The sequence below is a fragment of the Paenibacillus sp. 11B genome (genome assembly GCF_030487755.1).
Lineage (GTDB): Bacteria > Bacillota > Bacilli > Paenibacillales > Paenibacillaceae > Paenibacillus > Paenibacillus vandeheii.
The window spans coordinates 1-57,671 of the sequence record NZ_JAUKNS010000009.1; the positions used below are offsets into that span (position 1 = coordinate 1).

The 57,671-nt window shown below is 49.2% G+C and carries 49 protein-coding genes, 1 pseudogene and 1 riboswitch (1 of these 51 running past the window's edge); of the genes and pseudogenes, 11 read left to right on the forward strand and 39 right to left on the reverse strand.

The window, feature by feature from the left end; genetic code table 11:
- The 6 genes and pseudogenes from Q0V21_RS28980 to Q0V21_RS29005 all read right to left on the reverse strand — a co-directional run.
- Positions 1 to 1,527 (reverse strand): annotated as a pseudogene (locus tag Q0V21_RS28980) (late control protein); the annotation flags it as partial.
- A 30-nt stretch (positions 1,528 to 1,557) separates the two neighbouring features.
- Positions 1,558 to 1,935, reverse strand: a complete 378-nt coding sequence (locus tag Q0V21_RS28985) for a DUF4280 domain-containing protein (protein WP_079348821.1) — start codon at positions 1,933 to 1,935, stop codon at positions 1,558 to 1,560.
- A 12-nt stretch (positions 1,936 to 1,947) separates the two neighbouring features.
- A complete protein-coding gene (locus Q0V21_RS28990; RefSeq protein ID WP_079348820.1) occupies positions 1,948 to 2,607 on the reverse strand; it encodes a hypothetical protein in 660 nt (219 codons plus the stop codon).
- The gene (locus tag Q0V21_RS28995) at positions 2,604 to 3,101 is read right to left on the reverse strand and encodes an imm11 family protein (protein WP_079348819.1); all 498 of its coding nucleotides are present in this window, start codon (positions 3,099 to 3,101) and stop codon (positions 2,604 to 2,606) included. The genes Q0V21_RS28990 and Q0V21_RS28995 overlap by 4 nt, the downstream gene beginning before the upstream one ends.
- Complete coding sequence (locus tag Q0V21_RS29000; RefSeq protein ID WP_079348818.1) at positions 3,098 to 4,225, reverse strand: pentapeptide repeat-containing protein; 1,128 nt, start codon at positions 4,223 to 4,225, stop codon at positions 3,098 to 3,100. Before Q0V21_RS29000 ends, Q0V21_RS28995 begins: the two co-directional genes overlap by 4 nt.
- A 22-nt stretch (positions 4,226 to 4,247) precedes the next feature.
- Positions 4,248 to 5,828, reverse strand: coding sequence for a hypothetical protein (locus Q0V21_RS29005; protein WP_079348817.1), 1,581 nt, complete (start codon positions 5,826 to 5,828; stop codon positions 4,248 to 4,250).
- Between the two features lie 282 nt (positions 5,829 to 6,110).
- Here Q0V21_RS29005 and Q0V21_RS29010 point away from each other — a divergent pair, with 282 nt between their 5' ends.
- Positions 6,111 to 6,449 carry a DUF4870 domain-containing protein gene (locus Q0V21_RS29010; protein ID WP_079348816.1) on the forward strand — a complete coding sequence of 113 codons (339 nt, stop codon included), beginning with the start codon at positions 6,111 to 6,113 and terminating at the stop codon, positions 6,447 to 6,449.
- Between the two features lie 296 nt (positions 6,450 to 6,745).
- On the opposite strand, the gene Q0V21_RS29015 is transcribed toward Q0V21_RS29010, so the two are convergent.
- Both Q0V21_RS29015 and Q0V21_RS29020 read right to left on the reverse strand, forming a co-directional pair.
- The gene (locus Q0V21_RS29015) at positions 6,746 to 8,107 is read right to left on the reverse strand and encodes a nucleobase:cation symporter-2 family protein (RefSeq protein WP_301881832.1); all 1,362 of its coding nucleotides are present in this window, start codon (positions 8,105 to 8,107) and stop codon (positions 6,746 to 6,748) included.
- 1 nt (position 8,108) lies between these two features.
- Positions 8,109 to 8,696 carry a xanthine phosphoribosyltransferase gene (locus tag Q0V21_RS29020; RefSeq protein ID WP_024632141.1) on the reverse strand — a complete coding sequence of 196 codons (588 nt, stop codon included), beginning with the start codon at positions 8,694 to 8,696 and terminating at the stop codon, positions 8,109 to 8,111.
- Between the two features lie 312 nt (positions 8,697 to 9,008).
- A riboswitch (purine riboswitch) is annotated at positions 9,009 to 9,108 on the reverse strand.
- Between the two features lie 268 nt (positions 9,109 to 9,376).
- On the opposite strand from Q0V21_RS29020, the gene mscL reads away from it, so the two are divergent.
- The gene (gene mscL, locus Q0V21_RS29025) at positions 9,377 to 9,871 is read left to right on the forward strand and encodes a large conductance mechanosensitive channel protein MscL (RefSeq protein ID WP_301881836.1); all 495 of its coding nucleotides are present in this window, start codon (positions 9,377 to 9,379) and stop codon (positions 9,869 to 9,871) included.
- 290 nt (positions 9,872 to 10,161) lie between these two features.
- Here mscL and Q0V21_RS29030 read toward each other — a convergent pair whose 3' ends face one another.
- Entirely contained in the window at positions 10,162 to 10,464 is a 303-nt protein-coding gene (locus Q0V21_RS29030; protein WP_079348813.1) for a hypothetical protein, read from the reverse strand.
- 79 nt (positions 10,465 to 10,543) lie between these two features.
- Between Q0V21_RS29030 and Q0V21_RS29035 the strand changes: the two genes are divergently transcribed.
- Positions 10,544 to 11,242 (forward strand): NUDIX hydrolase, encoded by a 699-nt coding sequence (locus tag Q0V21_RS29035; RefSeq protein WP_079348812.1) that lies wholly within the window; start codon positions 10,544 to 10,546, stop codon positions 11,240 to 11,242.
- 230 nt (positions 11,243 to 11,472) lie between these two features.
- Here the strand turns inward: Q0V21_RS29035 and Q0V21_RS29040 are convergent, their stop codons facing one another.
- Positions 11,473 to 12,279 carry a TrmB family transcriptional regulator gene (locus tag Q0V21_RS29040; protein ID WP_079348811.1) on the reverse strand — a complete coding sequence of 269 codons (807 nt, stop codon included), beginning with the start codon at positions 12,277 to 12,279 and terminating at the stop codon, positions 11,473 to 11,475.
- 69 nt (positions 12,280 to 12,348) lie between these two features.
- Positions 12,349 to 13,140: a zinc ribbon domain-containing protein gene (locus Q0V21_RS29045; RefSeq protein ID WP_079348810.1), complete on the reverse strand. Its 792-nt coding sequence runs from the start codon at positions 13,138 to 13,140 to the stop codon at positions 12,349 to 12,351.
- 430 nt (positions 13,141 to 13,570) lie between these two features.
- On the opposite strand from Q0V21_RS29045, the gene Q0V21_RS29050 reads away from it, so the two are divergent.
- The 3 genes from Q0V21_RS29050 to Q0V21_RS29060 all read left to right on the forward strand — a co-directional run bounded on the left by Q0V21_RS29050 (position 13,571) and on the right by Q0V21_RS29060 (position 17,849).
- Positions 13,571 to 16,147 carry a UvrD-helicase domain-containing protein gene (locus Q0V21_RS29050; protein WP_079348809.1) on the forward strand — a complete coding sequence of 859 codons (2,577 nt, stop codon included), beginning with the start codon at positions 13,571 to 13,573 and terminating at the stop codon, positions 16,145 to 16,147.
- 85 nt (positions 16,148 to 16,232) lie between these two features.
- Complete coding sequence (locus tag Q0V21_RS29055) at positions 16,233 to 16,601, forward strand: hypothetical protein (protein WP_079348808.1); 369 nt, start codon at positions 16,233 to 16,235, stop codon at positions 16,599 to 16,601.
- A 207-nt stretch (positions 16,602 to 16,808) separates the two neighbouring features.
- Complete coding sequence (locus Q0V21_RS29060; RefSeq protein WP_218671909.1) at positions 16,809 to 17,849, forward strand: zinc-binding alcohol dehydrogenase family protein; 1,041 nt, start codon at positions 16,809 to 16,811, stop codon at positions 17,847 to 17,849.
- Positions 17,850 to 17,964: 115 nt separating this feature from the next.
- On the opposite strand, the gene Q0V21_RS29065 is transcribed toward Q0V21_RS29060, so the two are convergent.
- A complete protein-coding gene (locus tag Q0V21_RS29065; protein ID WP_079348807.1) occupies positions 17,965 to 19,035 on the reverse strand; it encodes a Gfo/Idh/MocA family protein in 1,071 nt (356 codons plus the stop codon).
- 37 nt (positions 19,036 to 19,072) lie between these two features.
- The gene (locus Q0V21_RS29070; protein WP_079348915.1) at positions 19,073 to 19,549 is read right to left on the reverse strand and encodes a GNAT family N-acetyltransferase; all 477 of its coding nucleotides are present in this window, start codon (positions 19,547 to 19,549) and stop codon (positions 19,073 to 19,075) included.
- 296 nt (positions 19,550 to 19,845) lie between these two features.
- Here Q0V21_RS29070 and Q0V21_RS29075 point away from each other — a divergent pair, with 296 nt between their 5' ends.
- A complete protein-coding gene (locus Q0V21_RS29075) occupies positions 19,846 to 20,919 on the forward strand; it encodes a copper amine oxidase N-terminal domain-containing protein (RefSeq protein WP_079348806.1) in 1,074 nt (357 codons plus the stop codon).
- Positions 20,920 to 21,125: 206 nt separating this feature from the next.
- On the opposite strand, the gene Q0V21_RS29080 is transcribed toward Q0V21_RS29075, so the two are convergent.
- The 5 genes from Q0V21_RS29080 to Q0V21_RS29100 all read right to left on the reverse strand — a co-directional run bounded on the left by Q0V21_RS29080 (position 21,126) and on the right by Q0V21_RS29100 (position 27,847).
- Positions 21,126 to 21,542 carry a RidA family protein gene (locus tag Q0V21_RS29080; protein WP_024632153.1) on the reverse strand — a complete coding sequence of 139 codons (417 nt, stop codon included), beginning with the start codon at positions 21,540 to 21,542 and terminating at the stop codon, positions 21,126 to 21,128.
- A gap of 215 nt (positions 21,543 to 21,757) precedes the next feature.
- Complete coding sequence (locus tag Q0V21_RS29085; protein WP_079348805.1) at positions 21,758 to 22,729, reverse strand: M15 family metallopeptidase; 972 nt, start codon at positions 22,727 to 22,729, stop codon at positions 21,758 to 21,760.
- Positions 22,730 to 23,050: 321 nt separating this feature from the next.
- Positions 23,051 to 23,866 carry a hypothetical protein gene (locus tag Q0V21_RS29090; protein WP_079348804.1) on the reverse strand — a complete coding sequence of 272 codons (816 nt, stop codon included), beginning with the start codon at positions 23,864 to 23,866 and terminating at the stop codon, positions 23,051 to 23,053.
- 52 nt (positions 23,867 to 23,918) lie between these two features.
- Positions 23,919 to 27,122, reverse strand: coding sequence for a DEAD/DEAH box helicase (locus tag Q0V21_RS29095; protein WP_301881842.1), 3,204 nt, complete (start codon positions 27,120 to 27,122; stop codon positions 23,919 to 23,921).
- Positions 27,123 to 27,406: 284 nt separating this feature from the next.
- Complete coding sequence (locus Q0V21_RS29100; protein WP_079348802.1) at positions 27,407 to 27,847, reverse strand: chemotaxis protein CheW; 441 nt, start codon at positions 27,845 to 27,847, stop codon at positions 27,407 to 27,409.
- A 230-nt stretch (positions 27,848 to 28,077) separates the two neighbouring features.
- On the opposite strand from Q0V21_RS29100, the gene Q0V21_RS29105 reads away from it, so the two are divergent.
- Positions 28,078 to 28,212, forward strand: coding sequence for a hypothetical protein (locus Q0V21_RS29105; protein WP_301881843.1), 135 nt, complete (start codon positions 28,078 to 28,080; stop codon positions 28,210 to 28,212).
- Here Q0V21_RS29105 and Q0V21_RS29110 read toward each other — a convergent pair.
- The 16 genes from Q0V21_RS29110 to Q0V21_RS29185 form a co-directional block, all read right to left on the reverse strand.
- Positions 28,209 to 29,171: an ABC transporter ATP-binding protein gene (locus Q0V21_RS29110; protein WP_079348801.1), complete on the reverse strand. Its 963-nt coding sequence runs from the start codon at positions 29,169 to 29,171 to the stop codon at positions 28,209 to 28,211. The genes Q0V21_RS29105 and Q0V21_RS29110 overlap by 4 nt on opposite strands.
- On the reverse strand, positions 29,168 to 30,145 hold the full coding sequence (locus Q0V21_RS29115; protein WP_079348800.1) for an ABC transporter ATP-binding protein: 978 nt from the start codon (positions 30,143 to 30,145) through the stop codon (positions 29,168 to 29,170). Before Q0V21_RS29115 ends, Q0V21_RS29110 begins: the two co-directional genes overlap by 4 nt.
- 114 nt (positions 30,146 to 30,259) lie before the next feature.
- The gene (locus Q0V21_RS29120; RefSeq protein ID WP_079348799.1) at positions 30,260 to 31,597 is read right to left on the reverse strand and encodes a M20 family metallopeptidase; all 1,338 of its coding nucleotides are present in this window, start codon (positions 31,595 to 31,597) and stop codon (positions 30,260 to 30,262) included.
- Positions 31,598 to 31,693: 96 nt separating this feature from the next.
- On the reverse strand, positions 31,694 to 33,277 hold the full coding sequence (locus Q0V21_RS29125; RefSeq protein WP_079348798.1) for an ABC transporter substrate-binding protein: 1,584 nt from the start codon (positions 33,275 to 33,277) through the stop codon (positions 31,694 to 31,696).
- A 261-nt stretch (positions 33,278 to 33,538) separates the two neighbouring features.
- A complete protein-coding gene (locus Q0V21_RS29130) occupies positions 33,539 to 34,414 on the reverse strand; it encodes an ABC transporter permease (RefSeq protein ID WP_079348914.1) in 876 nt (291 codons plus the stop codon).
- Positions 34,415 to 34,465: 51 nt separating this feature from the next.
- Positions 34,466 to 35,476 carry an ABC transporter permease gene (locus Q0V21_RS29135; RefSeq protein ID WP_179132763.1) on the reverse strand — a complete coding sequence of 337 codons (1,011 nt, stop codon included), beginning with the start codon at positions 35,474 to 35,476 and terminating at the stop codon, positions 34,466 to 34,468.
- A 312-nt stretch (positions 35,477 to 35,788) separates the two neighbouring features.
- Positions 35,789 to 37,321, reverse strand: coding sequence for a PucR family transcriptional regulator (locus tag Q0V21_RS29140; protein ID WP_079348797.1), 1,533 nt, complete (start codon positions 37,319 to 37,321; stop codon positions 35,789 to 35,791).
- Positions 37,322 to 37,724: 403 nt separating this feature from the next.
- Positions 37,725 to 38,357: an aspartate/glutamate racemase family protein gene (locus Q0V21_RS29145; RefSeq protein ID WP_079348796.1), complete on the reverse strand. Its 633-nt coding sequence runs from the start codon at positions 38,355 to 38,357 to the stop codon at positions 37,725 to 37,727.
- A 224-nt stretch (positions 38,358 to 38,581) separates the two neighbouring features.
- The gene (locus tag Q0V21_RS29150) at positions 38,582 to 39,535 is read right to left on the reverse strand and encodes an aminopeptidase (RefSeq protein WP_079348795.1); all 954 of its coding nucleotides are present in this window, start codon (positions 39,533 to 39,535) and stop codon (positions 38,582 to 38,584) included.
- A gap of 19 nt (positions 39,536 to 39,554) precedes the next feature.
- Complete coding sequence (locus tag Q0V21_RS29155; protein WP_079348794.1) at positions 39,555 to 40,226, reverse strand: AroM family protein; 672 nt, start codon at positions 40,224 to 40,226, stop codon at positions 39,555 to 39,557.
- Between the two features lie 98 nt (positions 40,227 to 40,324).
- Positions 40,325 to 41,278: a DUF1177 domain-containing protein gene (locus tag Q0V21_RS29160; RefSeq protein ID WP_079348792.1), complete on the reverse strand. Its 954-nt coding sequence runs from the start codon at positions 41,276 to 41,278 to the stop codon at positions 40,325 to 40,327.
- A 240-nt stretch (positions 41,279 to 41,518) separates the two neighbouring features.
- Positions 41,519 to 43,525, reverse strand: coding sequence for an alpha/beta fold hydrolase (locus Q0V21_RS29165; RefSeq protein WP_301881845.1), 2,007 nt, complete (start codon positions 43,523 to 43,525; stop codon positions 41,519 to 41,521).
- 79 nt (positions 43,526 to 43,604) lie between these two features.
- Positions 43,605 to 44,225 carry a TetR/AcrR family transcriptional regulator gene (locus tag Q0V21_RS29170; RefSeq protein WP_301881846.1) on the reverse strand — a complete coding sequence of 207 codons (621 nt, stop codon included), beginning with the start codon at positions 44,223 to 44,225 and terminating at the stop codon, positions 43,605 to 43,607.
- A gap of 398 nt (positions 44,226 to 44,623) precedes the next feature.
- Positions 44,624 to 45,922, reverse strand: coding sequence for an ABC transporter substrate-binding protein (locus Q0V21_RS29175; protein WP_301881848.1), 1,299 nt, complete (start codon positions 45,920 to 45,922; stop codon positions 44,624 to 44,626).
- 438 nt (positions 45,923 to 46,360) lie between these two features.
- Positions 46,361 to 47,197, reverse strand: a complete 837-nt coding sequence (locus Q0V21_RS29180; RefSeq protein ID WP_301881849.1) for a carbohydrate ABC transporter permease — start codon at positions 47,195 to 47,197, stop codon at positions 46,361 to 46,363.
- The gene (locus Q0V21_RS29185; RefSeq protein WP_024632174.1) at positions 47,198 to 48,079 is read right to left on the reverse strand and encodes a carbohydrate ABC transporter permease; all 882 of its coding nucleotides are present in this window, start codon (positions 48,077 to 48,079) and stop codon (positions 47,198 to 47,200) included.
- Positions 48,080 to 48,222: 143 nt separating this feature from the next.
- On the opposite strand from Q0V21_RS29185, the gene Q0V21_RS29190 reads away from it, so the two are divergent.
- Entirely contained in the window at positions 48,223 to 50,049 is a 1,827-nt protein-coding gene (locus Q0V21_RS29190) for a cache domain-containing sensor histidine kinase (RefSeq protein ID WP_301881851.1), read from the forward strand.
- 5 nt (positions 50,050 to 50,054) lie between these two features.
- Positions 50,055 to 51,686: a response regulator gene (locus Q0V21_RS29195; protein ID WP_301881853.1), complete on the forward strand. Its 1,632-nt coding sequence runs from the start codon at positions 50,055 to 50,057 to the stop codon at positions 51,684 to 51,686.
- A gap of 122 nt (positions 51,687 to 51,808) precedes the next feature.
- Here the strand turns inward: Q0V21_RS29195 and Q0V21_RS29200 are convergent, their stop codons facing one another.
- Positions 51,809 to 52,756 carry an arsenic resistance protein gene (locus Q0V21_RS29200; RefSeq protein WP_301882111.1) on the reverse strand — a complete coding sequence of 316 codons (948 nt, stop codon included), beginning with the start codon at positions 52,754 to 52,756 and terminating at the stop codon, positions 51,809 to 51,811.
- Between the two features lie 715 nt (positions 52,757 to 53,471).
- On the opposite strand from Q0V21_RS29200, the gene Q0V21_RS29205 reads away from it, so the two are divergent.
- Entirely contained in the window at positions 53,472 to 54,230 is a 759-nt protein-coding gene (locus Q0V21_RS29205) for a tryptophan-rich sensory protein (protein ID WP_079348788.1), read from the forward strand.
- A gap of 104 nt (positions 54,231 to 54,334) precedes the next feature.
- Here Q0V21_RS29205 and Q0V21_RS29210 read toward each other — a convergent pair whose 3' ends face one another.
- The 4 genes from Q0V21_RS29210 to Q0V21_RS29225 all read right to left on the reverse strand — a co-directional run.
- Entirely contained in the window at positions 54,335 to 54,709 is a 375-nt protein-coding gene (locus Q0V21_RS29210; protein ID WP_024632179.1) for a RidA family protein, read from the reverse strand.
- Positions 54,710 to 54,862: 153 nt separating this feature from the next.
- On the reverse strand, positions 54,863 to 55,543 hold the full coding sequence (locus tag Q0V21_RS29215) for an oxidoreductase (RefSeq protein WP_301881855.1): 681 nt from the start codon (positions 55,541 to 55,543) through the stop codon (positions 54,863 to 54,865).
- Between the two features lie 20 nt (positions 55,544 to 55,563).
- Complete coding sequence (locus Q0V21_RS29220; protein ID WP_179132762.1) at positions 55,564 to 56,775, reverse strand: MFS transporter; 1,212 nt, start codon at positions 56,773 to 56,775, stop codon at positions 55,564 to 55,566.
- Positions 56,776 to 56,929: 154 nt separating this feature from the next.
- A protein-coding gene (locus Q0V21_RS29225; RefSeq protein WP_079348785.1) for a sensor histidine kinase crosses the window boundary here: on the reverse strand, positions 56,930 to 57,671 show its 3' portion. 674 nt of this gene lie beyond the right edge of the window; only the last 742 of its 1,416 coding nucleotides appear in the window; its start codon lies beyond the right edge, outside the window; its stop codon occupies positions 56,930 to 56,932.

Here is a 57,671-nt window from a genome sequence, read left to right on the forward strand (position 1 = left end):
TAGCCGCGCTTCCTTCAGCGCGCTCTCTCCCATACTGGCCAGACTCTGATCGAACGCAGACTGAATCATGCCAAAGGAACGATGGATCTCGGCTTCCAGGACTACATTCTCACTCTTTCCGTTGACCTCTTCCACAAGCTCCACATGATCTGTCATCGTCTGAATGTACAGACCTTCTGTACCCTCCAGACTAACGCTGGCTCCGCTGATGTTCAGGTCACCCATGCATTGGATCTGCACGTGGGTTGTGCTATTCAATGTAACGCCGTTACCCGCAGCCATCGAGATATACAAGGCGCCCTCTTGGGCGTTCATGACAAGTTCGCTGTCGCCAAGGGTGAACGATTTCCCCTGTGGGTTACCGAAAGACTTTACACCGGGATCTTGCATCACTTTGCCGCTCTTCTCCACATGTCCCGCTTCCGTTGGCTCCTGACGAACCGACTGCATCACCATGGCTTCGTCTTCTTCTGCACTTGGGAAATACAGTTTCACCTTCGCGCCGGGTTCGGGCATCATGTACCATACTTGACTGCCTTCCGCGGCATACGGAAACCAGCGTGCCTCCCCGGCCTGCTGACCCTCATCCATATCCAGATGAACCTTCACCTGGTTACGTTTCACATCAATGATTTTCCCTTCGATAGCAGCACCAGTGATCATCGTTTGAAGCTGTCTGGGCAGTGGATGCGATGCTGGCAAAGCACATGTATATTTCCACTGTAGCAAGCTCCGTTCCAGCATCGCCTGGCGAGAGGTTATGTTGTAGGTATGGCCATCAGAGGATACTTCATCCCCCAATTGAAGCTCCTGCCCCAGATCGAAAGTATACGTTGTATACTCCTCCTCGGATACCGTATGTTTTCCCTGGGCTTCGGTATGTAAAAAACGCTCAATATTACGACTTTTCTCGAAAGGGATGGATTTCAGTTCAAATGCCCCTCTGCCTTCAGGATATCCAATCCAGAACCTGGGCTTGTGTGCAGTCACATCCGGCACCAGATCTGCTCCCAGATGTGAAGCGAGCCGTTTCAGAAAGCTCCAGTCGGTCTCCTGATACTGCATAATAAAAGCGCCTGTCTTTGTCTCATCAAAGGCAAAATCAATATAGTCTCCTTCAGGATAACCCTTCATAACACGATTAACAATGTCCAAATAACGCAGCTTATCATTCTGATAGGATTTCGTTCTCTGTAAGGCATCCAGTTCATAGGTATGTGAGATGACTACAGCCATCACATATACGATCCCTCTGGTGGCTTCGACTTTGATCTCATGGAGTTGTCCCTTGAACAGGGGTAACTCCCTTCCGGATTCATCCATCTGGATGAATCCGACTCGATCGTGACTTCCAGCTTTCTGGATAATGGTCTCTTCCCATTCTTCATCGACCCATCCACTGAAGGATAACCGGGCATGGGCCCCTGCTTGCTGGATCAATTCCAGCTTATCCAGGCGTATCTTGCCATACGGCCAATGGACATGGATATCCCCATAAGTTAGAGTTGATTTTTCCAATGTCTGCACAGTGTTCCCCCTTTCTTATCCGTCTGCATCTTACAACTGACCATCGACCTCAATCTTGATAATCCCGCCTTTTCGGCATATCAGTTCAGATCGACTGAGCAGAGCAGCCTCACCTTCCACCAGCACGTCCTCCTTGCCCTGGCTCCATTTGTTGAAGAACGTATCTGGTTCACACAATGCTCCGTCCATTTTGCAAAACCCGCATCGTCCAACGTTAGCCAGTGGAATCACGTCAGCAATGTTCAATACAGGCTGTTCCTTGATATAGATGCCGTGGGTAAGAGGCAGGTTCAGTACACCCGGATCTGACCCCTGACTACAGGAAATCTCGGCACCTCTGACCACATAGGTGAATTCACCACCGAAACCTCCTGACATCAAAGCTTTGAACAGCATGGGTAGCAGCATTCTAATTCCCTCCTATGTCAATAAATCGATTGGTTCATTTCCGTTTTCACTCATCTGAGCGCATGTGAATATCGCCCTTGTTAGAAGTCGCCATAGATGAAGCCGCTCAACCGGAAAACGGACATTTCCTGTGACCGCTCTTCCTTTTACCGATGTAACGATCACAATATCGTAAGCCAATCCCGAGGTTGAGGGCTGAATGGATTCTCCATAGAAGACAATCAGGCTATCTCCTTGTACCGTCTCCTCATGTAACCATTGCGCATCCTTTTTGAGCGTTCGCATCTGATCTGTGATGATACTGCCCATTCCCTCAATCTGGCTTACGTGCAATGGATGAGATGATCTAGATAGGCTTAAGCTGATACCCTTTTGCTCATCAATCCACATGACCTCATCTCGTCCATGTCTGTTTCTGCCCTCCTGTAGTTTGCCTCGGGGAACCTGGACCAGATGATCCGGTAAAGGAAGGGTTATTATCCCCTCCCAGATTTGGTGATTGTTCAACGTGATGATTTCTGCTTCGGTCTCGATCAGACCCTGGCGTACTCCGTATGTAACCTCTTCCTGCGTCATCAGCTCCCCACTTGCCGCTTCAGCTTCCTGAATACGCTTTGCCAAACGCAAATCCCGATCCATTTTCAGCAGCATCTCATCACCATATCGGTTCATTCCAGATCCACCTTTCGTAAAACAAAGCCACTTAACCCTCTGCGAAGCATGCTCTCTGCTACATCAAAACGTACGATTACACCACTCCCTCTTACACCCTCCAATGTAAATATGCGTTGATCTTTAACCGCCCCACCCTGCAATACAGGCTGCTGTATTGAACCATTCGGATAAAACAGGCTATGGTCAGACAAAGCCAGCACAGCAGGGATATGACTCGCCCAGTAGCTCAACTGCTCCCCGCTCCCCTGATCGATGAAGGTGACGGATTTGAACAACATTGCTTCATCGACCATTTCCATTAGCCGCTTCATGCGATCACTAACAAAATATGAAGGCCTACTTATCCAATCCGTTGGCTCTTCATTCGGTTTGCGTTCAATCATCATGACGGATGAAATGGACAACTCATCAAAACTGGTTTGTAGTGCAGGAGGCCTAAACGGATTCAATATCCGATGATCCTCGGTCAGTTCATAAAATCGTGGGATCATAACTCCTCCTCTTTCTCATGGGAGACAACCCAGCGTATCGATTCAATCTGCTCTTCACTCAAAACATGCCTATACTGTTCACGGTCATGAAGCCATATCTGTGCCTGACTCAGCCTAGCCCCCTGGAAATCAGCATGGAATAATTGCGCTCCCTTAAGATTGGCGCCTTCCAGATTGGCTCCAGCAAAACAGATTCCCTGAAGACCAAGACCCCCTTCCTGGAATTCCATACTCGCTCCGTCACTGACATCACACAGGTTGGCTCCAAGCAGACTGCATTCCCGGAACACAGTATCCATAAGTAGCGCCCCTCTGAGGTCAGCTCCACTCAGGTCGCTTTGTTCCCATCTGGTCCCAATCAATACAGCACCTCTTAAGTCGCTCTTGCTCAGATCGGCAAGACTGAAATCGGAATACCTGATATCAACGTGATCAAATAGTCCCTCTGTCAAGGATAGTGACGTATAGTCTGCATAGGCACATTCCAGCCCTTCTGCTAAAGTCAATTTCTTGCGAATGTTCTGAATATCCCTATACCGATAGTCCCTGACATACACAGGCTCACTCCAGTCCTTGTATTCACCTACCCTGATCTGAAACTGATCCCCACGGTGCAGGCGTTCCATCTCTTTCAAGTTCAACATATGAGGAACAGCCAAACGTGCAATCGCAGTGACATAGGCATTGAAACGACCCGCAGACTGCAACATCATCCGTTCCGCGTCAGAAGCATTAAGTACACCTCCATAGCGTCTCATTTCGATATGAAGAAGCTCTTTTAACGGAGTTAACGACTGGAATGCCCACGTCGCATCATATGTATGGAGACACTCTACCTCATCCCAATACCATTGATCGGAGTACGCCTCCAATAAGCAGGTGTAACTCCCATCCAATATAGATGTTCTCAACATGGAACAATGAAGAATTGAGATTGGTTCTTTCCCGAGTTCCTGTTGGGCCAACTCTGCTTTTAAACAGAGTTGCCGCATAGACTCTACGAAAGATTGAATTAACGAGTTTTGATGTTCCATAATGTACACCCGGAGGCTTGAGAGATGATCCTGAAGTACGGGTTCCAATATTTCCTGCTGCAAATGTACGATCGCTTCCGCTTTGTTCATATCTCTTCCTTTCTACCCCCTGCTAATTCATCTTGATCTCTGCTCCGTGCATCTTCAGCTCTTCTTCCAAAGTGATGGTATTGCCCTTTCCGGTTAACTCAACCTTCTCGCCTGCGATCCGAATGGTTTGTCCGGACATGACGACATCCTGACCCGCTGTAATGCTCACATTCTGATCGCTTACAATCTCGATGCCATTCTCGTCACTGACCGTGATATACATTCCACCCGCCGAGATCACGATTTTGTCTGGAGCCAGCATGATCTCTTTCCCATACTTGGTTCGGAATGTCTTGATGTCCGGATTGCCCATTCGATCTTCGGGCACCGGGGGCGGAGCTACCCTGTTGACCGAGCTAGTTCTACCTACGCTTCCACCCGCGCCTGAACTATTACGATTGCTCCCACTTGGACTTCCGCCAGACTGTCCCGAAGCGCTACCCTTTCCAGCTGCTGGTGATGCGGTTGAAACCTGCTTCGGTACAGCCGGCACGCTCTCAGGATCTTGCCTTTTTACAGAGCTTATGGCGATGCCATCTTCCTCTTTTTTGCTTGGAAAATAAATACGGATGCTGTCATTCACTTCAGGCATGCAATACCAGCCCGTATTATTCTCAGAAGCATAGATCGTCGAATAGGGGAAGAAATAGGCCGTGCTTTCATCCTGCTGCTCATCCATATCCAGCTTCGCACGAACTTTGTCCCCCTTGACTTGAAGAACCGAGGCTTGTATGGAAGCGCCAATAATGGAAGTATTGTAGCTCTTCTTATAACGAAGCCCCTCCGCAGGAAATAAGGAATAGGTATGATTTAGCAAACTATCGATGAATCGGGTCTTCGCCTCGCCTACAATCCACTTTTTGGATTTGAATTCCACCTCATTCCCCACTTCGAACCATTGCCTGCTGTCCGCTTCGTATACGATATAATCCGGATCTTTGGCACCCGGTACTTTATTTTCCTTGGCAGAACGAAAGTCGGCAATTCGTTTGGTTGCTGTGTAATGGGATGCTTGCAATTCTCCCTTATACTGGCCTTCGGGTAAGCCAAAATAAAACTTGGGTTTGCCTGAAGCTGTATCCGGTACAACTCCAGTGTAGAAATGGGAAGCCATCCTTTTGATAAATTGCCAATCTGTTTCCTCATACTGCATCACAAAGTCTCCGATTTTACGGCCGTCTGTAGCAAAATCAATGACATCTGAACCTTCATAGGGAGAAATAATCTTGCGCACCAAATTCTTGTAGGACAGATTAGGGTTTTGGAAGGAACGCTTGTGTAACTTTACATCCAGCAAGTAGGTATGGGATACAGCGTCAACCATTAGTGTATGTACATCGTTAATGACGTTCACTTTCACATGCAGCACCACACCGGAGAAGAACACCTTCTCATGTCCATCGTCATCGGCAATTTTCACTTTAATATCGGTTTGGGATGTTGTTGCCTGGACATAGCTGTCTTTTCGGGCTTCCGGTATCACTGCCGTCATTCTCATTCGTGCATGTCCGTTCATCGTTTTATTCACTTCAAGGGTTTGAAGGCGAACGATTTCGTAAGGTGTTACCCGAACCTGACCGTATGTTGTTGCGGATATATTCATGAATAAGCCTCCTTGTATCTCAAATTAATTAATGGTGCCCCTTTATAATTGTATTTATATAATTCGGAATTTTATGGAATATTTTGAATATGTAGAAAGTCTCAAATTGGATGTGTATATACGCACTTCTATTTTCAAATGAATCTATAGTCTCACGTGGTGTTTACCTATATTGAGTATTACATTTTCTTTGTCCATCTGGAACATTCCTTGATCAAACCGGTTCAGTTCTGTCCCACTCCCTCATAACCTAGTTAAAAAGGACAAAGGAGGCTGGACCGAATGTCCCCCATGAAATCATCAAGCGGTCTGGATGAAAATATTGCCGGCATGCTCTGTTATCTGTTCACTTTTGTAGGTGGAATCGTCTTTCTGGCTGTAGAAAAACGAAGCCGATTCGTTCTGTTTCATGCGCTCCAATCCGTCACGGTATTTGGCATCATCATGGTCGGTCATGTGCTCTGTGCATTTCTCCCACTGTTTGGTCCACTGCTGGCATCGCTGTTGTCCCTGCTTGGCGTAGTGGTCTGGCTTCTCATGGTAGTCACCAGTCTGCAAGGCAAATGGCTGAAGCTACCGTGGGTCGGAGATTTTGCTGAGAAACAGATGCGGCATCTGTAAGAAGTATCTATCGGCTTCATCTCAAAGTAATTCATCCCGTGAGTCTACATAATAATCCATCTTGTTTTCGGCAAAAAAAACACCGGATCTCCTGCTCTCTAACGAGCAAGGTCTCCGGTGTTTGGTTTATTTTGCCTTCAATAACGATTCACAGGATAGATGATTCATCCCCTGAATAGTTCAAGCCGTTTAACATACTTATTCACAACATTTATTATTCAATCCATGAGGAATTTAAAGTTAACATAACATACATGTTGAAGGCAATAACAACCCCGATTTCATAACATTATATGTTACGCAGACTTGCCATTATCTCCAAGGATCACATCCGCTTGACGTTCAGCCATTTTGGCAGCCGTTGCTTGAGTACCCAGACCATTGAACAGCAAATTCATGAAAATAGCTGTAAAGCTACCTGCAATGATTCCGTTACCGAGCATAATCTGTGCCCAGTCCGGTGCACCTGCGAACAATTGAGGCACAACCGTTACCCCCAGCCCCATACCTACAGAGCAGGCGATGATGAACAGATTCTCATGGCGGTTCAGATCGACCTGACTGCCCAGAATACGAATACCAGACGATACTACCATACCGAACAATGCAACCATGGCCCCGCCAAGAACAGAACCTGGAACAAGCTGTGCGAGTGCCGCAATCTTCGGTACAAAGCCGATGACCACAAGCAGTCCGCCTGCTACAACGATCACATCACGCGTTTTGACCCGGGTCATCTGCACAAGCCCTACATTTTGAGAATAGGTCGTGTATGGAAACGAGTTAAAAATACCACCCAGTACTATCGCCAAGCCTTCTGCACGATATCCACGGGCCAGATCTTTGGAAGACAGGTCTTTATCCAAAATTTTGCCGAGAGCCATAAATACACCAGTGGATTCAGCCACGCTGACAATCGCCACCAGAATCATGGTCAGAATTGGTACAACCTCAAACGTTGGTTTACCAAAGTAGAACGGCTGCACAACGTGGAACCAGCTCGCTTCGCGAATTGGCGCAAAGTTAACTTCACCCATAAGCCCTGCTGCCACGGTACCCACAAGAAGACCAATCAGCACTGAGATGGAACGAACGAATCCTGTAGTAAACCTTGTCATCAGAATGATGAACAACAATACGCCGAAGCCGAGCAGAAGATGAACTCCACTGCCAAAATCTTCTGCGCCCTGGCCGCCGCCGAGATCGTTGAACGCTACCGGAATCAGGGTCAGACCAATAATGGTTACGACCGATCCGGTGACGACTGGCGGAAAGAGCCGAATCAATTTCCCAAAAATGCCCGAGAACAATACAACGAATATCCCTGACGCGATGATCGCACCATAAATGGCAGACACACCGCTTTTCATCCCAATTAAAATCATCGGTGATACGGCCTGGAATGCACAGCCAAGCATGACGGGCAGCCCCACTCCGAAGAAACGGTTGCCCCATACCTGCAATAGTGTTGCCACACCACAGGCGAGCAGGTCAATCGCAATCAGATAGGTTAACTGCTCCGTTGTAAAACCAAGGGCCTTGCTGACAATAATCGGTACAACAACAGCTCCTGCATACATCGCCAGCACATGTTGGAGACCCAAAGAGAAGGTTTTGATCGGATGCCGATGCCGCTGAAAAATACGTTCGCGCGCCATATTAGATCGTGACCTCCTCGTCTGCAAACGTAACCTGTCCGTCTGACAACGCCCCGATGCGAACCAGCGATTCCACACGATATCCTGCTTCTTTCAGCAAGCGACCTCCCGGTTGGAACGCCTTTTCAATAACGATGCCAATTCCCACCACTTCAGCACCTACCTGCTCCACAATGCGGGCCAGACCAAATGCCGCTTCGCCATTCGCCAGAAAGTCATCGATGATTAGTACGCGGTCACCGGGCTGCATGAACTTCTTCGCAACTGTAATTTCATTTGTCTCCTGCTTCGTAAAGGAGTACACCTTCTCGACAAGAATGTCTTCGGTAAGCGTAAGTGATTTCTGCTTCCGTGCAAAAATAAGCGGCACGTTGAGTTCCAGTGCGGTCATGATGCCTGGTGCGATCCCTGATGATTCAATGGTCAGTACACGTGTAATGTTCTCCCCTTCAAAACGGCGGATGAACTCCTTGCCCACTTCCTTCATCAGAACCGGATCCATCTGGTGGTTCAGAAACGAATCCACTTTGAGTACCTGTTCGGACAGAACAATGCCTTCCTGTATTACCTTGTCTTTTAACAATTGCATCGTAATTCTTCCCCCTGTGCGCCCTCCCGTACAGAAGCCTGCATGACCATCGATCCGCTCTGTAAAAAAACAAAAAGCCCGCCTTTTTACACGCTGCGGAAGGACCGGAGACGGGAAAAGACGGACTTGTACGTATGTGGACAAGCCGCATGGATACTGCGAGTGTAGTGGAATGCAAAATCTTGATTACAGGATGACTCAGAGCAAAGCTCAATCAAAACTCCCTATCGAAATAGAAATATTAAATTGAAGCTGCCTGAACATTCTTTTTCAGACAAACTGCCCGAGAATCCTTTCTTTACATACCTTACAAACGTTGCAGATCTTTCCCGTAGTCCGATCATTCCGGTGATCGGGTAGAAACATGCAGGCCTATTCCTGCACATATACGAGTCGGCATATTTAATTTTTAAGCTCCATGATTCGTTACAATGTATGATCGCGAACCTGAATGTAAAAGTGTGAACAGAATTGATAATGTTAGAAGTATACCGAATCGGCGGCGTGAAATAAAGAAGTATTTTCATGGAAGTTGCGGAAACTTGTCTTAATTTGCATAAAAGGGATGATTGCTGCGTGTTTTTTATGTACAATATGAGAACGGAAGCGCGTGTCCGAACGGAGAATCGATGGATACGCCGCCTGTATTATGAATTATTTGATAAAGGAGATTTGCAGACATGAAAGGCGTACTGAAGGAATTTAAAGAATTTGCCGTACGTGGCAACGTCATCGATCTGGCGGTCGGTGTCATTATCGGAGCTGCTTTTGGCAAAATTGTTACATCCCTCGTGAATGACATCATTATGCCACCGGTGGGTAAACTGCTTGGAGGCATTGATTTCAGTCAAAAAATCATCAATCTGGACCCAGGCATCAAAACAGCCAATGGACAAGACATCACCACACTCGCTCAAGCCAATGAGGCTGGCGCTACGGTGATTGCCTACGGACAGTTCATCAACGTGATGATTGATTTCCTCATCGTCGCTTTCTGTATTTTCATGCTGGTGAAAGGTATCAATTACATCAAAAGCAAAGAACACAAAAAGCCCGAGCCACAAAAAACGACCAAGGCTTGCAAATACTGTCTTTCCGAAATTCCGGCTGCCGCTACTCGCTGTTCACATTGCACCTCGGAACTGGAAGCAGAAGGAACTGGTGCAATGGCTTAATCGTTTCCACGCTTCGAGCGTCTCAGAATCCAATTTCTGAGCCGGACTTAATTGAAGACCATTGTTATCATGATCGGATTTATGTAAAGTAAATCCTGCTTGCTCTGTCCGTTATTCTTCCTTCATCCGTGTGTTTGGAAAACCCGCACGATGGCGGGTGGAGTCAAAACAGCTCCCACATGAAAGGTCTCACCGTAAAGGTGGGGCCTTTCCTTTATTTTATTTTACGAGCCAGGCGCAAGCAGCCTTGTTTACCACACTTACATTCACATTCACAACTTGATTACGAACTAGAATCGACGCGGCAGCAAATGCTCCAAAATCGACTTCAAGTCCTTATCTTCCTTATAAACCTCTTCCCCGGTATCAAGCTCTGTCACTCGAATATATTCAAAGTTTGCCGAAGCATCCGTAGGTTTGAACAACAGCTGTGCTTCATCTTCCAAACGTACATGAAATCCCATATCCTTAAACATGGTCGTTAACTGATTGGTTGCCGGTTCTTGTCCCTGTCCAACAAATATAAGACCTCTAAGATTTTTGCGTTCCTGAGGTTGCGGATAAATGACTTGAAAGTGTACAATGCATTCCATAAGATGGTTCCCCTTTCGTTTAAAACATACTTTGTGAAATTTTGAACTTTAAAACTTGCTATATAAGGAGATACGTATCATGACCCCAGAACGTTTCGATATTTACGACGATCAGCAAAACTGGATAGGTACAGAGCTTCGCAGCGTAGTGCATGCCAAAGGATTCTGGCACCGTTCATTTCACTGCTGGATCGTGCGCGACGAAGGTTCGCGGCGGTTGGTACTTTTTCAACGACGACGGGATATCAAGGATACCTTCCCCGGAAGTTACGACATAACAGCAGCAGGGCATCTCACTGCCGGCGAACAGCTGCATGAAGCCAGTCGTGAGCTTGAGGAAGAACTGGGCGTGCAGGCGCCTTTTGAAACGCTGACCTATCTGTTGACTGCAAGACAGCAACTTGAAGGGCAGGTTCGCGGTGTTCCTTTTGTCGATCGGGAATTCAGTTCCGTCTATGGACTATGCTTAAACCAGCCTCTCGAAGCCTACACCTTGCAGGCAAGCGAAGTCGACAGCCTGTATGAAGTGTCTTTGGATGAACTGATTGCCTTATTCCGTGGTGAAACCCATGTGATTCAGGCAGTGGGAGTACAAGCCGTACAGTCGGCGTCGAATCAGGTGGATCAGGCAAATGGTAACTCTGTTCCTCTTCCCGTTCAAGCACGTCACATTCGCGAGATTCAAGCAGCCGAGTTCGTGCCACACGGTACAGAATATTATATCGATGTACTTGAAGCGTTATATAATATACCCAAAGACAGATCCAATCCTCTATAAGATTACGTTACGTTCCTAGCTTCATTTTCTCAAAAATAGCATGACTTCATACCCTACTACATTAGCTCAACAGGGAACATTTGCTGTGATGAACATCACTGCTTCCGTTAAGTAGCATAAACAGGCGACTGCCTCTTGGCAGCGCCTGCTTCCTTTAAGCATGTATTTAAGCGTTCATAAGATGCCCGCTCTTTTTAGATTGAAGCCGTAATCACGGAAGCTCCAGACCCTTAATCCGGCTTAATCCCCTCCGATGGCACTGACCAATAACGCGCTGAGAGGTTTTGGTATCGATGCCCGTAACGAGACTCCAGTTCCTCTCCCATATCCTGCTCCAGCTCATACAACACCAATTCTTGAGCAAAATGATTCAGCAGCAGCCCGGTCATGACCGGATGCTCTGTCACCATCGCCTGAGTGACGCAGGATTCCCCGCGCATCCCTACCATGCACCAACGCCGATCCACCACTAAAGAGAATTTCCGGCCATTACCTGTCCCGTATGAAGGCAAACCAGGCCAAGGAGCGGGCTGATCCATAATGCCCTCTCCACCATCGCACGACCATAACAGTCGCACGCCGCGGTCTTCGGCACGCTGCAAGTCGGCACGCAACAACTCCGCTTCCTCACGCCACACGTCCACCACAATCTCATGTTTGGCCTCTGCCAGTTCACGGCTCAGATTTTCAAATACGTTTTTGTCGCCTTCAATGTTGTAGAAGACCGGCTTCTCAGGCTCATGCTGCGGCATACTGCTCTGCACATATTCAAGGGAAGCACGCATCTGACCGGAGATCATGCTGGTCATCTCCTCCGGCTTCAAGACACTGTATTTTGCAGGCTCTCCTGCGCTGCAACGCAGGAACCCCCGCTGTTCCAGCCGTTGCAGGGTGGCATATACATTGGAACGGGACACACCCAACCTTTTCGCGACCTCATATCCCGAGGCCGAGCCTTGGCGAGCGAGTTCCACCATAATTTTAGATTCCATCTCGGTAAACCCCAGATGACGCAAATGATGCAGCAGTTGGTCCATATTCCCGTCCCCCCATGCTGTAAGCAACCAGCGCTGCCTCACAATGATTCCGCAGCGCTTTCTACTGCATCAGATCTGTTCTGCTCCGCAGCGTGGGCACCATTTCGAACCTTTGGGCAGCTCTGCCGCACAAATCTGACAATTCACCATCTCGCGTGGCACTTCGGTCTGTACGTCCACCGTGTTCACGATCGGATTATTTTCTTTCCAGTACCGAATGCGCTCATCCAGCTCCTGCTGACGCTCACGCTCCCGCTGCATTTCTTCATCCCGACGGCGTTCCCACTCTGCATCGAACGCTTCCTTTTCCTCTTGGGTAAACTCTGTGCTGTTATACTCGGATTCGGTCTCCAGATCCGCAATGGACGGAATCACCGTGTGATATGGCTCAGCTTCCTCCAGTTCCTCTTCAGTTGGCGCATCATAATTCGGTCGCTCCGGGCTATGAGCCACGGCCGCTTCCTGTCTCGCAGGGCTCGTCGCTCCTACAGACGCTGCTGCGGGTTTGAATTCGCCCAACTTGCGTCCGCATTTCGGACAGAAGTTGGCATCCAGTGAAGCGACATGCCCACACTCGCATAAGCGCTCATTTTTGAGTTGTGCAATCTTGTTGCGCAAGCCATCGATCTCATCCTGCAATTCGTCGCACAGCCCCGACAGATCCACCATCTCTTTTTCGGCACGCGTCATGTCCTGTGCGCGATAGCCTTCATAGAAGATACGACCCATATCTGTAAAATGGACTTCCTGTTCCTGCTGCAAGCCCACAATCTGATTATTTATTTTGCCGATTTCAACGGCGTGCTGGGCACGCTCTGTTGCTTTGTTTGCTCCGTTTTTAATTCGTTGAAGCAGTTTCATTACATCTCCTCCTCATCCCGTCAAAACCCATATCATTTTAATTTTCCATAGTATAGCATTTTGCATAACTCGATATAATCACAAGCGGTACAACCTATCGAGGGATACGAGCATTCCGATCCATATGTATGCTGATTGGAAGTCACTCTCCTGATCTTATGCAAAAGCTCAGCATATAACTTATACGATATCATGCCAAAAAGTTGCGAAATCGTGCGCGAATGCCCGTTTTCTGCCGATGCTGGATGAATTCGGGGGCTTTCGTCAGGACCATACGTTCGGGTATAATGAAGCTTTGGCCCTGTTGATCCGCCTACTTGGGCGGTTAACCCTATCATACCAATTTACAATGCGATTGTGAAAAGGGCAAATGAATTACTTTTAAGCCGGGATAGTCCTATCCCTGAATGCATATAGAGGTGGATGAATGATGTTAAGTCCGAACTCAACGTTTTACCCCCGTCCGCTCGGGGTTACCCCGGCGGCATCCCTGCCCCAGTCCCCTTCGGCTCCATTGGAGACCAGTAGACAACTCGTGGGCAGTGATGAACGGGATGCCCCATATTTCCGCTCTCTGGAAGAGGTAGGGATCCGTCTAAACGGGCCCCAAATCTCAGCGGTTCGCCACGGCAAAGGCCCCCTGTTAACTCTCGCAGGAGCTGGCTGCGGCAAAACAACTGTACTGGCTGCACGAGCCGGCTACCTGATGGAGGTTAGTGGTGTTCACGCGGGAAGCATCCTGCTGGTGACGTTCACGAACAAAGCTGCCACCGAAATGAAAGACCGCATCGCTTCGCTGCCTGGCATTCGTCCAGCCGCTGCAAGAGCGGTGCAGGCCCGTACATTCCACTCGTTCGCGCTGACGCTGCTTCGTCATTACGGCGTGCAGGAAGAAATTTTTGGCGAGTCGCGCGCGCAGCATACCGTACTTAAAATGCTCCTGCGCCAGAATGGCATGAGTGAGGCCTTTCAGCCGGAGAGCCTGCTGGCCATGCTGTCCGCCTGGAAAATGCAAGGATCTGAGACAAGCGATCTCCCCGAAAAATCACAGGAGGAACGAGACGCCAAACGTGTTCTCCTTGGTTATGAAGCCTGGAAGCAGGATCGCAACAAAATGGATTTTGATGATATTTTGCTGCGAGCTGCCGCACTTCTTCGTGATCCTGCTGTCTTGGGGCCGCTTCAGCAGCGTTTTCAGTACATTATGGTCGATGAGTTCCAGGATACGAACAGTCTGCAATATGAAATTGTACAAAAACTGGCTGCCGCCCATCGCAATCTGATGGTTGTGGGAGACGACGACCAGACGATCTATACGTTTAATGGGGCACGGCAGGAATCCATTTTGGAATTCGATAAAGTATACCCCGGTGCACGCATCGTGACGCTGGATATCAACTACCGCAGCGATGCGCGTATTCTGGGACTGGGCAGCGAATTGGTCGCCCGGAACAAACGAAGACGCGACAAGCGGCTGCGCGCAGCCGGGCATCGCGGAGATGCGCCACGGTTCGCCACCCCCTCCAATGCCGAGGAAGAAGCCGCTTGGGTTGTTAACCAGTTGTGTCAGCAAGTCGAGGAAGGTCTGCATACATATCGGGATATCGCGATTCTGCATCGGACAGCCAGCAGCAGCCGGGCTATATTTGAGCAGCTTGTATTGAAGGATGTGCCGTTTGTACAGCATGGAGCGTCCCCGGTCTTCTACGACCAGTCCCTGATTCGACCGTTAATGGATCATATGCGCTTGTCGCTGAACCCCCGTGCTGTAGATGCTCTGCCAAGTGCGCTGGGACCTCTCTATGTGTCCCGCGATGCTGGCCTGGAGTGGATTCTGCGCAGTGAAGAGCAGCAGGCGAAGAAATATCCGCTCATCCATCTGGCCAAATGGGACAAGCTGAAGTCTTTTCAGCAGGAACAGGTCAAGGAACGTATCAAGCTGATCAAATCGCTGACGAAACTGAAACCGGTGATTGCAATCCAGGAAATGCGCCGCCAGTTTTACGACAAATATATGGAGAGCGGTGATCCAAGCATCTTCACCCATTACAAGGAAACGATGCTGGAGACTCTGGACGAGTTCGAAGCCGCCGCCAAAAAATTCGAAACCGTGGAAGAGTTCATTCAATTCGCTGATGAGCTCTCTCGCAGACACCGTGAGATGGAGTCACTGCGCCGTGCTCAGGACAGTGATGCGGTACAACTGATGACGATCCATCGTGCCAAGGGACTTGAATTCCCATGCGTGTACTGGATCGGGGCCAGCGAAGGAATCGTGCCTCACAGCACGGCATTGCGGCAGGATATTCCGGAAGACCAGAAGGCTGCCCTTACGGTGCAGCAGACGGAGGCAGAATTGGACATGGCTCTGGAAGAGGAGCGACGGCTCGCCTATGTCGCAATCACTCGGGCGAAGCAGTACCTGTATGTGACGTCGCCAGCGAGCCATCACGGAAAACCAGCGGACGTTTCCCGCTTTCTGCTGGAGGCCTTCGGCATGGAGGTACCGGACAAACGCAAAAACAACGATGAAGGCCGAACTGGTCATCACGCGTCATACGGCAAGGGAAATGGCAATAGTCAGAACTCCCACTCTGGTACCCGTTCTGAAGGTAGGAACGTGGTACACAGACGGACAATCAGTAACAATGAACGTCGTGACTTCGATGTTCATAATGAACGTGACGATGATCGACTCAGTGAACGACGAGGAAGCGGTATCATTGGGAACCACAAGGCATTTAGCACCACGGGTGTGAGTCAGGCAACTTCTTCTTCGTCCAGTTCGGTATCGCGCACCTCAGAAGATGCTGAACGTACAGAGACTGTAGCGATTTGGAAGTGCAGTTCTTCCACCTGCAAAGCTTGGCTGCGCCAAAAACCGGATGTACCTTCGTCCAAAGCATCCAAAAAGGCAGCGTCTGGGCCCCCTCCTTGCCCGCTGTGCTCAGGCAAGATGGAAACCAGTACCCGTAAGGTTCCTGTGACTGGGCGGTTCGGAAGGTAAAAGATTGCCATTCGTTTCAGGACGCTTGCTGCTGTTTATTAACAGTAGAAGCGTCTTTTTTCCATTTTAGAATGGAGGTTGGAATATGCAGGACAGCAAAAAGCATTACTATGTATCGGTAACCCATAATCTCATTGAACAGACCAAGAACGAATCAACACCGTTTGAAGTCATGGTCGACGATGAACAGTTAAATCGGCTGAAAGACTTGATGAAAGTACTCGAGGATGAAGATGCCTATACACTGCAGCGAGCTCCGGTACCCTACAAATCGGCTGATCATGACGACGCTACGAAGCAATTCTCGGATGGCATGACGCTGCTGTATACCTTTTTGTATGACCATGGTACTCCGGATAGCCGACAGGCGATTGAGAGCATGAATGTACTTCCCCGGCTGCAAGATACGGATTATGATGATCCGGGATATGAGAATTCACCGCTTAATAAATGAACTCTTTTCACAAAGACTTCCTCTCCGATGACAGACCCATTGTCTGCTTCAGGAGTGATGGAAGTCTTTATTTTTTTACAGATTCAGTCCTAATAGTATCAATATTGATACTATAAACCAAAAATGATACTACTATTTATTTTTTGATATTATGGCATATATTTATATATACATTAACTTATTTCTGCAAGGAGGATAACTATCGACATGGGAAATTCAATCATGATGAAAGCGTTCGGATATTACGAGCCTGGGTTAGAGGCCAACATACCGCCATTTCAGGAGGTGGAAGTGGAGAAACCAAAACCTACAGGACAGGATTTACTTATTGAAGTGAAAGCAGTGTCTGTCAATCCGACGGATTGGAGGTCGCATAGTTCCAAACATTCGGACGATTTATCCCTGACCATACCTGGTCGTGACGTAGCGGGCGTGGTCGTGGACATCGGCTCCGATTGCCATTTGTTCAACGTTGGTGACGAAGTATATTATGCGGGGAGCAATACGCGCCCAGGCGGACACAGTGAGTTTCATTTAGTGGATGAACGAATTGTGGGCAGAAAGCCGAAAAGTCTGGATTTCGCTCAAGCGGCAGCTTTACCTCTGACAAGCCTTACAGCAGGAGAAGCTTTTTATGAGCGCTTGGGCATCTCCAGGAATGCATCGGATAACGAAGGTAACAGTATGCTTATTATCGGGGCAGCGGGAGGTGTCGGATCGATCGCTACTCAATTAGCCAAGTTGGCTGGCCTTAGAGTCATAGCAACTGCCTCTCGTCCCGACTCGATCTCATGGACAAAATCAAACGGAGCAGACCACGTGATCAATCATCATCAGCCATTCGCACCCCAACTTAAAAATCTCGGACTAGCCGGGGTACAATATATTTTCGTGCTTAATCATATAGATGAGCACATGGCCGAGATGGCAGAAGTTATTTTGCCACAAGGAAAGATTTGTTCCATTCTGCCATTTGAAAAACCAGCCGAACTTCAAAAGTTATTTTCAAAAAGCGTAACACTCGTTTGGGAAATGATGTTCACCCGTCCGATGTTCCAGACAGATGATATGATTGAACAACATCTTCTTCTTAATGAAATCGCAGATCTGGTGGATGCCGGAAAAATTCATACAACGATGGCAGAGCGGATCGAACCAATTAATGCGGCTAACCTGCTGGATGCCTACCGAAAGAGCAAATCGGGTACTGCGATTGGCAAAATCGTGTTAGAAGGGTTTGAAAAGTAACGTATATCCGTCTAGTCTGATCACGGTCAAAAATCAACCAAAGGGTGTTGTCTCTCCAAAGTTAAGACGGAGAAACAACACCCTTTTAATACTACTTTAGATTCAATCTCCTATATCAGTCCAGACGAATCTCCTGACCTTTTTCGGCTGACTCGTAGATTCCGCATAGCATCCTGGTTGAAGCCACACCATCCGCAATGGGACTGATTGGCTCAGTACCATTCAGACAACAATCCACAAAGTGATCAATCTGGTTCTGGAAGGCAGCGTGAATATCGAGACCCTTATAATCTGTCTGGGGCTGGATATTCAGGATCGTATTGTGTTTCTCGGTGACGATGAGTGTCTCGGGCTCCAGTTCGAACCCACCACGCTCGCCGTACAATCTCACTGAAGATTCTTCCCCACGTGCATGCAGGGTAAAGCTCACATCTACCGCCAAAGAAGCCCCGTTCTCGAAGCGAATTAGCGCATTCGCCATATCCTCCACATTGTTGACAGCAGAACTGTAATCTGCGGCTTTGTAAAATGAAAGATGCTCGATATGGGCACGATTGCCCAGTTTTCGATACGTATTGCCACTCACCGAAACAGGCTTCGGTTTGCCCATCAGATACCAGCATTGGTCGATAATATGTACGCCAAGATCAATGAGCGGGCCACCGCCGGAACGGTTTTTGTCCGCAAACCAGCCTCCGGGATTTCCCAAGCGTCGCAGGATAGAGGCTTTGGCATAATACAGTTCACCAAACTCACCGGCATCGATGAAACTGCGCACCATCTGCATGTTGTTATCATAACGACGTACAAATCCCACAACAAAGGTACATCCGCTTTTTTTCACAGCCTCTTCAATCCGCAGCGCATCTTCCACGTTGGTTGCTACCGGTTTTTCCAGCAGCACATGTTTGCCTGCCTCCAGAGCTGCGATGGCAAATTCGGCATGGGTATTGTTCCACGTACAGATACTAACGGCATCCACATGCGGATCCTTCAGCATCTCCCGATAATCGGTGTACACGGATTGTGCACTATACTTCTCTGCGGCTGCGACTGCACGCTGTTCGTTCAGGTCACAGATGGCGTAAATGACGGCATTCTCGTTCTTGGCGTAACACCTCATATGAAGATCCGAGATAGAACCTGTGCCAATCATACCGATATGCAGCATTTTACTCGTACTCATCTTCTTCCTCCTTACCTTTCCAGAACATGGTTATGGTCTAGTCTGCCCGGAGCATGCCTTTGTAAATCCCTGGTGTTGAATTTTCGATCTTCACGGCCCCCAGTGTCTGAGCATAGAAATCTACGGGTCCTGCCGATCCTATGATCGCGTAAGCGTAACCATCTGCCTTCATGGCGTGCATACAGGCCAGCAGCAATGCTGTACCTACACCTTTGCCCCGTGCCTCCTGACTGACACCTGTTGGACCAAAGAAATTGCGACACGTCGCCTCATAACAAGCGAAGCCGATCATTTTCTCATGCTCAAGTGCAATATAACAAGTCACAGGTTGACGTGCAAAAGCCACATCACATTCATCCACCCAGGGCTGACTAAAATGGGATCTTACCCAATCCAGCACAAGCTGCTTCTCTGGTGCAATGGCTCTTCGGATGACAATGGAGGAATCCTCCAACTTTTTGAGTCCACTCTCTTGCTCTGGCAAATGGTAAAGCGCCACCAACATATCACTCATCTGACCTTGTTCCTCCTTGTATTGAATGTTAGCAACCACACTTGAATTCAAACCAACATCAAGACGATCCGTAATATGAATCACAGGTTATAGCACTCTCTTGAAACTTAACCCTATCTTGATGCCTGTAACCTGCAAGATGACTGATATTGCAAATTAGAACTGACACACTTCTTCCATAACTTACATAACAAGTGCAACCCTTGATCAAGTTGTCCCGTCTATAAGAATGAAGCGCGGCCCCAATTAGGAGTTTACCGCGATATAACCAAGATTAGAAGGGATGAAAATCAACAATGAACAACAACATGAAAAAAGTAAGCGCCCTGATGGTCCTGTCCTTGGCCCTGAGCGGTGGAGCTGCATATGCAGCTACTCTGGACAGTACACAACCCGTTAATTCAACCTCCGTATCCGCTGACAGCAAAGCAACTGAAGCCGTTAAAGTATCTGTGAACGGTGCGCCAATGGCTGACGGTTATTGGAACAAAGATGGTCAAGTACCCATGATTGCGCTGCGCGATCTCACGGAGGCACTTGGCATTGAACTGAAATGGAACAAGGAAAACAAATCTGCCGAATTGACCAAAGGAACGCTCTGGACACTTGTTACTACAGGCAAAGACCAGTATTCGGTCAATAAAATGCTGCTTAAACTGGGAACAGCACCCGAAATCACGGATGGCAAACTGTTCGTACCCGCTTCTTTTGCAGAAGAAGTACTGCATGGTCAAGTGAAAACAACAGGAAACCAGGTAAACATCTCTCTTGAAGAGGACGTGAAAACCGTTACTGAGCGTGGTGTCATTACAGGAATCAATAGCGAAGGCAAATATCAATCCATCCATATCGGCGGTGCAGGTACAGACGGTATCGTACTTAATGTCGGTGAGGATACTACTTTCAAATCCGCGGATGGCAAAGATATCAAACTCACTGATCTGACCATTGGTATGAACGTGGAAGCGGAGCATTCAGAGATTGCAACCCTCAGTTTACCGCCGCAAACACCTACCTACAAGGTCACTTTGCTGGATACCGTTGCTTCGGATTCCGAAACACAATTGAAAGAGGTTCTGGGTACAGCAGGCACGATTGAAAATGTAAAAACGGCTGCAGACAACATGACCCAAATTGAAATCTCTGGCACACGCCTGACTGAGACAGCACCTGATCACGTTATTCTTAACATTGGCAAGGATACACAACTGGTGAACCATGAAGGGGAAACCATCAAAGCAGAGAAACTGACCAAAGGGGCCAAAGTCATTGGATTCTATAGCCCGGTCCTGACTCGCAGCCTGCCGCCAATCGGAACAGCTTGGAAAGTAGTCATCGAAACACCAGCCGAGCAACCTGAAGCAAAATAAGCAGCATGGAAGAACGACTAACTGCTTAGTTCGCTGCCTTCCACGAGCATAGTGACATTATGTTCATCATGCAGAAATAACCTTACCCCACTTCCTTTTCCATGGAGGTGTGGGTAAGGTTATTTCTCTATCCTGGATTTTACATAATCAATGTATAAATTTCTGTGCTAAAAATTTTTCACGAAATGTATGTAATTGTGATAGCACTATTTCGTTATTTCGCCATCCGTTTCAGCTTCTGCATCAATAATCGCTTCCGCCTCAATTTCCACCATCAGCAAAGGATCAATGAGCGCACTAACCTCCACCATCGTGGCGACAGGCTGGATCTGACCAAAAAATTCACCATGAGCCTTGCCCACTTCTTCCCACCGGGAAATATCAGTTACAAACATCCGGGTTCTCACGACATGAGACATGTCTGCTCCCAATTCTTTCAGTGCATTCTCAATAGTCTGCAAAACAAATCTTGTCTGTGCATATGGATCGCCCGCTCCAACAACCACACCGTCCTGCATGGCCGTTGTACCAGCCACCTCAATTCGGTTGCCAACACGGATGGCACGGCAATATCCCACAAGCGGCTCCCATGGGGAACCCGTAAAAACCTGTTGTCTGCTCATTCTGCTTTCCCTCGCTTTAATTGTCATTTTCCTTGATTAATCTTTGAAGTATATCAGCCCACTGCCCTTCCAGACAAGCAGAATCCGTTTCTTTCCCGATTAATTCTGTGCACATCAAAAAATCCCTGTAAGACAACGCATTCACCTCGGTAAATGGCGTTCTTACAGGGACTCTTGATACTGGTAAGTTGTATGCAAAATATGAAGCAATCTGCCTACAGTTTGATATTGGCCTCGTCAAAATATTCTTCAAGTGTCAATCCGCTTTTCACGATATCTGGCGCCAGATCGGTGCCGACATAGCGGATATGCCATGGCTCATACACATAGCCTGTTATATCATCCTCACCCTTCGGATAGCGGATGATATACCCGTATTCTGCTGCATGCTCGGCCAACCACTGGCCTTCTTTCGATGTACCAAACACTTCTTCCAGCGCATTGCCCACACTTGGACTGGAAACGTCAATCGCAAGCCCGGTCTGATGTTCGCTGTGGCCTGGGACAGAGCTTACACGATCCGTGTATTCCTGACCTTTGGTTTTGACATTATTGTTGTAGATCGATACTTGACGCTCATACGAACGGTATCCAGACACCGCACGAAGCTCAATACCGTCCGCTTTGGCACCTGCAAACAGCTTCTCCAGCGCCTCGGCAGCTTCCTTGCGCAAATGACGCTTCTCATGCGGTCCGTCGAAGGAGAACGGTACGTTAGGCTCCACCAGATCACTTGGCTCGTAGCCTTCAGGCAAGCTGCGCTGCTTGTTAACGATGACGGTCATCGCCTGTGCGTTGGTAACCACAGCTTGTGTATCAATCGTCGTTTGCAGTGCACTAATGCTGCGCTTCTCCATGAGTGGATCTTCTGTTGTAGCTCCGTTGCCTGCGTCAGAAGAACCCTCTTCTCCGGTTGAAGCATTGCCGGAACCACTGTCCGTGCCTTCACTGCTATTGTCCGAAGATGAGCTGTCATCCCCACCTGTGTTGTTGCCATCTTTGCCAGTATCCTCGGTCAAATGAACCGTGGTACCATCCGTCTCTTGCTGTGCGCTGCCTGCCGCGTTCAGACCCTGGTTCTCCTCTGAGCCCGAACCGTCCTGGCAAGCGGACAGCAAAGCTCCGCATATCATAAGTGAGGACAGCATGACCGCAACGTGGCGCTGTCGTCCTGTACGTAATTTCATGTAAAAACTCCTATCGCATATTGTAATAATGATTGCTGCATTCGTGCATGTGGGCTTGTCTTCCCCTGCGACAGTATACCTTAAATTGCAGCGAAGCTCCACCAGTAAAGCCCCCCTTGAGAGGAGGTCACCCTAAAGATATGCCGGGTGTACAGCTTGTACGGTCGTTTTTTGGACTTTTAGAGCCGTATCCCAAGGTTCTCTAGACAAAAGATGTTAATTGGAAATGGGTATAACCATTTCAGATAAAAGACTTGTGCTGATGCACATCACAAACAAGCGGGGGATGATCTGAGATCTCCCCCCGCTCCGAGTGGTGCATCATTTGATTGCCGGGCTGTCCTTCTTCTTTTGGACAGCCTCCCACATCCGCGCAGCTACGCGCTCGCGGATCAATGCCAGCCCTGCGGCGGCAGGCACGCCTGGCAGCAGCGCCGCCAGCTCCGGCGTCGCCGGGGGCTTGCCCGGCTGCGCCAGCCGCACCTTCACGGCGCCGAAGCCAGGCCCCGGCTGGTGCATGGCGCCGTCCGCGGCTGCCTCGGCGATCCACTCGCCGACGGCTGCGCCGCCTTCGCCGCCCCGCGCTTGCGGCCGGCCGGCCGTTTCGGCTGCGCGGCCGGGGCCGCTGGGATCATGGGCAAGTTCCTCCGCCCATGATCCCAGCACGCCGGCGAGCAGTGCTTCGCGCGGCAGGCCGGCGTGCGCCAGCTGCAGCAGCGGCTCGGCCGCGAAGCGCGCGGCAACGGCGCGCTCAGCGGCCGCGGCATGCGCGCAGCCCGGGCGGCCGCAGCTGCACGCCGCTGCACCGCCAGCGCCGAGCGTTGCGCCAGCGGCTGTGCCAGGCACGGCCTCAGCCGCTGGCGCAGTGGGCAGCAGCCCGGCGAGCTCTGCCGGGGCTGGGCCGCCGCGCAGCAGCGCGTACAGCGACAGTGGTCGCTTGCGCAGCTGTGCCAGCACAGCCTCGCGTTCAGCTTCACTGAGCTGCGGCAGCGTGCCTGTTACCGTGAACAAGCCTTTGGCTGATTCGGCCTTGCTTGCCGCTGCTGAAGCCTCTTTGCCTGCATCAACAGCGGCACTGACTTCTGCTGTCCATCCACCGGGGGACATATGCAGCTCTACATTCCATTTTTCGCTCACAACAATCCCCCTCCTTATCTCTACATTCTATATTCCTTATATATCTTAAAACTTACAGCCATGTCTCGCCCTGAAGCGAAATCAGACCGCGCAGCTCATCATCCGACATTTCGGTCAACCAGTTCTCACCAGAACCGACGACTTGCTCAGAAAGCGCCTTTTTGCTCTCAATCAGCTCATCAATCCGTTCCTCCAGGGTTCCCTGACAGATCAGCTTATGCACCTGCACGTTCCGATTCTGCCCAATCCGGAATACCCGGTCCGTTGCCTGATTCTCCACCGCAGGATTCCACCACCGATCATAGTGAACAACATGGCTCGCACGTGTCAGATTCAAGCCCACACCCCCGGCACGGAGAGACAGGACAAACAGAGACGGACCCTCCCCTTTTTGGAAGGTTTCCACCATATCATCCCTCTGCGACTTCGAAACACCGCCATGCAGGAAATACGGTTCTTCCTCATACCGCTGTGTAAGCCGGGATACGAGCAATTCGCCCATCGCCACATACTGAGTGAATATCAGCGCCGATTCACCGTTATCACGGATCGCATCCAGCAACTCCAACAGACGCTCCATTTTACCGGACGCCTCTGCCTTGCCATGATCCTTGCGGCTGCTGTCCGCCAGTACAGGATGATCACAGATCTGCTTCAGCTTGGTCAGAGACGACAATACAATCCCCTTACGGGCAATACCGTTTCGTCCATCCAATCCGCCCATCAGGTCATCCACCACTCGCTGGTACAGAACGGTCTGCTCTGGTGTCAGAGAACAATAGGATTTTAACTCCAGCTTCTCCGGCAGATCCTTGCGGATATCCGGATCACTTTTCAGCCTGCGCAGCATAAAGGGCGATACCAGCCGATGAAGCTCACGCAAAGATGCTGCATTTTCTTCCGACGGACCCATTCCTGTATACCGCTGGCGGAATGAAGAAGCCGTACCCAGATACCCCGGATTGAGGAATTGGAAAATGGACCACAGCTCGCTTAGCCGATTCTCCACTGGTGTACCCGTCATCGCAATGCGATGCGGCGTAGACAGCCGCATGACGCTTTGCGCTTGCTTCGTACGGTAATTCTTAATATATTGCGCCTCATCCAGCACAACGGTAGACCAGTGCAGTGAAGCCAGATCCGGGCCATCCCGGCCTGCCAGATGATAGGTCGTCAGCACAATATCATGGGACTGCGCTTCTGCCTGAAAAGCATTGCCATGCAAGCGTTGTCCTCCATGATGGATATATAACGACAGATTCGGGGCAAACCGCTTCAGCTCACGCTGCCAGTTCCCGAGCAACGAGGTAGGGCACACAATAAGTGCTGGCAGATGCGCATCATGCACATGTGGCTGTTCACCGTTCGCGGATTCTTCTTCCATTCCCATAAACGCTTCGTGCTCACGCGCTTCCTCAGCTGCGGCCTGCTGTTCCTCATGTTTCAAGTCAAGCAGGCAGGTAATAACCTGAATCGTTTTCCCCAGTCCCATATCATCGGCAAGACATACGCCGAAACCGAGTTCACGCATGGCGGACAACCATTGGTACCCCCGCTCTTGATAAGGTCTCAACTCGCCATGCAGCTCTGCCGGAACCTGACGCGGCTCAATACTGCGGAGCACCTGTCCGTCGAGCAAAAAGGACAGCAGCCCCTCAGATTCCGCACCAAAGACGGAAAGCCCCTTCCATGCGGTATCTTCGCCTTCCTCAGCTGCGAGATGCAGCCATTCGGAGAGTGGCATATATTGTTCTTCTTCTTTTTTCATATAACGCAGAACCTGGCGAATCTCTTTCGTATCCACTTCAATCCATTCACCGCGGAACATCACATAAGGCACTGTTGCTTCCGCAAGGGCAGCCAGCTCCTCTGCCGTAACAGGTTTCCCGTCCAACATCGGTTCTGCCTTGAAGGCAACCAGCTGCTCCATGCCCAGTGCAGACGGAGCTCCAAGCGGTCTTTCTGTTCCGCGATTGAGCATCTGCAGACGTAGTCCGGCGCGGCGTTTCCCTGCACGGCTCCAGCGGGAAGGCATTAGTACCGTTACTCCCGCCTTCTGTAGTCGAGGCACAGCATAGGTTAAAAATTCAAAAAAGGCTTGCTGTTCCAGCTTCATTCCTTCCGGTCGTGCATGAAGCAGCGCCGTTTCAAGCTCCGGTGCCAGTTCTGCTGCATGCCCCAGCGCCATCAGGAGCTGTTCTGCAGCTGAACTATAACAAACCTTCCCTCGATCCAGATCGCGCTCCGGATGTGCCCAGATCGTGCGTGCAGGCAATCTCAGACCAGATTCCTGCACACTATCTGCCCAGAAGGTAATCCCCCACAATGTTTCATGATCACCCAGTGGCGGTTCCAGCCGCAGTACCAGCTTCAGCTCACCTTCTGTGGGAGCCGTTTCTTCACTGCCTACCACCGGTCTCGCTGTACCACCAGCTTCTTGCAGCGTTCCAATGAGCTCTGCCATTTCTTCCGTAGGTCCCTGAACTGTCACCGGGCGGAACATCGAGATCAGACTGTTCCACCACAATTCCACTACCGGAGAGGAGCCACGCCGGAATGACGTGCGGTATCGAGACAGTTCACTATCCATGCCTTCCATCTCACCCGTGACAACCGCATGAACCATTCCGCTCATAAATGAAAATAATACGGCCGCTCCCGCTTCCTCCCGTGATTCCGGTTCAGAAGATGCGTATGCTCCGGGAGCAGACAAGCCAATCGGCGGCATGGATTCCGCCAACTCCCGGAAACGTTCCACATCCGCTTCCTGCAGCAGACGCGGACGCCATACACCTGTCAGCGTTTCTTGTCCGGTCCGGCGACGCGCACCCGTCTTGGCGGCAAATTCAGCAGACGGAGCAAATTCTCCGCGCAGCAGCAGTTCCTGTGTAAACTGTGCTGCTTTTACCCAGTAGCGAATCTCTTCTCCAGCCTGAATTCCTGCCGCATTCAATATACTGTCATCCCAATGGAGCAGCAGCTTGAATGTATCTTTAGGCGATATTGCCAGTCCTTCCAACGTCCGTCCGAGCAATTGACGCCGCTTCGTACCCTTCGCTTCCGCGGCATTACGCATCGGATTGGGCCAACGAAGCTCCGCAAGACGCAGAGCGGCAGGCTGAAACAGACGACCCCCGTCGCCAAAATTCAGCTTCCTTACCACGTGGCTCCATGCATCCACACGCGGCTCCGATGTTTCACCGGAAAAACAAAAAAATACGTCACCAAGCCATACTCCATACAGCGATTGCATCATTACAGTCTCCCGTCATCCCTTCGCATTGTTACTCTCCATCATATACGAAAATGCTCGGATTTAAAAACGTTTACGCATAAAAAGTGCTACATCACTTCGAAAAAACATCTCTGAACCACTTCATACTATATTATGTATGCCTATTAAAAGGTGAAACACGCCACGCCTTTGCGTTTGAAGAAAGATGTTTACACAAAAAAAATGCCCCTTATCCCGAAAAGGGTAAGGAGCATTTTCATAATCCATTCGATATGCGCTTGGTATATGTCACTTAAGAGTTGCATTTACTGCAATTTGGTTAAGTTGCCCAGCAATACATCCAGATTAAGAATGCCTGCCTCATGATCGTCATTGTGGGCGATTTCCTTGAATATTCCTGTTGTGTAACGACGATATTCTTCCGTAGGCTCTTCAAATCGATCATATGTCACAACGGAATCCACGGAATCCACGACGAGCGGCACATAACCGTCGTGGTAAGGCACAACAATGATGCGTGTGGCAGGTGTAGGCTCCTCATCAGGCATGCCCAGCAGAACACGTACACTGACCACAGAAACCACTTTGCCGTACAGAGGTGTAAAGCCCTTGATTTCGGGACTGCCAAAAGGAACCGTGGTCACAGGGAGCATTCTGATAATTTCATGAACTTCATCAATACGAAGCGCACAAATCTGATTTCCAATCGAGAAATTAATGTATTGAACTTGAACTTCCTCATCCATAGTTATATCCAAACCCTTCTTGTTTTCAGTTTCATGGAAGTCTTGATTATCATAATCTTTACCATGAGAATTTACTTAGCACGATATCTACAGATCTAAGAACACGATCTCACGTTTTTCGTTAGATCCTTCATTTGTCGCTACTTGGACTGCACGCTGCTCAAGCCTTTACTATTATATCGGTCTATGTAAGATAAATTTTTACCTGCGGAATGATGGATGTCGATTTTGTGTCCCGATGGATGAGCAGAGCATTTGAATCGAACAACGGTCTCGACAAGGATACCCACGTCAAAAACACCTTCATGTCCACCAGATTCGCGGACAAGAAAGTGTCTTCGGTTGGTTCTTTTCAGCCTTCCTAATACAAATGACACGCCACCTGGCGTCCCGGGGAAATCTCCCTCATATCCGGAATAACAGAGCGGCATTCGTCCTTCACATACGGACAACGGGTATGAAACGTACAGCCGGAGGGGGGATTCTCCGGATTGGGCACATCGCCGCCCAGGACGATCCGTTCCTTTTGCACATTCGGATCGGGAACCGGAACAGCGGACATCAATGCTTTGGTATACGGATGCAGTGCCTCAGTGAACAACTCAGATGTGGGCGCAAGCTCGACCACTTTGCCCAGATACATGACCGCTACACGATCACTGATGAACTTGACGACGGACAGATCATGAGAGATGAACATATACGTCAGTCCGAATTGTTCCTGGAGATCCTGCATCAGGTTCAGCACCTGTGCCTGAATGGACACATCCAGCGCAGAGACCGGCTCATCACACACGATGAACTTCGGGTTCAGGGCGAGGGCACGAGCAATACCGATCCGCTGGCGTTGTCCACCCGAGAACTCGTGTGGGAAGCGGTGCGCCTGATAGGGAGACAATCCGACTACTTCCATCAGCTCTTCGATTCGGCTTTTCAGCTCGTTTTTCCCCAACTTGTGATGGGTAATCAGCGGCTCCTCCAGTGTACGTTGTACCGTCCAGCGCGGATCGAGTGAGGCATACGGGTCCTGGAACACCATCTGCACATCCGTTCGGAAACGGCGCAGCTCTTCTGGGGGCAGCTTTCGTACATCCTTGCCTTCGAAGAACACCTCGCCATCCGTCGGCTCAATCAGGCGCAAAATTGCACGACCTGTGGTGGATTTGCCACAACCGGACTCTCCGACCACGGCAAGCGTCTCACCCCGCTCCACAGACAACGTAACACCATCAACTGCTTTGACAGCACCGACCTGTTTGGAGAATAGGCCCTTGCGGATCGGATAATGCTTCTTCAGATTTCTGACTTCCAATATCGCACTCATATGATCCCCTCCTGCTGCAGCAAACAGCGGCAGCTGTGACTTGGTGCTGTCTCCAGTAATTCGGGCTGTATCGTCTCGCATCGTGCTTCCTTCACCGGACAACGTGGGGCAAAACGGCAGCCGGACGGCATATGGGCCGGATTCGGCACCTGACCCGGAATGGACTGAAGACGATCCTGATCTCCCGCAAGCTGTGGCAGTGAAGCCAGCAAACCGCGGGTATACGGATGCTTGGGATCGGCAAAAAGGGTTTTGACATCCGTCTCTTCCACCACTTGTCCGGCGTACATCACCATGACACGATCACACATCTCAGCTACAACGCCAAGATCGTGGGTAATCATCATGATTGCCATATTTTCCGTCCGCTGGAGGTCACGCATCAAGTCCAAAATTTGCGCCTGGATGGTCACATCCAGAGCCGTTGTCGGTTCATCCGCGATGAGCAGCTGCGGGCTGCATACCATCGCCATCGCGATCATCACCCGCTGGCGCATCCCGCCTGAGAGCTGGTGAGGGTATTGTTCTGCAATTTTGTCGGGGCGGGGAATGCCGACTTTGTGCAGCATCTCAACCGACCGTGCCCAAGCCTCTTTTTTGCCCAGCTTCAGATGGTATCGTGCCGCCTCGGAAATTTGTTTGCCGACTTTGAAAACCGGATTAAGCGAGGTCATCGGCTCCTGAAAGATCATCGCCATTCGGTTACCCCGAATCCGGCGAATCTCCCTTCCGGACAGCTTGAGCATGTCTTTCCCCTGAAAACGGACTTGTCCTGACGCCACACGGCCGATCTTCTTGGGGAGCAGCTGCATAATCGATAACGAGGTAATACTTTTCCCGCATCCCGACTCCCCGACAATACCCAGCGTCTCACCCTGCCGTATGGAAAGGCTGATCCCGTCCACGGCGCGGATGACGCCTGCATCCGTGATAAACTCTGTCCGCAAATCCGAAACTTCGAGCAGTGCAGTCATGTTGTTCCCCTCCCATACCATTACATTCTGAATCTTCTACACCCGTACTCATGTCCCTACCACTCTGCGTTCGTTCAGCTTGGTTCTCCAACCGTCCTTCTCTCCCAAAAAGAATTAACGGTTGAAGGTCGCAGTTCCTTCCGAAGATGCATCGTTCAAAACCTTAGATGCGGACTCCTCTTCCAGACCTTCCACACCCAAATATTTAAGCGCGCTGAGCGCATACACTTTGGCGCACTGGATAATCTGCCACACGGGTGCTTTTTCATTAAAATTGTGAATGGTGGACAGCTCTGCCGGACCATATTGCAAGACCGGAATCTGATGATTGCGGAAGTGGCGTGCATCGCTGGATGCCCATTGCAGCACACCGTACGCCTCTTCGCCGCTCACTTCGCTGATGCTCTCCACCAGTTGGCTAACGATCGGTTCATGCGCTGGAGTCCAGTTTGCGTTGCCCTGAAACCCAAACGGCTTCAGCTCTGACTCAATTCCCGCTTCAAGCAGCAGCGAGCGGGCACGGTCGAGCACATCCCGGTAATCCACACCAAATGGGACACGCGAATCCACCTGAACAGTGCAGCGATCCGCAACCACATTTACCTTGGTTCCACCCTGAATTGAACCGATATTTACCGTGACATGGTCGAACACCTGATAGGCCAGACCTGCCTGTTCGCGGTCACGCGCGTACTCCTGCGAGATGCGGATAATATCCTTTACTTCTTCCGGGATGTCCGGCTTGATGTCCCACAGCCGCTGCAAGGCTTCAATTCCTTTGGCTGCCTTCACAATCGCGTTATCCCCTACAATGGGCTGCAAACTGCCATGACCCGGCGTGCCTTCCACCGTGAACTCGAACCAGCAGCTCCCCTTTTGTCCAATCGTTGGATGCTGCGGGCTGGAAGGTTCAGCGATTACTGCGGCGGTTCCGGTTGCAAGACCACGTTCGAGCACCCACGGCACCCCCAGATCACCACCTGTTTCTTCATCCGGGACAATCATCAGCGACAGGTCACCACGCAAAGGCACACCCAGCTTCGCCAAAATAACCGTTGCATAGATCAGGCCCGCAAGCCCGCCCTTCATGTCGGATGCTCCGCGTCCAAGCATGTATCCGTCCTTGATTTCGCCGCAGAACGGATCAAAATCCCAACGGGAGAGATCTCCGGCTGGCACAACGTCTGTATGACCACAGAAAATGAGATGTTTATCTGACTTGTCTGCGCCTTCTCCATTCAACGTCGATATCAGGTTAAACATGGTTTCCGTTGCCGCGTGTACTTTGGTGTCGATTCCAGCCTGATGCAGATATTCGATAATAAAAGCACTAATCTCACGCGAATCCCCTGGAGGATTCTCCGTGGGAAAACGGATCAATTGTGAACATAACTCCAGTAATTCGTCCTGGCCTTCCTCAATTGCCTCAAGTACCTTCCTTTTCCAATCCATCCTGATCAGGCTCCTTCCAAATATGGGTTGTATTGTGGTCAATACGAATCGTCAGAAGACAGGCATAATTGCCTGTCCCCCGAGACGTCCGTTCAATTACTGCTTCTTGCTAAGTGGATAGAAACGGAGAACCTCATCCGGGTAATATACATATCCGCTGACTTTGTTGTTCATGCCAACAACCCGGTTGTACTCGTAAAGATATGCCCATGGCGCTTCCGTCGTAATGATCTCCTGCGCCTTCATGTACAGTTCGTTGCGTTTTGCCTGATCCGGTTCGGAGCCTGCTTCTTCCCACAGTTTGTTCACTTCCGCATTGTTGTAATGAATGTAGTTGGAAGAGCCTTCACCGTAGAGCAGGAAGCCCAGGTGGTATCCAGGATCGTTAACAAAAGAAGTCCATTTAGAAATGTAAGAGACTAAATTCCCGTCTTTTTGCTGTTCCAAGAACTGAGCACGAGCCACTTTGTTAATGTTCATTTTGATACCGATTTTGGCCAGCTCGGCTTGGATCAGAACCGCGTCATATTCCCAATCATCAAATCCGGAACCGAGGGTAAAGTCAAAGCTGAACCCTTCCGCATAACCTGCTTCTTTCAACAATTCCTTGGCTTTGTCCAGATTGTACTCGTACACATAGCCTGCATCCGTAAAACCTGGTGTGTTGCTTGCTACAGCACTCTTCATCTCTTTGGCCTGACCGTACATAACATCGTTGATTAATTGGTCATACGGGATCGCATAGCTGATGGCCTGACGCACTTTTTCATTATCAAACGGTTTGACATTGTTGTTCATCGCGAAGAACAAAATGCGGTTACTCGCATTCGACTTGATCGTCAAATTACTGTTCTCCTGCAAAGCCGCAACATCTTTGGGAGGAATCTCGATCGCCATGTCTACGTCACTTTTGTTCAGCAGCAGCACACGGTTGGAGGCTTCCTTCGTGAATTTCAGCGTGACTTTGCTGAGCTTCGGTGCACCTTGCCAGTAGTCGTTGTTGGCCTGGAAGACTGCTTCACTGGCCGGGTCCCATTTTTCAAGCGTGAAAGGTCCTGATCCGGCAGCATTTGTTTTCAAATAATCGTCACCTTTTTCCTCGACCAACTTCTGGTCCACAATGGAGAAGGTATACATGGCAATGATTTGGGTGAACATGTGGTTTGCTTTATTCAGTACGATCTCGACTGTGGAGTCGTCCTTGGCTGTCACACTCTTAATGTCCGCCATTCCGTATAGAAAGCTGCCGGAGCTGGACTTCGCCACACGGTCAAAAGAGTACACAACTGCATCCGCATTGACCGGATTTCCACTTTGGAATTTCAAACCGCTTTTGATTTTGAATGTATACGTCATATTGTCATCAGACACTTCCCAGCTTTCGGCGAGCATCGGCTGAATATCCTCTGTGTTGGCAACGTCAGCACCATCTACCGTTTTGACACCATAGGTTACCAACTGGTCATAGGTTGCCAGAACCAATGTATCCGAGGTCAGGTCATTCGCCTCCGCCGGGTCCATTGTGGTTCCACCCTCAGAGTAAGCAACCGTCAGTGTAGGCGCGGGCTTCGTATTCTCTCCTGAGCCGGATGCCGCAGGCTGCTGGTTGGCATTGCTGGCACAGCCGCCAAGAACAACGGTAAGAGCAATCATTGCAGAAAACCATTTGAGCTTTTTCATTTTTAGTTTCCTCCCCTTTTTGAACCAGTCTTATGATGTGATACTGTAAAACGTTGCAGCTTTTATTAGACAGAGCGAATATGTGCACCAGTACCTGATAAGCAGCTTGCTATATTCCTGATACCAACCGCAGCAGCATTCGATCAGCCTGCCGGTGGTGATAGAACCTTGCACACCTTTATCTCAAGGCATTCCCCGCAAATCGGTTCCCCCATCCAGCTATCTATGAATCGGTTCTGTAGAGGCAGATATGACCATCCTCTATTTTCCCGAACGCAACCTTGGGTCCAGCACATCACGGAAACCATCTCCGAGCAGGTTAAAGCCAAGAATGGATGTGGCTATAGCCAGCCCAGGGAACGTCACGAGCCACCATTGTCCGGAAATGATATACTCCCGACCTTCAGAGATCATGGCTCCCCATTCGGCTGTAGGCGGTTTAACACCAAGACCGAGAAAGCTCAAACTGGACGCCGTCAGAATGGCAAAACCCATACCGAGTGTGGCCTGTACCAATAAGGGTGCCAAAGCATTCGGCAAAATGTGGCGAAACAGAATTACTCTGTCCCTCACACCAATGGCTCTGCTGGCCTCCACGTACTCCTTCTCGCGCAAGGATACCGTCTGTCCATACATCAATCTGGCAAACTCAGGAATGCCGACAATCCCTACAGCAATCATGGCACTCGTCAGTCCGTTGCCGATGGAAGCCGCAATTGCCATGGAGAGGACCAGCGAGGGAAAGGCAAGCAGTACATCCATCACCCGCATAATGATATTGCCGGTACGTCCACCGTAATAAGCAGCAATTCCACCAAGCGGAACCCCGATGACAAACGAGATGCTGACGGCAATCAAGCCTGTCCAGATGCTTATTCTGGCTCCATACAGAACACGACTCAGAATGTCCCGGCCATAGTTATCCGTACCAAACCAGTGACCACCTGACGGGGATTCCAGCTTCACGGCCGTATTCGTCACGTACGGATCATAAGGGGCAATCCAGGGCGCAATAGCAGCAATGACAGTCCACATGACGATAAAGGTCAGACCAATGGCAGCGAGCCGATTGCGAAGCAACAGTCTCAGAAAGGTTTTGGGTTTAGGAACAACCGCTGGTACAGGTTTAGTTCCCATGGAAGTCGGTGCGGCAGTACTCACAGCGGTACTCCTCCTTTCGCGGCGACCCTATTCATAACGGATTCGTGGATCAATCAATCCATAGACCAGATCCACCGCCAGATTTATAAAGCTGAACAGAATGGCACTTACGAGTGTGAACGCCTGAATTGGTGCATAATCGGCAGCCAAAATCGAATCTGTGACATAACCACCGACACCGGGCCAGGAAAAGATCGTTTCCGTAATTACCGCACCACCGAGTAATCCACCGAACTGAAGGCCAAGCACGGTCAACGTGGGAATCAGGGCATTGATCAGGGCGTGTTTGCCGACGACAGCGGTTTCACTCAAGCCCTTGGCTCGTGCAGTACGCACATAATCCTGTCCGATGACTTCCAGCATGCTGGATCTGGTCATACGCGCCACTATCGCCATCGTTCCTGTGCTCAGGCATATTGCCGGGAGCAGTAAATGTGCAAGACTGCTTTTGAGCGCAACCATATCTCCAGTCATAAGACTGTCTATCACGTACAATCCGGTGATATGCGTCGGTGGATTGAGGTCTCCGCTGATACGTCCCATTGGAGCTGGAGCCCAGCCGAGGATGGAATAGAAGATGTAAATAAATAGCAGTCCCAGCCAGAAGATCGGTACACATGCTCCAATCAGGGAGAACACTCTGGAGATGTGATCTATAAAGGACTCTTTTCGAGTTGCGGCGATGATACCTACCGGAATCGCAACACAGATGGCTATAATCACACTGGCCAGCGTCAGCTCAATGGTTGCCGGAAAGCGGGTGGCGAAATCACTCAGCACCGTATGACCAGTATGGTAGGCGAAGCCCAGATTGCCTTGAAGCAACTGTCCCACGTAGCTAAAAAATTGTACAAATAATGGCTTGTCCAATCCCATGTCCATTCGGATTTTGGCAATGACATCATCCGTGGCCTGTTCGCCAGCCATGACAATGGCCGGATCTCCCGGAAGAACGCGGGACAGGATGAAGGTAATCACCACAATGCCGATCAGCGCCGGAATCATCTGCAGCAGCCTTCGGAGCGTGTAAGCAAACAATCGATCAACCCCTTTAACTCTGATGTCTCACTTGCTGTTTTACGGTTCTCTGTGGACGGCCCAGTCTTAAAAACTTGTCTGTTTATCCGTCTCTTCTTTGTAATTGTGCTTATTTTACCTATAATCCTTGCGTCGAACTACGTCCCTTTTAGCTAAAAAAAAGCACAACCGTTTGTCGATTGTGCACTAATGTCTCCTATTAATGTTATGTTAAATTACACTCTAAGACATAGTTCGCTATTTTTCGACCTATATCTACCATATCCTCCATTGTTGATTTTGCTGTAGAAGCATGTGCCCGATGGGCAGGACCTACACCTCTTGTTTATCCTGCTTCATGTAGTAATACACAAGACACAGATGACATACAAATTGTTCACGCGGCTGGTTCAGGTCGAAGCCTGTAATATCCCGGATACGCTCCAGCCGGTATTTCACGGAATTCCGGTGAATATAGAGGCGATTTGCTGTCTCGATCAGGCTCCCCCTGCTCTCCAGATAATAAAAAAAGGTCCGCAGCAAGTCACCACTGTGTTCATCGTCATAAGCCCGCAATTTTCCCAGCTTCCGCTCAAACAATGCCGCAAAACCCGGATCATTCGCCGTTTCACTCAGCAAATGATATACCTCCACATCCTCAAACCGGGTTGTACGCCCACCCGACAAACGGGAGGATACCATCAGGGCATTCCTGGCCTCGCCATAGCTTTGATGCATATTCCAAAGTGGAACCTGGGTGCCCACGCCTGTCCTGAACTGTCCAAGCTTGTTGGCCGGATCTTCGAGCCATAGCCCAATGGTATCGGTCCAAGATTGAACGTCATCCATCCACACTGCATCCCTGGATTCCGGTGTTGGCAAAAAGAGGACTGCCCTGTTGGTCCGGAATTCAATATGAGGCGCTACTCTCCGTTTTCTGGCCTCCTGACCAAGCAATTCGGTCAACAGGTCTTCATCCGGAGCCGTCTCCCCTTCCATCACGGCCACTTCCCATAAATGCTCCGGATTCATGCCGAGCTTGCGACCTCTCGATTCAGCTTCATGCGGTAACAGTAGAGGGGGTGTCAGCAGCTCGTCGATGAAATTGCCTCGAAGACGCAATTCGGTATCTTCCGCCACCTTGTTCCTCATCAATTCCAGCGATAGTACCAGTCTGGCCTGTTCAATTCCGACTTGTTCCATCTCATCCAGGGAGTCCTTGTCCACCAGCAGCCGGGCAACCATGCGCCGATCCAGATTAATCTCCCATACAAGTGGGTCCACAGCTTCCTTCCAGTCATAATCCGGTGGTGAAGACACAATCATCTGTCCCGCATTATCAATAACACCTACAGGTGCCTGAAGTAGTTCAGCCACATTGTCTCCTACAGCCTGAATCCCGCTGTTTTCAAGCACCATGGTCATCAGCGTCCGATATACTTCCTCTGACCTGCGAAGCAGTGCGGCCTGTCGATCCAGTACCAATTCCATAACAGGCTGCGTAATATCCATGTATGGTATTTCCGGAGGAATCTCAATGATGGGCAGACCGCAGTCATTACTGGCTGCAACGGCTTCTTTCGGGATTTCTTTGAGGAAACGCGCTGGCTTGATGGCCAAAGCAGCAGCCCCGGCTTCATTAAGCGTATAAATCAGTTCTCCGAGCAGCCCTGGATTATCGCGAATTGAGTAGGCTGTTGTCAGCATAAGCATGCCTTCTCGCAACCATCCTTGCAGATCGGGCACCTCCATAATATCCACGAACCGCACAACCCGATCCAATCCCTGGTGTCCGCTAATGACTTTGGCCTTGCTGAGTATAGGAATATTCAACAGTTCTTTCAATGTTATACCTGTCGTTTTCAAGCCTATCGACCACCCTGAGCCAGATTTGCATATCATTCTTGCATACTGCATCTCATTTTTTTGGATAGTTTACCAGACTATCTATTCAAAAAAAACGGGAAATTCTATGATATCCATATAAAATGAAATGATTTCACAAAATAAAGTAACAATAATACGTTGTTAGATGTAGTTAATCACATTAAAAATAAACTCATTGCTTTATCGCGCCACATCAAAATAAAACAGAATAAATTATACATCCCCCCTTTGCATACATTCGCCGCGCTCCTCCCATCAGACCCGGCAACCCTTTATCCAACATAAATAACGCCGATGCAGTTATTCCACCTAGCATCGGCGTTAGAAACAAACCCTACAAACCTAAAAGTCAGCCAATAGCACACATCCCGCAAGCCCTTGATCACACATTCAATGCAGACACGGCTGCCCCTAATGAATAGATCGGGTCAAGCGCTCGGATATGCAGTTCTTTTTCCACTTCTATGGCGAAACCCATCGTGGCAAAACCGGTACACGCAAGAACGATGGACTCGGCACCTTCCGCCTTCAGTCTTCTGGCTGCTTCCATAGCTGCGATTCGCCCCTGTGGCGTGTTGAGATCCAGCGTAGTTACCACACCTTCGGGACGCTCCATCCCAATATAGGCATCACCCAGTATTCCTCGAATCAGGAGTGGCACTTCCTTCAGGATGGTCAATACGCCTACTCGCGCTGCTGAAGTAAGCGCAAGATGTGCAGCACATGATCCAGCACCATAGACGGGGATGTGAACAGCGGAACGTATGTCTGCGAGAGCTGGATCGGCTGCACAACTGATACCGATAGCGGTACAGCCTTCCTGTTCGAGTTCCCGCGCCAGATCCACAATTTTGGGAATCGATTGAAGCTCTGTGGCCTGATCATATACCCCCAGCGGTTGATCGGGAATACAGCGACTCCGAACCGGAACGCCATATCGCCCTTCAATCAATGCCCCGTGTCTGTGGATATCCTCTTCATGATGAAGCGTAATCACTCTGATAAGACCCAACATCGGCATTCCTCCCCAGGCTGTGGATATCTTGTGCATATGTTACCCACAAACTGTTGATAGTTACCCCCAGTTATGTGGATAACTATTTATATATTGTGAATATGTTGTGTATTTGTCGCCAAAACTACCGCGTAATTTACGTATCGGTCTCCATTGTGGATATGTTGTGTACGCTCTCATACACCTTTTCTTTGATCCACAAGGATATCTTTGATTTTCCTGCTCTATTTCTGATCAAGCAATTCTCCCTGACGCATAATCAACACATCATCAATGTACACATCCGGCTTCTGCACAACGGCATCAATATGAACACCAGCTGCAACTGTGCCACCAAAGGTATTGTTACTGCCAAAAGCAACATGAATGGTGCCGTACACTTTTTCGTCCTCCAGGACAACACCTGTAATTCGAGCCTTGTCATTGGTACCAACGCCGAATTCTCCAAGAATTCGACCATCACCTTCGCCCAGCATGGATAACAACTTGTCTCCTTCAGCGCCAGTTGCCGTAACAAGGCGGCCCTCTCTAACCGTCAATAGAACAGGTTCGCTGATCGCACCTATTCCTGCGATTGAGCCGTCCACCAAAATTCCACCCTCTCCAATGCCTTCAACGGGGGCGATATACGCTTCACCGGAAGGCAAGTTGCCGGACTCACCTGGCTTGAGGTACATTCCTGTACTCGGTACGCCATTGCGTCCCTGTATGGAGAACGACAGCTGGTGTCCATCTTTCTCGATGCGGACGCTGCTGCCTGCACTTAGCATGGCTGTGACCTTATCTGTCAAAGCCTTCACCTTGGGATATTCTGCGGTAATAGCGCCGTTCATGAACATATCGTCCGTCATACCCGGCATCGTCGCTACCCGAGTTCCAGCAGCTGCCGCCTGTTTACGAGCCTGCGTATGGGTTAGTGAATAGCGGGTTACGCATACGGCAACATCTGCACGCTTCATCGCTTCGGCGATCGGTGCAGGCGGCTCTTCACCGGATTTGCTTCGTTCCTTCATCACCATAAGCACCACATCTGCTCCCAATGCCTTGCCCGCCTCATATATGGATTCGGCCAGTTCTCTCTTGGCATCATCCGCCACGACAGCCAGCGTCTCACCACTGCGAAGTCCAAGGCATTCCACCAAAACATTTTTACTGACGTCAATTCGTTGCTGATTCATCTGTTCGTCTCCTCCTGTGTCAGACCATTTCCGCTACTAGCTTACCCATTAGAGCATTCGACAAAATGACCGGGATTCCTGCGCTGGCATTGGCAACCCACTGACGGTGGCGCTCATCATACCCCATGCAATCCAGTAAAATGAGTTCAACACGTCCCTTCAGTGATTCAGCCGCCTGACGGAATTCGGCTTCGCCGGATGTGTAGGGAGAAGCTGCGGCAAATGCAGGCTGGACCAGGGAAGAAAACTTCAGATCGAGCTGTCCCCCTTGCTCGGGTAATGGCCCGATAAGCCCGAGACGTCGCCCATCGGCCATGGCCTGTACCGCTGGAGGAATAATGCGATCAGGTTCAATAAGGTGCACCTTGGCTGAACGCAGACCCGGGAATGAACCTGTGCACAGCAACAAAATATTGGAGATGCCCAAGGCTTCGATCTCACGGATTTTGCGATCCAATATCGGCCTGATTTTTTCACGGGATACGATGGCTGAACTGCCGTCCAGCAGTCGGGAAGTCAGGACATAATCACCAGGCTCCGGTGCCAGCTTAGCGATCTGTGCTGCCGACAGTCCGTCCAACAACCCGACCTGAACAAGTTCGGCCCGCCCCTCCAGATGCTTCTCGATGACAGGCGCAACATCGGTCCGTGGAGCTTGTCCAATCGTAATCATGCCAAGCTGCTTAATCATCTTATAGCCTCCTACATATCAGATCGGCTGGTAGATGCCACGTTTATCCATAGCAGCCTTTCTACCTGCCGCATCAATCGTGACCTTCTCGGATTAAACTATGCAGAAGGAGCGGCCTGCTGTATCCCCGGGGTCTGAAGCACTTTCATCGATCCATACAGACGAGTAATCAGGTTATATTCCTCCTCGTTGTAGAACGAACAGGTGCCATTCGTGAATTCCTTGGCTGTCTCCACGACCAAACGAACTGCGCTTGCAATATCAACCTCATGGCTCGCTCCTGTGCCGCATCCCGGGACTGCAGATTGAGCGGTTATAGCTACGCCTACAACGGGTGCATGGGTAGCCACAGCTGGCTGCAAAATGGAATTGATATGGTATAAGTCATTGCCATAAGGAGTAATATCCTGCGTCGTAATCGGGAAAGTCACCGGTAGCTGCCCTGTGGTCATCTCCATGATTCGAAGCAAATCGTCACTTACCCGTAAAATGTATCCCTCTTTCACCGTTGGCGAAATGGCGATGCCTTTATGGTTAATCACCCGGTTTCCTTTGGTGGTATCAATGGACAGGATGGCTTCCATCTCGGGCAGAACCTCATGCTCATTCATCTGCAAAATGTCGACCGGGGAGTCCATAAAATCAACCGGCTCATGCGGAAGAGTAGGTGCATCCGGACAGATATGCGTCGTCACAATGACATCTCCCTTGAGCGAATCGCCCTTGGTCTGCATATCGGCCAGCTTCAGTCCTGCTGCAACAGCAGCGACGGCGCCATCGGCATCCGACACGAGTCCGATGCGTGTTGGACGGGCACCAATTCCACCCAGCCGTCCGACAATTCCCATCGTCGGGGCCTGCCCTCCGGACAACTTGCCGTCCGTACCGGGGATGATGATTTTGACAAAATCCGTACTTCCCTTTTCCCCTTGTACCGTCAGCACTTCAACCGAAACCTGTGGATATTGAACAAATAATTGCTTTACACTCTCACCATTTACATAAGCGCTGTCCAGCGCGTCCAGTGCCAATAACGTTTTTTGAAGTGGCATCGTACACATCCTCCTCTTAGCTGTTGATCTTGAAATCAAGTCTATCGCAGTTCAGAAGAGGGTCACAATGTACCGCCTTGCCAAAATGAGCATCGTTTTATTGTGCGACAAGTATAAATGGGAGTGAAAATAACGCTTTCATTCATTTTATCTAACTGTATGTGTAATATAATTTAACATTTTATTATGGAGTGCCCTGAATATGGTGTGATTTTGGGAATGCACACTTCAATTCTACGCTTACCTTCTGTTCATTTGCCATTTCACGAGCAGTGAAGCCGTTTCCTCCGCATGAAACAGGGGAAATTGGTGTCCATAGGGAAGTTCCACTTGTTGGACGGATGAATGGATATTTTCGGGGCGTGAGTATCCCATATCGTTTATCGCCCAAACCATTAGGGTACGTTGCGCTTGCGCATTCGTCTGAGAGACTTTATCGTTTGGATGGGACTGTATCCAGTGGAGCAAATCAGCATTCGCTCCTGCGATGCGGGGAGACTTCAAACCAGAAGATGCTCTCCTTGCATAGCCTTCCAGCAGGGTTGGATTGATCTCAGAAGCATCTGTGCTCTTTAGCTGCTCGACCACTTGCTGTGGGGTCATCCGTGATAACATTCCTTGCAGCATTCTTCTCGGGAACTTTGATATCAGGCGCTGTATTCTGTCCTTCGATTCTCCCCACACGGGTTGCAGCATGGCGAGCTGAATATGTTCCCTCACACTCTCCTGCATGACCATTGCGGCTATCGATGCCCCAACGGAATGTCCTATCAGTTTGACTGGACCTTGTACCTCATTCAGAACACTTCGAACCGCCTCGACCTGTCCTTTGAAAGCCATCCCTTTTCCCCTGTTCCGATGAACTGGAGAACGCCCAAATCCGGCAAGATCCACAAGCCATGCCGGGTTTCCCGTCATACTCCATAACGCATCTCCCAGAGAAATCATATCGTCAGCACTGCTCATCAAACCATGAACAATCACCCATGGGTCACCCTGACCCTCATGGACCAGCACCGCCAGATTGCCCTTGCGCGTCCGAGTCCAGCCTTGAGGCAGATCATTCTGTGCAGGATAGCTGAAACGATAATCCAAATCGGCTGTCACGTAAGGCAATAGCTCGCTAACTTCAGGCAACTTTAGTCCCATTCGCTGAAATAACCGCTCCGTCTGCTGCACTTCAAACTCTTGTTTGGTAATAAACGCGATTGATTCGGGCGGTATTCCGCTGATCTTTGTGCCACCAGCCTTCATCGCTGCATGGATCATGGGCAGAGGCACTGACCATCGAGGTGCAGATACATCCAACTCTGCCGCAAGTAACCGAATCAGTTCCTTCATATCCGGACTGTCAGCTTTTCTGGACAACAAGGGATATGTGCCGCCGGATGGATTGCTGTCCTGAGTTAGAAAAACGAGAGTCTGTGCCACCACATCATTGGATACAAGGGGCAGCCAATGCTGTAGGCCACCAGGAATCACCGGCATTCTACGCCTTCTCATCGCTTGTATCATCATGCCAATTCCGCCGGTTTGTTCAGTTGCACCTGTGGGATATGGACCGACGACCGTACTCGGGTTTACAACAGATAAGACATATGAATGCTGCTCAGCGTGCTGTCGAATATAACGGTCCGCTTCGAATTTCATATGCTCATAGGCACTTTCGGAATGGAACGCTTTGCTCATCCATGATTTCTGTCTGTTCGACTTATCCTCAGCATCTCCATTGGCTGATGATATGGGCGGAGAGTTCTTCCTTCCATATGGACTCATAAAACCAACCACGTGGATAAAGTGCCTCAATCCGTGTTTGCGCTGAATATCTTCGGCGAGTTCGGCAATGCCTCTTGCTCCATTCATAAAAATCTTTTCTGCCACCTTCGATTGCAATGTGACATCCATCGTTCCACCTGCATGAATAATGATGTTGGCCTGAAGAGCACGCTCACGATCAGCTTTGGTTAGACCCAGACCTGGGGCTGACAGATCTCCCTGAATACAGATTATTCGGCTGAAATCCGTCATTCCGTATGCTTTAAGAGCCTTCCTCGCTTTGGATTCAGAGCGTACAAACAGCAATAACTGGGCCTCACTGTCCCCAAGTTGCTTCACTACCTCCTTACCTATAAATCCGGTACTTCCTGTCATCAAAATAGTGGTTGATTGAGTCGCTATGTTGTTCTTAGCCTGATAAGGACCGGTCTTACGTTCTGCATTTGATAATGATGAATGATGTATACTCATTTCTAATCTCTCTCCCTTTTTAGCTCTATCTTATTTAGTACTATTTAGTACTAGTTGTATGCAAAAAAAAGAGCTTCGTTTACCGAAGCATTTGACAAAATGTACGTGCTGATTGTTCAATAATCCCTATATCGCGCGCAGTCTCCGCGAGTACAAGGGACCCTTCCAAAGCCGCAATAAATAATGAAGCCGCCGGTCCCGGTTCAATTCCTTTACGGAATTCTCCACGATCCAGTCCTTGCTGTAACAGCTTTTCCATCATCGGCTGCAGATCCCGGAAAAAGCGGGCTATACTTTCTTTCACTTCGGGCGCGCTGGCTGGTGTCTGCATATACAGTGTAATAAATGGGCAGCTTCCTTTATAATCGCGCCCTTCCATGCCTGCTGATAGTGATGCTATAAACGAATAGATTCGTTCTGTCACCTCTCGTTCACGCTGACTGAGCAGCAGGTATATTTCAGATTCATACTGGGCAATCCAGTATTGCACCACAGCCTGGAGCAATTCCTCCTTGTTTTTGAAATGATAATAGATATTCGATTTGGATACGCCGCTTACCCGCACGACCTCGTCCATGCTGACATAGCTGTATCCCTGACGCAAAAATAACTGAGCGGCTACTTCCACTGCCTTGGTCCGATTGACCGGATTGGAACTCTTGGATTTTAAAGATCCGGAGATTGATTTTTCATTTGTCATATTTAGAACTATACAGTACTAATTAAACAAATACAAGTTTTGCCGTTAACAAAAGATGCTCTTTGCCCGAAATTTGTCGCACTTGTCCACATTTGGAACGTTGTACACACAGGATATCCACATATAGTATTAACCCTGTGTTAAATATGTCAATGAGAGGCTAGATACGATGGGGTTATCCACATTTCTGAAGCATTATTCTTCCGATCTGCGATCGGGGAGCCCCAAAACTAAAAAAACAGGCCAACCAGAATGGAATTCTGGCTGACCTATTAGAGTGGACTACTTATCCAATCATTTGCGAAATGAATTTAAGCCTGTGGATACTAGTATGTGGATAACGATTCAAGGTTGAGATCCTCATACTTTACTTATACGGATAAGTGATCCGTGTTCGTTTACTTTTTCAGACTATCCCAGTTTTGTTGCAATGCATCAAGCAGGGCTTTTTTGTCAGATTTGCCTGCCACATACGCTTGAATCGTGCTGCCGAATTCTTGTGGAACACCTTCAGGGAAACGGTTGAAGTTCCAGCTTAACGTTTTATTTTCCTGACTGTATTTCATAATATCAGTTGCGAGGTCACCCAGATCCTCTTCGGATGCCTGAATTGAGCTGAACGCAGGGATAAACTTGAATTCTTTGGTCATGTATTGTTTACCGATATCCGATGTCACGAGCCATTCCAGGAACTCTTTCGCTTCCGGTTTCACTTGCGAATTCTTGTTCACAACCCAGTAGTTCGGTACGCCAACGAACAATTTGTCATTCGGTTCATTCGTAATTGGCATTGGTAGAATGCCGAGATTCAGATTCGGATCAATTCCATCAATCTGTACCTGAGTCCAGTTCCCTTGCTGCATCATCGCCGCTTCTCCACTTGCAAACAGAGTCACTTGTGTATTGTAATCAGTTGTCAGTGGGTTTTTGTTGCTGTATTTCAGCGTCAAGTCGAGCATGTTCATCCAATCTGTGAACACTTGGTTACCAGGGATTTTCTCTGTGCCTTCGTTAAGACCTTGGATAAATTTCACCGGATCTGCCTGATTCGCAAATGCCACGTTTACGTTATGATTCCCGAGTACCCACCATTCCTGATATCCATTGGAGAACGGGGTAATACCTGCGGCTTGAAGTTTCTGTGCAGCCTGATCCAATTGTTCCAATGTGGTTGGAATTTCAGTGATGCCTGCTTTTTGGAAAAGGTCTTTGTTATAAATGAAGCCATAACCTTCCAGCGCCAGCGGTTGTCCATACAGTTTGCCGTCTTTGGTCATCGGCTCTTTGGCCACATCAAGCACATCTTTTACCCATGCCTCACCTGACAGGTCTTCCAAGTATTCGAGCCATGTGTCCAGTTCACGATATCCACCAACGTTGAAAATGTCCGGTTGTTCGCCTGAAGCGAACTTGGCTTTCAATGCAGCGCCGTAGTCACTGCCGCCACCCACAGTCTGAATGTCCAGCTTGATGCCTGGATGGGATTTCTCGTATTCCGCTTTGAGACGGTTAAGCGCTTCCGCAATTTCGACTTTATATTGAAAGATTTTAATGGTTTTGTCCCCTGCTGCTGCCTCACCGCCACCTTGGGCGTCTGTGTTAACAGGACTTCCACTCTTATCTCCGTTGCCACAACCTGCGAGCATTACGGAAAAAGCAATTAGCATAAGCAACGTCAACTTGGTCATTCTTTTCATACATACACTCTCCCTATAGTAGTTTCAGTATAACAGCTTGTTGGCTTTATTCAGCCACCGAGGAGCAACAGCGACCGAAAGCGCACATGATCCCGGAGCGGCCCGCTCTTGCATACCTCTTTGCCTTACCATTTTGCCTTACATCTTTTCTTACTTGATCTTCCCTTTTTGAACTTTTTGCACTTGTTCATTTCTCTTCAGAAGTCAGGCGCATGCTATGCGGGCATGACTCCCTTTGCACCCACCGTGCGAGGTCGGAGCGGAGGGATCATGATGCGCTGGAGGAGCGGAGCGCTCGCCTTTGATACTCGGTGGCTTCCTTGCCTTAATTCATTCAGGCCACCGAGGAGCAACAGCGACCGAAAGCGCACATGATCCCGGAGCGGTCCGCCCTCTCACTCCCCCACATGATCCCGGAGCCGCACAACCCCCTCGCACTTACCCTTTAACTGATCCGGCGGTAATCCCCTGAATGATGTATTTCTGCATCAGCAGGAAGAAGATAATAATTGGCATGATGCCAAGCACCAGTGCAGGCAGGGCTAGATCCCATTGCTTCGTATATTGTCCGAAGAGCGCAAAGGTCGCAATCGGAATGGTACGCAAATTGGAGCTTTGCAGAATCAGGGATGGCAGCAGATAGTCATTCCAGATCCAAAGTGTATTCAGGATAATGACGGTAACATACATCGGCTTCATGAGCGGGAATACAATCCGGAAGAACACGCCGTAAGCGGAGCTTCCATCCACTCGTGCCGCTTCCTCAATTTCGAGCGGAACCGATTTGACGAATCCGTGGAACAGGAAGATGGACATCGGTGCGCCAAAACCGAGATAACAGATGATGAGTCCGAACAGACTGTCGATCAGTCCAAGATTACTGGTTACAGTAACGAGTGGAATCATGATAGACTGAAACGGAATCACCATGGCGGCAATGAACATGCCAAACAGAATCCGGTTGAACCGGGTATCGCTGCGTACCATTCGGTAGGCGGCCATGGAGCTGATCAACACCAGCAGCAGATTGCTGACTACGGTGACGATGAGCGAGTTCATCAGCGCTGACGGGAATTTGATTTTCTCCCAGGCATTCGCATAGTTGCCCCATTGGAACACTTCCGGCCATGCGGCCGAATTGGTAAGCAGGTCACCGAATGTTTTGACCGAATTAACAAACAGGAAGTAAAACGGAACCAGGAACATTAAACCAATGAGTATCATAACAATCTCGGTTACAATGGTACTGAAGCGATAATTTTTTGACGTTTCCATCTATGCCTCCACCTCCTTGCTCTTCGTCACACGCACCTGAATCATGGTGATAATGGCAACGATTACGAAGAACACAAGTGCTTTGGCTGTACCGATGCCGTACCGATTGTTAACAAAAGCCTCATTGTAAATATTCAGTGCTACCGACTCTGTTGATCCAAACGGTCCGCCTTTGGTTAGTGACAGATTGAGATCGAACATTTTGAATGACCAGGAGATGGCAAGGAACAGACAGATCGTGACTCCCGGCATAATGAGTGGGAAAATAATGCTGCGCAGTACCTGCCAGCGGCTGGCACCATCAATTTCAGCAGCTTCCAGCAGATCGGGTGATACGTTGGTCAAGGACGAGATGTAGATGACCATTAGATAACCTGCAGTCTGCCAGACAAATACAATGACGATACCCCAGAAGGCGGTCGGTTCATCTCCCAGCCAAGGGAGGTTGAAGAAGGACCATCCGGTCACGTCGCCTACTGCTGAAAACCCTTTCACAAATATGAACTGCCAGATAAAGCCGAGCAACAATCCACCGATCACGTTAGGCATAAAAAAGATCGTGCGCAGAAAGTTTCTCGTCTTGAGCGGTTTGGTCAGGAAATACGCCAGGAAAAAACCGATCACATTGGTCAAGATTACACCAACCAAGGTGAAGCGTACCGTAAACCAAAACGCAGATAGAAACTTGGGATCATTCGAGAAAATTTGCTTGAAATTGTCGAATCCTACCCAATGAATGTTCGCTGACACCCCGTTCCAGTCGGTAAAGGAATACACCATGCCAAGCAGGAAAGGGACCACGATAATGAGAATAAAAAAGACGATGGAGGGACCCACGAACACAAGCTGCTGTAACAGCTGTGAAGATTTGCGATGCTTCATATCGTTCTCCCCTTCTATAGATGGATGAAATTGGTCTCTTGTTCTATTAAACCCCAATCTCGCGCAGGGAAACACCGACCCTGGTGAACAGTTGGGTGTAAAATATTGTCCTTTCTTAACCTGCAACCAGAAGGGGTGTCACGATGTCAAAATACTACAGTATTCGCACCAAGCTAATTGCTTTTATGCTCATTGCCACAACGATTCCATTGCTGGCATCCATCAGCATGACGTTCATCCAGACCAAGACCGCCCTGCGCGAGCAGGCTGTCGCCGAGAACAAACGCCTGATCTTTCAGGCGTCCACCAATCTGAACAATTACGTCGATAACGTGGCAAGAGCGTCGCTGGCTGTGTACAATGATCCGAATTTTCTGCGGAATTTGGCGAAAATCCCCGGCGACTATCGTGCAGTTGCCGAGGTATACACTACCCTGCAGACGATACGCTCGGCTGTGCCCGATGTATTCCAGCTATATCTGCACTCCTTTGCTGCCAATCAATCGACATTGATTGCAAATCCTTTCCCGAAGCGGGAAGAGCGCAAACAGGCCTACTCCGACACGCTTCATGGAAGATCGGACGACAAAAGTCAGGATATCTGGGTCGAATCAGCGCATCTTAGTCATTCCTACGGCTTTAAGGCGGCGTCAGCAGATGACCCTCCAAGAACAGTGATCACCCTCCACCGTGTGATCAAGGATGTGCCTTCGACCGAACGCTTGGGTGCGCTCGCCATCGATTTGAACATGGATACCATTGCCGAAATTTGCAGCAGATTGTATGATCCGGCAAAGGAACAGATCTATGTCATCGACAATCAGAACCAGATTATTTACGAAGGAAAGTCGGAAGTTAGTGGAACGGAAGCATTACGACAGGAGGCGGCGACTGAACTCAATTTGGCACGTTCCGACCAAGGGACAGCACAGACCGTGTCAGGGCATTTTGAACAAGATCATTCGATGTATGTGTACCAGCAGTTAGGCAGTCCATTTGCAAACTGGACCATTGTAAAACAGATTCCGAATGAAACGTTGTACGCAAGTGCCACCACATTAACGTGGAATAACGCCATGATCGCCCTTGCGGCGCTGTTATTGGTCATTGTGGCAACCCTGTTCATCTCGATTCGCATCACCGGACCCCTGAAGCAATTAATGCGTTATATGAATCAGATTCAGGCAGGACGCCTGCATGTGGATATCCGGTTAACGAGTCGGGATGAGATCGGTGTACTGTCTCGTCATTTCCGGGATATGATGGATACAGTGAACAATTTGATTTTGCGGGAATATCGCCTGGAAATTGCGAATAAAACGAATCAGCTTAAAGCGCTGCAAGCCCAGATTCATCCCCATTTTTTGTATAATACATTGCAATCCATCGGTACTTTGGCGCTTCAACAGCAAGGACAGCGGGTGTATGTGCTGCTCTCTTCCCTATCCAAAATGCTGCGCTACAGCATGCGTGACCAGACTCGGGTCACTTTGCACGAAGAAGCCGAGCATGCACGGCTCTATCTGGAACTTCAAAAAGAGCGGTTCGGTGACCGTCTGGAGGTCGAACTGGATTTTGCCGAAGATACCTTGCGCGCCGAAATGCCAAGAATGACCTTACAGCCTTTAATTGAGAATTACTTCAAGCATGGGGCCGATGTTCAGCCTGGCAAAGGCAGGATACGCATATCCAGTCACCGAACGCCTGACGATTGGATTCAGATTCATCTGGAAAATAACGGACCGTGCATCCCGGAAGAGAAGTGGTCCGAGATTCAGCGTAGCTTGCGTCTGGCATCCACATCCTCCGATTCCTCTCAGGAAATGGACGAGACCGAGTCGATCGGACTACGTAACGTGATGCGCAGGCTCCAACTGAACTCACCTCCGGGATACAATGCGACGCTTACGATCGGCAATCTGGAACCGAATGGTGTAGAGATTATAGTCAAACTATACGCGGGAGAGTGAACAACATGAAAGCCTTGATTGTCGATGATGAAAAACACGTCCGCGATGCAATTAAGCTGCTTGGTCAATGGGAAGCCGCAGGAATTGATACCTTGTATGAAGCGGCAGATGGTCACGAAGCGGTCGCTGCCATCACGGCTCATCAACCGCAAATTGTACTCAGCGATATGCGAATGCCTGGCAAGGATGGTATGGCACTGCTTGAATGGATATCTGTTCATGCCCCGCATAGCAAGGTACTGGTTATCAGCGGTTATGATGACTTTGAACTTGTCAGACATGCGATTCGATATGGTGGTACGGACTACCTGCTCAAGCCAGTCGAAGCAGACGAACTGAATTCATCTTTGTTTAGGGCAGTCGATGCCTGGAAAGAAGCCGATGCCGTTCGGATGCAGTCCACAAGACAATCCATGGTGGTCAATCAGATGCGTCCGCATTATCATGACAGACTGCTCACTGAGCTTGTCGTTGGACGTGGAAGCAACAATACCCAATTCCAGCGGCTGCGGGATGAATTAAATCTGCCCAAGCAGATCGACAGTTGCAGTGTGGCTGTCACCAGCCTTTCCCATCTCGATGCTCAATGTTTGGCAAAATATCGCAGCCAGCCTGATCTGCTCGTATTCTCCGTACTGAATATCTGTGCAGAGATGTTATCTCCACCTGCCGAAGGTGTCGTGTTTCGCCAGCTTGACCAACCGGATGAGGTCGTTCTCCTGTACTGGGGTCAGTGTTCATCCCTGCAAACCATTCTCGAAAAAGTGAATGATGGTCTGGAGCAGACCATCCAGCGCCGCCTTCATTTTGGAATATCCAGCTGTGAATTTCACCCTACCGGAACCTCGGGAGCATATCAGGAAGCAAGCTTGCGGTTATGGCGACGCAATGCCTTACAAATGAAGCAGTGTATTCACGATACATTGGAGTCCTCCATCGGAAACAAGGGGCTGCGGTTATCCGCCTTTGAGGAGTCCTTACGACTCGCGTCTATGAGCGGGCGCGCTACCAGCGTGTCCAATGCGGTTGCAGAGTGGATGGAACCCATCACCCGGCTCGATGTAGTAACAGCGGAGCAGATACAGCAATGGGTGGATGAAATGGAATGGATGATTGGCCGTTGGCTCGACGATGCCGCAGGCGCCCCACCGAAGGACGAAGATGAAGCGATAGAGGAACAACCGATTCCATTCGCCGAGTTACCTTTGGATCGTGAAGGACTGTTATCACTCCCTTTGCTTCGCTCTCTGCTGGAACAGCGGCTGCTCGCAGCCGGAAAGGCCCTCACTGCACATCATCACGCCACACCGGACCCGATGAGTGAGATTGCACGTTATATGGATGCCCATTATCAGGAGGACCTGTCTCTGCAGCAGATTGCTGCTCGGTTCTACCTGAGTCGCGAATATATTTCACGCAAATTCAAGCAGCAGTTTGGGCTAAACTGGTCGGAGTATTTGGGCAAGCTGCGAATCAATAACGCCAAGCTGCTGTTACAGAACCCTTTCCTACGAATTGCAAAGATCTCGGAGATGGTCGGCTATCAGGACGAGAAGTATTTCAGCAAAGTGTTCAAAAAAATGGAGGGTATCACCCCGGGGGAGTACCGCAAAACGTTGTCTGACGGAAATGCTTAATGAGTCTCCGGAAATATGTGAAAATTTCACTAAATAAAGCGTGCTCTATTCGTTGAATTGTAAAAGGGGCATCCCGCCATTGTTCATGGCTCTGGGATAGCCCCTTTTTCTTTTCTATGGGATCAGCGATCCCGCAGTATGACGGAAGGAACAATACGAATGTAGATCAACTCACCCGCCAATTCCACAATCGTCTGCGTTACAATTACAGCGGCAGCAATTGTGGCCCACTCCGGGGGCAGTGCTAGTGCCAATGGCAGAACGACGAGCGAATTTCGGGTCCCTGCACTGAAAATAACGGCCCTGCCTGCACCTGTATCCAATCGGAATAGAGCCGCAACCATTCTTGACAGGAAGGGCGTAACGATCAGAAAAATAATATAGATGGGCAGAACATCCACAATTACAGCAAAATCATTGTAAACCTTCCCGATCTGCGATGCGACAACAACAAGCAATGCCAGAGCCATCATGGGTACAGGCAGCCAAGCGGTCGCGTTCATCACCCGTTCTCCTCCGGCTTTGCCTCGGGTCAATACTTGCGTAAGAATAGCCAACAGCAACGGTATTACGATCAGGAATAGAAAAGCTTCTACGAAAGGCCCCACCTGCATGACCTGTGCTGCCTCCTTCCCAATGAACAACCACAAATATACCGGTAATAAAACCATTTGTATAACAAACAGGATTGGCGTTGCTGCCAGCATCAATTTCTCATTGCCCCGGCCCAGCTGTGTAAAAACAATGACGTAATCAATGCAAGGGGTAAGCAGCACCAGATAAACGCCTATGAGTACGGCAGGAGGTTGCGGAAATGCCAGGGTTAACAACCACACAACTACAGGTACAATGATAAAATTAGCGACCAGCAAAGCACCGATAAATCGCAGGTTGGACCAGGATTCTTTTAACTGTAAAAAAGGAATCTGTGCAAACATGCTATATAGCAAAATGGCAAGCACAGGCGAAACCGTATAATGCAGTGCTGTTCCCCATTCAGAGGTACCCAGTCCAATCGCTGCTCCTACAAGCAGGGCAGCAATATAAAACCACGTTTGTTGCTTCTCCATCGTTTCTCTTGTAAACAACCATCTTCCTCTCCCTCTGAGAAATTAGCCTTATGTCATAACATCAAAGTAATAATCGTACGTTTATAGTGAGTTGTAGTGAGTTGTAGTATATGTTATTGTCATATTAGAAAGCAGTTCTGGGTAATATGAAAATATCCGCAATGCGCTAACATTGCGGATATCCAGACAAAAGACCGATGGGTGACCACGGCGCGAATTTCAAATGCATGAAAAACCACCGAATTAAGGGGCCAACCTATCGTCGGTGGTTTTTCTTGTTCTTACGTGTCTTCTTTACGCTGAATAAAGTTCTCACGCCAGCACAAATACTGACGATCTTTAATAAAGCGTCCAGAATCTTCACGATCAAATCAAGGGACACGGCTCCACCTCCTTTCGGAGCAGCTTCGCCGTGTCTTCCCACCGATTACATTTGTCCTAAATTTGAGTATAGCAGATCGTTGTGAACGAATATAGATAAACTTACCAGCTATATTAATAAGGACAGAAGTCCTTTGTATTAACATATTTCTGCTTCAACCAGCGTACATTGAGACGTAACAAAGAGAATAAGAGAGCGGCAAACCGCAGGATAGCCAGACAACGATCCTGTGAATTTTTTGCGGCTTCTTATTAGAATGCAAAAGAACTGGGTATATTCATTGTAGACTGACCCGTGGTTCATTCATTTTTGTAAAACCAAGGAGGAAACTCAATGTCACGTAACAATCCGTACAAGTGGTTAAACGCGATTGGGTTTATCGCTGTTATCGTCGTAAACTACCTTTCCAACGCACTCCCGATCGGAGGCAGGACCAACAAGGAAGTTTCGGATATGTACCCTGTATTGCTTACCCCTTCGGGCTATGCTTTCTCCATATGGGGACTGATCTATCTGCTGCTCGCAGGCTTTGTCATCTATCAATTCGTTCCCTCTTCTTGGAAAAGGGACTCCATTACCCGTCTCGGTTACTGGTTTCTAGCAAGCTGTGCCTTTAATGTAGCGTGGATCTTTGCTTTTCAAAATCTCAAAATCGGCCTCGCGTTAGTCGTCATCGTTCTGCTGCTGCTATCCCTGATCATGTTGTATGTAAAGACGCGTGCAATCACCCTTCCCACAACTGCCGAAATCTGGCTCGTGAAGCTGCCGTTCAGCATATATCTTGGGTGGGTGAGCGTGGCAACCATTATCAATGCGGCTGTATTATTATATAAAGTCGGCTGGGATGGCTTCGGACTCAGTGAACCCACCTGGACTATCATCATGTTAATTGTAGGTCTGGTGCTGGCTGTACTGGTGAGCTTTCCTTACCGGGATAGTGTGTACCCACTTGTCTTTACATGGGCATACATTGCCATTGCACTCAAACAAAAAGACGTTACTTCCGTATATTATACGGCAATTATCATTGCGATCGTACTGGCCATTTATGCGGTATGGCTGTTCTTCGCCCGTAATCAGGATCGGGATTAATCCCGATCTGTTCATATAAAAAAAGCCGATTCTGGTCATGTGTGAACTGTGACCAAAATCGGCTTTTTATGTATCTTTATTTACTTGGAGAATATCAGTCTCCCCTATTTGAGGGCAATGACCTCGATTTCCACAAGAGCATCCTTCGGCAGACGGGCAACTTCAACCGCGCTGCGTGCCGGGTAAGGCTGTTCGAAGAACGTGCTGTACACTTCATTCACCGGAACAAAATCATTCATGTCTTTCAGGAAAACAGTCGTTTTCACGACTTTGTCCATACTCGTGCCTGCTGCTTCGAGAATAGCCTTCACGTTGCTCAGGGACAAACGAGTCTGCTCCTGTACATCGGCTCCGAATTCTCCCGTTTGCGGGTTCAAACCAAGCTGACCGGAAGTATAGATGAAATCGCCTGCTTCAACAGCCTGGCTGTATGGACCAATAGCGCCTGGCGCCTGATCGGTAGAGATTGGTTTTTTCATGGACGAGTTCTCCTTCATGTTCGTTGTCCTGCCACCGCGAGGAGACAAGCCTCGAACTCATTTTTGAAGCTTATTATACCACGATCCAACCCCAGGCACGAAAAGAAATGTCTATCCGCAGCACTCATTCCAATAGGAGAAACCACGATCATCTCAGGACTCATCCAACCCAAGTACATGGATAACGTCATTAGAATAAACATGTTTTCCCTTCGTTTGGACAAGTGCAATGTTCATCATGGCCCGGGCTATGGTGGAAGCCTGAATTGCCCGGTATTTATCCACTCTGCCTTTCATCCAGCGATCCAGAAATGTCATAACATGAGCTGCCAACTGCTCACCCAACCGTTTTTCTTTGCGATCTCCGAGGATTAACGATGGACGGAAGATATGCAGTGAACGGAAACCGATAGCCGATAACGCCTCCTCCATCTCTCCCTTGGTCCGACTATAAAATACACGTGACCCGGCATCGGCTCCCATGGAAGAAATGACGAGCATCTGGGATACACCGTGCTCTTTGGCAAGTTTGGCAGCTTTTACGGGATAGTGTAAATCCACTTGGCGGAAGTTTTCCTGACTGCCGGCTTTTTTAATCGTTGTGCCCAAGCAACAATATAAGTCATCAACATCGCGAAACAGATCCTTTTGCACCTCAAGTCGTTCCCAGTCCACGACATGCTGCTCCAGCTTTGGATGTTTCAATTCGAGCGGACGTCTGACCAATACACATATCCGGCCATAAGCCGGATTCTGAAGCAAGCTGCGTACGAGCAGCCCACCCACAAGCCCAGTGGCTCCAATCACAAGTGCTTGCCGTTCGTGATTTTCCAAGTGCATCCCTCCACATATCTCTATTTCAGAAGCACACGACGTCCAAGTGTAAACGTCAGAACCAGCATCGCTGCACCAACACCCACTTGGAATCCATAGGCGGAAACCCAGGTCAAGGCGTCCGGCCAGGTTTCCATTCTCTCATACAACCAGCCACCAATCAGCGGTCCAAGAAACGAGGTTACTCCGGTCAGAGCCGAATAAACGGCAACAAACATTGGTCTTTCGCTTTTCGGTGTATCTCCGATTGTAAAGTTGAAGGCAAGCTGGTTGAACCCTCCAACACCAATGCCGAGAAAGATATGAGATAAAAAAAGCGCTATCAAAACAGGCATAAACGACATCAATCCCCAGGACAGACAGGAGAGTGCAATGATCGGTAATGTCCAAAATAATAAGGTTTTGTTGCTGAATCTCGCGTTCAGATTGCCCCAGATATAGAATCCAGCCATCATTACAAGCGTCTGGACCACGGTGATGATGGATACCGTTTGATAATTAATGTTAAGCAGGTCAAGCATCACGTAGGAAAATAGCGGAACGATCAATGTCTGGATCAGTAACCAGGCCGCGAGGAACAGTGCAGCCTTCAGAAAGGAAGGATCCTGAAACGGCTTCTTGAACATGCGCCAGAAAACCTTCTCAGTTGAACGTTCAAATGGCACATCCGGATAAAAGAAATAAATTACCGTATTGGCGATAGCGCAAATCCACACAGGAATAAACAAGAGTAAGAAGCCCATTTCCCCAGGAAAACGGTCCAGAACGATACCTCCCGCAAATAAGCATACGCTTCCAAGTGCATTCAGAATCGTGTTTCGAATTCCGAAATAACGCCCTCTTACTTTGGCAGGAACGATGTCGCCAATCAACGAGGTCCAGATCATACCACCAATCGTATTGGCTATGAATGCAACCGTATACACACCAATATAAATGCCTACCCACCATTCCTTGGGAAACAGGAAGGGAATCAGTCCCGTCGAACTCCACAGGATGCGATGTATCCCCACAAACAATATAAGCATACGTTTGCGGCTCCGAATACGCTGCATCCAGTAAGCCGCTCCAATCTGGGCGATATTAACAAAAGTCGTAATGGCGAGCACAAAGCCAATATGTCTTGACCCGGCCCCAAGGTACAGCAGAAATCCGGTTAAAAATGGGCCTCCCAGCAGCGTCTGCAAAATAATTGCCGGTACACCCTCCCATGTTGCAATAGATAAATTCATGCGTTGTGTCGAACCCTTGCGCCGTGGTTTGCCTGCAAACGGAGGAGGGTTAACGTTGACCGTCTTCTGTATGGGGATACACTCCTTAGACCGGGTTTCAAGTGCCGGTCGATGCTAGTTGTCACCCCAAATTCTACTCACAGCGTGAAGGTTGTCAACTCATTTTTTCACGGTTCAACGGGAGATAGAGGTAGAAGGTACTTCCCTTGCCCTCAGCGCTTTCAAGTTCGATCGACCCGTCCAGTAATCTCGCCAAATCCCGACTGATAGACAGGCCGAGTCCTGTTCCCCCAAATTTGCGGCTAATGGAACCGTCAGCCTGTTGAAATGCCTCAAAAATGGATTGATGTTTATCTTTAGCAATGCCAATTCCCGTATCTTGCACCGAGAAAACAATCCATTGACTCAGAATGCCTGACTTCTTGATTTGCTTGGTGCTCACGGTGAGTGTAACCTGCCCCTGATGTGTAAACTTGATGGCATTGGACAACAGATTACGCAAAATCTGCTGGACCCGCTGGGGATCCGACCAGATGGTTTCTGGCAGCCCTGGCTTCTTGTCCAGTCGCAGCTCTACTCCCTTTTTCTCGGCAACCAGCTGGAAGTGATTCATGACATCTTCCGTGAGTTGTGCAACACTGATATCCTCCAAAACGATATCCAGTCTGCCCGCTTCCACTTTGGACAGATCGAGAATGTCATTGATTAAAGCAAGCAGTTCCTGACCAGAATCTTCAATCATTGCAGCAAAACGTGTGATATCCTCTTGCTCCATCGTATCACCGTTCTCGCTGATCATCTGGGCGAAATTAATGACACTGTTCAGCGGTGTTCGCAGTTCATGCGACATATTTGCCAAAAATTCCGATTTGTACTGCGAAGCAATCATCAACTGC

What these genes read in the sequence shown, in the direction of transcription:
- Q0V21_RS28985 (WP_079348821.1), bottom strand. Translation starts at nt 1,935, where the DNA reads ATGCTGCTACCCATGCTGTTCAAAGCTTTGATGTCAGGAGGTTTCGGT.
- Q0V21_RS28990 (WP_079348820.1), bottom strand. Translation starts at nt 2,607, where the DNA reads ATGAACCGATATGGTGATGAGATGCTGCTGAAAATGGATCGGGATTTG.
- Q0V21_RS28995 (WP_079348819.1), bottom strand. Translation starts at nt 3,101, where the DNA reads ATGATCCCACGATTTTATGAACTGACCGAGGATCATCGGATATTGAAT.
- Q0V21_RS29000 (WP_079348818.1), bottom strand. Translation starts at nt 4,225, where the DNA reads ATGAACAAAGCGGAAGCGATCGTACATTTGCAGCAGGAAATATTGGAA.
- Q0V21_RS29005 (WP_079348817.1), bottom strand. Translation starts at nt 5,828, where the DNA reads ATGAATATATCCGCAACAACATACGGTCAGGTTCGGGTAACACCTTAC.
- Q0V21_RS29010 (WP_079348816.1), top strand. Translation starts at nt 6,111, where the DNA reads ATGTCCCCCATGAAATCATCAAGCGGTCTGGATGAAAATATTGCCGGC.
- Q0V21_RS29015 (WP_301881832.1), bottom strand. Translation starts at nt 8,107, where the DNA reads ATGGCGCGCGAACGTATTTTTCAGCGGCATCGGCATCCGATCAAAACC.
- Q0V21_RS29020 (WP_024632141.1), bottom strand. Translation starts at nt 8,696, where the DNA reads ATGCAATTGTTAAAAGACAAGGTAATACAGGAAGGCATTGTTCTGTCC.
- mscL (WP_301881836.1), top strand. Translation starts at nt 9,377, where the DNA reads ATGAAAGGCGTACTGAAGGAATTTAAAGAATTTGCCGTACGTGGCAAC.
- Q0V21_RS29030 (WP_079348813.1), bottom strand. Translation starts at nt 10,464, where the DNA reads ATGGAATGCATTGTACACTTTCAAGTCATTTATCCGCAACCTCAGGAA.
- Q0V21_RS29035 (WP_079348812.1), top strand. Translation starts at nt 10,544, where the DNA reads ATGACCCCAGAACGTTTCGATATTTACGACGATCAGCAAAACTGGATA.
- Q0V21_RS29040 (WP_079348811.1), bottom strand. Translation starts at nt 12,279, where the DNA reads ATGGACCAACTGCTGCATCATTTGCGTCATCTGGGGTTTACCGAGATG.
- Q0V21_RS29045 (WP_079348810.1), bottom strand. Translation starts at nt 13,140, where the DNA reads ATGAAACTGCTTCAACGAATTAAAAACGGAGCAAACAAAGCAACAGAG.
- Q0V21_RS29050 (WP_079348809.1), top strand. Translation starts at nt 13,571, where the DNA reads ATGTTAAGTCCGAACTCAACGTTTTACCCCCGTCCGCTCGGGGTTACC.
- Q0V21_RS29055 (WP_079348808.1), top strand. Translation starts at nt 16,233, where the DNA reads ATGCAGGACAGCAAAAAGCATTACTATGTATCGGTAACCCATAATCTC.
- Q0V21_RS29060 (WP_218671909.1), top strand. Translation starts at nt 16,809, where the DNA reads ATGGGAAATTCAATCATGATGAAAGCGTTCGGATATTACGAGCCTGGG.
- Q0V21_RS29065 (WP_079348807.1), bottom strand. Translation starts at nt 19,035, where the DNA reads ATGAGTACGAGTAAAATGCTGCATATCGGTATGATTGGCACAGGTTCT.
- Q0V21_RS29070 (WP_079348915.1), bottom strand. Translation starts at nt 19,549, where the DNA reads ATGAGTGATATGTTGGTGGCGCTTTACCATTTGCCAGAGCAAGAGAGT.
- Q0V21_RS29075 (WP_079348806.1), top strand. Translation starts at nt 19,846, where the DNA reads ATGAACAACAACATGAAAAAAGTAAGCGCCCTGATGGTCCTGTCCTTG.
- Q0V21_RS29080 (WP_024632153.1), bottom strand. Translation starts at nt 21,542, where the DNA reads ATGAGCAGACAACAGGTTTTTACGGGTTCCCCATGGGAGCCGCTTGTG.
- Q0V21_RS29085 (WP_079348805.1), bottom strand. Translation starts at nt 22,729, where the DNA reads ATGAAATTACGTACAGGACGACAGCGCCACGTTGCGGTCATGCTGTCC.
- Q0V21_RS29095 (WP_301881842.1), bottom strand. Translation starts at nt 27,122, where the DNA reads ATGATGCAATCGCTGTATGGAGTATGGCTTGGTGACGTATTTTTTTGT.
- Q0V21_RS29100 (WP_079348802.1), bottom strand. Translation starts at nt 27,847, where the DNA reads ATGGATGAGGAAGTTCAAGTTCAATACATTAATTTCTCGATTGGAAAT.
- Q0V21_RS29110 (WP_079348801.1), bottom strand. Translation starts at nt 29,171, where the DNA reads ATGAGTGCGATATTGGAAGTCAGAAATCTGAAGAAGCATTATCCGATC.
- Q0V21_RS29115 (WP_079348800.1), bottom strand. Translation starts at nt 30,145, where the DNA reads ATGACTGCACTGCTCGAAGTTTCGGATTTGCGGACAGAGTTTATCACG.
- Q0V21_RS29120 (WP_079348799.1), bottom strand. Translation starts at nt 31,597, where the DNA reads ATGGATTGGAAAAGGAAGGTACTTGAGGCAATTGAGGAAGGCCAGGAC.
- Q0V21_RS29125 (WP_079348798.1), bottom strand. Translation starts at nt 33,277, where the DNA reads ATGAAAAAGCTCAAATGGTTTTCTGCAATGATTGCTCTTACCGTTGTT.
- Q0V21_RS29130 (WP_079348914.1), bottom strand. Translation starts at nt 34,414, where the DNA reads ATGGGAACTAAACCTGTACCAGCGGTTGTTCCTAAACCCAAAACCTTT.
- Q0V21_RS29145 (WP_079348796.1), bottom strand. Translation starts at nt 38,357, where the DNA reads ATGTTGGGTCTTATCAGAGTGATTACGCTTCATCATGAAGAGGATATC.
- Q0V21_RS29150 (WP_079348795.1), bottom strand. Translation starts at nt 39,535, where the DNA reads ATGAATCAGCAACGAATTGACGTCAGTAAAAATGTTTTGGTGGAATGC.
- Q0V21_RS29155 (WP_079348794.1), bottom strand. Translation starts at nt 40,226, where the DNA reads ATGATTAAGCAGCTTGGCATGATTACGATTGGACAAGCTCCACGGACC.
- Q0V21_RS29160 (WP_079348792.1), bottom strand. Translation starts at nt 41,278, where the DNA reads ATGCCACTTCAAAAAACGTTATTGGCACTGGACGCGCTGGACAGCGCT.
- Q0V21_RS29165 (WP_301881845.1), bottom strand. Translation starts at nt 43,525, where the DNA reads ATGAGTATACATCATTCATCATTATCAAATGCAGAACGTAAGACCGGT.
- Q0V21_RS29170 (WP_301881846.1), bottom strand. Translation starts at nt 44,225, where the DNA reads ATGACAAATGAAAAATCAATCTCCGGATCTTTAAAATCCAAGAGTTCC.
- Q0V21_RS29175 (WP_301881848.1), bottom strand. Translation starts at nt 45,922, where the DNA reads ATGAAAAGAATGACCAAGTTGACGTTGCTTATGCTAATTGCTTTTTCC.
- Q0V21_RS29180 (WP_301881849.1), bottom strand. Translation starts at nt 47,197, where the DNA reads ATGGAAACGTCAAAAAATTATCGCTTCAGTACCATTGTAACCGAGATT.
- Q0V21_RS29185 (WP_024632174.1), bottom strand. Translation starts at nt 48,079, where the DNA reads ATGAAGCATCGCAAATCTTCACAGCTGTTACAGCAGCTTGTGTTCGTG.
- Q0V21_RS29190 (WP_301881851.1), top strand. Translation starts at nt 48,223, where the DNA reads ATGTCAAAATACTACAGTATTCGCACCAAGCTAATTGCTTTTATGCTC.
- Q0V21_RS29195 (WP_301881853.1), top strand. Translation starts at nt 50,055, where the DNA reads ATGAAAGCCTTGATTGTCGATGATGAAAAACACGTCCGCGATGCAATT.
- Q0V21_RS29200 (WP_301882111.1), bottom strand. Translation starts at nt 52,756, where the DNA reads ATGGAGAAGCAACAAACGTGGTTTTATATTGCTGCCCTGCTTGTAGGA.
- Q0V21_RS29205 (WP_079348788.1), top strand. Translation starts at nt 53,472, where the DNA reads ATGTCACGTAACAATCCGTACAAGTGGTTAAACGCGATTGGGTTTATC.
- Q0V21_RS29210 (WP_024632179.1), bottom strand. Translation starts at nt 54,709, where the DNA reads ATGAAAAAACCAATCTCTACCGATCAGGCGCCAGGCGCTATTGGTCCA.
- Q0V21_RS29220 (WP_179132762.1), bottom strand. Translation starts at nt 56,775, where the DNA reads ATGAATTTATCTATTGCAACATGGGAGGGTGTACCGGCAATTATTTTG.